Origin of the sequence: Sphingomonas sp. BE138, from assembly GCF_031456125.1 — a bacterium.
GTDB lineage: Bacteria > Pseudomonadota > Alphaproteobacteria > Sphingomonadales > Sphingomonadaceae > Sphingomonas.
Genome location: NZ_JAVDUC010000005.1, coordinates 55390 through 111666, shown reverse-complemented (window position 1 = coordinate 111666; position 56277 = coordinate 55390). Strand labels below are relative to the sequence as shown.

At 69.9% G+C, this 56277-nt stretch carries 54 protein-coding genes (2 of these 54 cut by a window edge); 24 read left to right on the top strand and 30 right to left on the bottom strand.

The features are described from left to right. From J2Y58_RS08755 to alr, 4 genes are all read left to right on the top strand, one after another. On the top strand, positions 1-616 hold the 3' portion of the coding sequence (locus J2Y58_RS08755; protein WP_310101635.1) for a TerD family protein. The gene continues 557 nt to the left of window position 1, outside the view; 616 of the gene's 1173 nt are visible here — the last part of the coding sequence; its start codon lies beyond the left edge, outside the window; its stop codon occupies positions 614-616. Positions 617-627: 11 nt separating this feature from the next. After that, a complete protein-coding gene (locus tag J2Y58_RS08750; RefSeq protein WP_310101631.1) occupies positions 628-1737 on the top strand; it encodes a DUF475 domain-containing protein in 1110 nt (369 codons plus the stop codon). Between the two features lie 124 nt (positions 1738-1861). Beyond that, positions 1862-2440 (top strand): TerD family protein, encoded by a 579-nt coding sequence (locus J2Y58_RS08745; protein WP_310101628.1) that lies wholly within the window; start codon positions 1862-1864, stop codon positions 2438-2440. Positions 2441-2769: 329 nt separating this feature from the next. Continuing rightward, the gene (gene alr, locus J2Y58_RS08740) at positions 2770-3822 is read left to right on the top strand and encodes an alanine racemase (RefSeq protein WP_310101625.1); all 1053 of its coding nucleotides are present in this window, start codon (positions 2770-2772) and stop codon (positions 3820-3822) included. Between the two features lie 10 nt (positions 3823-3832). Here alr and J2Y58_RS08735 read toward each other — a convergent pair whose 3' ends face one another. Then, complete coding sequence (locus tag J2Y58_RS08735) at positions 3833-4915, bottom strand: alpha/beta hydrolase (protein ID WP_310101622.1); 1083 nt, start codon at positions 4913-4915, stop codon at positions 3833-3835. 13 nt (positions 4916-4928) lie between these two features. Here J2Y58_RS08735 and phaR point away from each other — a divergent pair, with 13 nt between their 5' ends. Next, the gene (phaR, locus tag J2Y58_RS08730; protein ID WP_310101617.1) at positions 4929-5471 is read left to right on the top strand and encodes a polyhydroxyalkanoate synthesis repressor PhaR; all 543 of its coding nucleotides are present in this window, start codon (positions 4929-4931) and stop codon (positions 5469-5471) included. A 48-nt stretch (positions 5472-5519) separates the two neighbouring features. Here the strand turns inward: phaR and J2Y58_RS08725 are convergent, their stop codons facing one another. Beyond that, on the bottom strand, positions 5520-6314 hold the full coding sequence (locus J2Y58_RS08725; protein ID WP_310101615.1) for a methyltransferase domain-containing protein: 795 nt from the start codon (positions 6312-6314) through the stop codon (positions 5520-5522). 291 nt (positions 6315-6605) lie between these two features. Between J2Y58_RS08725 and J2Y58_RS08720 the strand changes: the two genes are divergently transcribed. Beyond that, positions 6606-6776 carry a hypothetical protein gene (locus tag J2Y58_RS08720; RefSeq protein ID WP_310101612.1) on the top strand — a complete coding sequence of 57 codons (171 nt, stop codon included), beginning with the start codon at positions 6606-6608 and terminating at the stop codon, positions 6774-6776. Between the two features lie 13 nt (positions 6777-6789). On the opposite strand, the gene J2Y58_RS08715 is transcribed toward J2Y58_RS08720, so the two are convergent. The 4 genes from J2Y58_RS08715 to J2Y58_RS08700 form a co-directional block, all read right to left on the bottom strand. Further along, positions 6790-7029, bottom strand: coding sequence for a DUF6894 family protein (locus J2Y58_RS08715; protein ID WP_310101608.1), 240 nt, complete (start codon positions 7027-7029; stop codon positions 6790-6792). A 74-nt stretch (positions 7030-7103) separates the two neighbouring features. Then, positions 7104-8285 carry an aspartyl protease family protein gene (locus J2Y58_RS08710; protein ID WP_310101607.1) on the bottom strand — a complete coding sequence of 394 codons (1182 nt, stop codon included), beginning with the start codon at positions 8283-8285 and terminating at the stop codon, positions 7104-7106. A 239-nt stretch (positions 8286-8524) separates the two neighbouring features. Beyond that, positions 8525-10051, bottom strand: a complete 1527-nt coding sequence (locus J2Y58_RS08705; protein ID WP_310101604.1) for a CpaF family protein — start codon at positions 10049-10051, stop codon at positions 8525-8527. Positions 10052-10114: 63 nt separating this feature from the next. Beyond that, entirely contained in the window at positions 10115-10936 is an 822-nt protein-coding gene (locus J2Y58_RS08700) for an Ada metal-binding domain-containing protein (RefSeq protein ID WP_310101602.1), read from the bottom strand. A 207-nt stretch (positions 10937-11143) separates the two neighbouring features. Between J2Y58_RS08700 and J2Y58_RS08695 the strand changes: the two genes are divergently transcribed. From J2Y58_RS08695 to J2Y58_RS08675, 5 genes are all read left to right on the top strand, one after another. After that, on the top strand, positions 11144-11713 hold the full coding sequence (locus J2Y58_RS08695) for a F0F1 ATP synthase subunit delta (protein ID WP_405053088.1): 570 nt from the start codon (positions 11144-11146) through the stop codon (positions 11711-11713). A gap of 5 nt (positions 11714-11718) precedes the next feature. Beyond that, positions 11719-13248, top strand: coding sequence for a F0F1 ATP synthase subunit alpha (gene atpA, locus J2Y58_RS08690; RefSeq protein WP_310101598.1), 1530 nt, complete (start codon positions 11719-11721; stop codon positions 13246-13248). A gap of 122 nt (positions 13249-13370) precedes the next feature. Then, positions 13371-14240, top strand: coding sequence for a F0F1 ATP synthase subunit gamma (locus J2Y58_RS08685; protein ID WP_310101595.1), 870 nt, complete (start codon positions 13371-13373; stop codon positions 14238-14240). A gap of 90 nt (positions 14241-14330) precedes the next feature. Then, positions 14331-15809, top strand: a complete 1479-nt coding sequence (gene atpD, locus J2Y58_RS08680) for a F0F1 ATP synthase subunit beta (RefSeq protein WP_310101593.1) — start codon at positions 14331-14333, stop codon at positions 15807-15809. Between the two features lie 206 nt (positions 15810-16015). Continuing rightward, the gene (locus tag J2Y58_RS08675; RefSeq protein ID WP_310101590.1) at positions 16016-16267 is read left to right on the top strand and encodes an ATP synthase F1 subunit epsilon; all 252 of its coding nucleotides are present in this window, start codon (positions 16016-16018) and stop codon (positions 16265-16267) included. Positions 16268-16572: 305 nt separating this feature from the next. Here J2Y58_RS08675 and J2Y58_RS08670 read toward each other — a convergent pair whose 3' ends face one another. Together J2Y58_RS08670 and J2Y58_RS08665 are read right to left on the bottom strand one after the other, a co-directional pair. Further along, a complete protein-coding gene (locus J2Y58_RS08670; protein WP_310101587.1) occupies positions 16573-18123 on the bottom strand; it encodes a hypothetical protein in 1551 nt (516 codons plus the stop codon). A gap of 69 nt (positions 18124-18192) precedes the next feature. After that, positions 18193-19965: an ABC transporter transmembrane domain-containing protein gene (locus J2Y58_RS08665; RefSeq protein WP_310101585.1), complete on the bottom strand. Its 1773-nt coding sequence runs from the start codon at positions 19963-19965 to the stop codon at positions 18193-18195. Between the two features lie 178 nt (positions 19966-20143). On the opposite strand from J2Y58_RS08665, the gene J2Y58_RS08660 reads away from it, so the two are divergent. Continuing rightward, positions 20144-21391: a polyhydroxyalkanoate depolymerase gene (locus J2Y58_RS08660; RefSeq protein WP_310101582.1), complete on the top strand. Its 1248-nt coding sequence runs from the start codon at positions 20144-20146 to the stop codon at positions 21389-21391. A gap of 94 nt (positions 21392-21485) precedes the next feature. On the opposite strand, the gene J2Y58_RS08655 is transcribed toward J2Y58_RS08660, so the two are convergent. The 7 genes from J2Y58_RS08655 to J2Y58_RS08625 all read right to left on the bottom strand — a co-directional run bounded on the left by J2Y58_RS08655 (position 21486) and on the right by J2Y58_RS08625 (position 28288). After that, positions 21486-21989 (bottom strand): pyridoxamine 5'-phosphate oxidase family protein, encoded by a 504-nt coding sequence (locus J2Y58_RS08655; protein WP_310101579.1) that lies wholly within the window; start codon positions 21987-21989, stop codon positions 21486-21488. A gap of 389 nt (positions 21990-22378) precedes the next feature. After that, entirely contained in the window at positions 22379-23557 is a 1179-nt protein-coding gene (locus tag J2Y58_RS08650) for an acetyl-CoA C-acyltransferase (RefSeq protein WP_310101576.1), read from the bottom strand. A 22-nt stretch (positions 23558-23579) separates the two neighbouring features. After that, positions 23580-24014, bottom strand: a complete 435-nt coding sequence (locus tag J2Y58_RS08645) for a MaoC family dehydratase (RefSeq protein WP_310101982.1) — start codon at positions 24012-24014, stop codon at positions 23580-23582. 167 nt (positions 24015-24181) lie between these two features. Beyond that, complete coding sequence (locus J2Y58_RS08640; protein WP_310101571.1) at positions 24182-24568, bottom strand: glycine zipper 2TM domain-containing protein; 387 nt, start codon at positions 24566-24568, stop codon at positions 24182-24184. Between the two features lie 54 nt (positions 24569-24622). Beyond that, a complete protein-coding gene (locus J2Y58_RS08635; RefSeq protein WP_310101568.1) occupies positions 24623-25894 on the bottom strand; it encodes a dicarboxylate/amino acid:cation symporter in 1272 nt (423 codons plus the stop codon). Between the two features lie 206 nt (positions 25895-26100). Then, on the bottom strand, positions 26101-27273 hold the full coding sequence (locus tag J2Y58_RS08630) for a mechanosensitive ion channel family protein (RefSeq protein ID WP_310101566.1): 1173 nt from the start codon (positions 27271-27273) through the stop codon (positions 26101-26103). Position 27274: 1 nt separating this feature from the next. Continuing rightward, positions 27275-28288, bottom strand: coding sequence for a DNA topoisomerase IB (locus J2Y58_RS08625; protein WP_310101562.1), 1014 nt, complete (start codon positions 28286-28288; stop codon positions 27275-27277). 127 nt (positions 28289-28415) lie between these two features. Here J2Y58_RS08625 and J2Y58_RS08620 point away from each other — a divergent pair, with 127 nt between their 5' ends. Further along, positions 28416-28973 carry a type 1 glutamine amidotransferase domain-containing protein gene (locus J2Y58_RS08620; protein WP_310101558.1) on the top strand — a complete coding sequence of 186 codons (558 nt, stop codon included), beginning with the start codon at positions 28416-28418 and terminating at the stop codon, positions 28971-28973. 106 nt (positions 28974-29079) lie between these two features. Continuing rightward, entirely contained in the window at positions 29080-29370 is a 291-nt protein-coding gene (locus J2Y58_RS08615; RefSeq protein WP_310101556.1) for a hypothetical protein, read from the top strand. A 6-nt stretch (positions 29371-29376) separates the two neighbouring features. Here the strand turns inward: J2Y58_RS08615 and J2Y58_RS08610 are convergent, their stop codons facing one another. Further along, positions 29377-29673 (bottom strand): hypothetical protein, encoded by a 297-nt coding sequence (locus J2Y58_RS08610; protein WP_310101553.1) that lies wholly within the window; start codon positions 29671-29673, stop codon positions 29377-29379. After that, on the bottom strand, positions 29670-29846 hold the full coding sequence (locus J2Y58_RS08605) for a hypothetical protein (RefSeq protein ID WP_310101550.1): 177 nt from the start codon (positions 29844-29846) through the stop codon (positions 29670-29672). Before J2Y58_RS08605 ends, J2Y58_RS08610 begins: the two co-directional genes overlap by 4 nt. An 85-nt stretch (positions 29847-29931) precedes the next feature. On the opposite strand from J2Y58_RS08605, the gene J2Y58_RS08600 reads away from it, so the two are divergent. Further along, positions 29932-30549 (top strand): S24 family peptidase, encoded by a 618-nt coding sequence (locus tag J2Y58_RS08600; protein WP_310101547.1) that lies wholly within the window; start codon positions 29932-29934, stop codon positions 30547-30549. 41 nt (positions 30550-30590) lie between these two features. Continuing rightward, positions 30591-31622 (top strand): fumarylacetoacetate hydrolase family protein, encoded by a 1032-nt coding sequence (locus J2Y58_RS08595; protein ID WP_310101544.1) that lies wholly within the window; start codon positions 30591-30593, stop codon positions 31620-31622. A gap of 28 nt (positions 31623-31650) precedes the next feature. Here the strand turns inward: J2Y58_RS08595 and J2Y58_RS08590 are convergent, their stop codons facing one another. Together J2Y58_RS08590 and J2Y58_RS08585 are read right to left on the bottom strand one after the other, a co-directional pair. Next, positions 31651-32106 carry a BLUF domain-containing protein gene (locus J2Y58_RS08590; RefSeq protein ID WP_310101541.1) on the bottom strand — a complete coding sequence of 152 codons (456 nt, stop codon included), beginning with the start codon at positions 32104-32106 and terminating at the stop codon, positions 31651-31653. A 66-nt stretch (positions 32107-32172) separates the two neighbouring features. Further along, positions 32173-35514: an error-prone DNA polymerase gene (locus J2Y58_RS08585; RefSeq protein WP_310101538.1), complete on the bottom strand. Its 3342-nt coding sequence runs from the start codon at positions 35512-35514 to the stop codon at positions 32173-32175. 41 nt (positions 35515-35555) lie between these two features. On the opposite strand from J2Y58_RS08585, the gene J2Y58_RS08580 reads away from it, so the two are divergent. Continuing rightward, positions 35556-35846, top strand: a complete 291-nt coding sequence (locus J2Y58_RS08580) for a prevent-host-death protein (RefSeq protein WP_310101535.1) — start codon at positions 35556-35558, stop codon at positions 35844-35846. After that, the gene (locus J2Y58_RS08575) at positions 35843-36247 is read left to right on the top strand and encodes a type II toxin-antitoxin system VapC family toxin (protein WP_310101530.1); all 405 of its coding nucleotides are present in this window, start codon (positions 35843-35845) and stop codon (positions 36245-36247) included. The genes J2Y58_RS08580 and J2Y58_RS08575 overlap by 4 nt, the downstream gene beginning before the upstream one ends. Before the next feature lies 1 nt (position 36248). On the opposite strand, the gene J2Y58_RS08570 is transcribed toward J2Y58_RS08575, so the two are convergent. Further along, on the bottom strand, positions 36249-38555 hold the full coding sequence (locus tag J2Y58_RS08570; protein WP_310101527.1) for a DNA polymerase Y family protein: 2307 nt from the start codon (positions 38553-38555) through the stop codon (positions 36249-36251). After that, positions 38470-39219 carry a protein ImuA gene (locus J2Y58_RS08565; protein WP_310101521.1) on the bottom strand — a complete coding sequence of 250 codons (750 nt, stop codon included), beginning with the start codon at positions 39217-39219 and terminating at the stop codon, positions 38470-38472. The genes J2Y58_RS08570 and J2Y58_RS08565 overlap by 86 nt, the downstream gene beginning before the upstream one ends. 197 nt (positions 39220-39416) lie before the next feature. Here J2Y58_RS08565 and J2Y58_RS08560 point away from each other — a divergent pair, with 197 nt between their 5' ends. The 4 genes from J2Y58_RS08560 (at position 39417) to J2Y58_RS08545 (ending at position 44183) form a co-directional block, all read left to right on the top strand. Beyond that, entirely contained in the window at positions 39417-40715 is a 1299-nt protein-coding gene (locus tag J2Y58_RS08560) for a 3-methyl-2-oxobutanoate dehydrogenase (2-methylpropanoyl-transferring) subunit alpha (protein ID WP_310101519.1), read from the top strand. A gap of 223 nt (positions 40716-40938) precedes the next feature. Continuing rightward, a complete protein-coding gene (locus tag J2Y58_RS08555) occupies positions 40939-41943 on the top strand; it encodes an alpha-ketoacid dehydrogenase subunit beta (RefSeq protein ID WP_310101979.1) in 1005 nt (334 codons plus the stop codon). A gap of 5 nt (positions 41944-41948) precedes the next feature. Beyond that, entirely contained in the window at positions 41949-43340 is a 1392-nt protein-coding gene (locus J2Y58_RS08550; protein WP_310101516.1) for a dihydrolipoamide acetyltransferase family protein, read from the top strand. A gap of 18 nt (positions 43341-43358) precedes the next feature. Further along, complete coding sequence (locus J2Y58_RS08545) at positions 43359-44183, top strand: hypothetical protein (protein ID WP_310101515.1); 825 nt, start codon at positions 43359-43361, stop codon at positions 44181-44183. Positions 44184-44186: 3 nt separating this feature from the next. Here the strand turns inward: J2Y58_RS08545 and J2Y58_RS08540 are convergent, their stop codons facing one another. Next, positions 44187-46358, bottom strand: coding sequence for a primosomal protein N' (locus J2Y58_RS08540; RefSeq protein ID WP_310101513.1), 2172 nt, complete (start codon positions 46356-46358; stop codon positions 44187-44189). 87 nt (positions 46359-46445) lie between these two features. Beyond that, positions 46446-47894, bottom strand: a complete 1449-nt coding sequence (locus J2Y58_RS08535) for a diguanylate cyclase domain-containing protein (RefSeq protein ID WP_310101510.1) — start codon at positions 47892-47894, stop codon at positions 46446-46448. A gap of 73 nt (positions 47895-47967) precedes the next feature. Between J2Y58_RS08535 and J2Y58_RS08530 the strand changes: the two genes are divergently transcribed. Beyond that, positions 47968-48885: a tyrosine recombinase XerC gene (locus tag J2Y58_RS08530; protein ID WP_310101506.1), complete on the top strand. Its 918-nt coding sequence runs from the start codon at positions 47968-47970 to the stop codon at positions 48883-48885. Positions 48886-48889: 4 nt separating this feature from the next. On the opposite strand, the gene J2Y58_RS08525 is transcribed toward J2Y58_RS08530, so the two are convergent. The 7 genes from J2Y58_RS08525 to rsmI all read right to left on the bottom strand — a co-directional run bounded on the left by J2Y58_RS08525 (position 48890) and on the right by rsmI (position 55239). Then, positions 48890-49489 (bottom strand): DedA family protein, encoded by a 600-nt coding sequence (locus tag J2Y58_RS08525; RefSeq protein ID WP_310101503.1) that lies wholly within the window; start codon positions 49487-49489, stop codon positions 48890-48892. 19 nt (positions 49490-49508) lie between these two features. Beyond that, positions 49509-50486, bottom strand: a complete 978-nt coding sequence (gene gshB, locus J2Y58_RS08520) for a glutathione synthase (protein WP_310101500.1) — start codon at positions 50484-50486, stop codon at positions 49509-49511. Between the two features lie 32 nt (positions 50487-50518). Then, positions 50519-50899, bottom strand: coding sequence for a YraN family protein (locus J2Y58_RS08515; protein WP_310101497.1), 381 nt, complete (start codon positions 50897-50899; stop codon positions 50519-50521). A 100-nt stretch (positions 50900-50999) separates the two neighbouring features. Further along, positions 51000-51281, bottom strand: a complete 282-nt coding sequence (locus J2Y58_RS08510) for a hypothetical protein (RefSeq protein WP_310101494.1) — start codon at positions 51279-51281, stop codon at positions 51000-51002. Between the two features lie 312 nt (positions 51282-51593). Beyond that, positions 51594-53525 (bottom strand): beta-N-acetylglucosaminidase domain-containing protein, encoded by a 1932-nt coding sequence (locus J2Y58_RS08505; protein WP_310101490.1) that lies wholly within the window; start codon positions 53523-53525, stop codon positions 51594-51596. Between the two features lie 86 nt (positions 53526-53611). Further along, on the bottom strand, positions 53612-54379 hold the full coding sequence (locus J2Y58_RS08500; protein ID WP_310101487.1) for a DUF1080 domain-containing protein: 768 nt from the start codon (positions 54377-54379) through the stop codon (positions 53612-53614). Then, positions 54376-55239, bottom strand: coding sequence for a 16S rRNA (cytidine(1402)-2'-O)-methyltransferase (rsmI, locus tag J2Y58_RS08495; RefSeq protein ID WP_310101484.1), 864 nt, complete (start codon positions 55237-55239; stop codon positions 54376-54378). The genes J2Y58_RS08500 and rsmI overlap by 4 nt, the downstream gene beginning before the upstream one ends. Between rsmI and J2Y58_RS08490 the strand changes: the two genes are divergently transcribed. Then, positions 55238-56277: the 5' portion of a penicillin-binding protein activator gene (locus J2Y58_RS08490; protein WP_310101481.1), read on the top strand. It continues 163 nt past the right edge of the window; only the first 1040 of its 1203 coding nucleotides appear in the window; its start codon is at positions 55238-55240; the stop codon falls past the right edge of the window. The genes rsmI and J2Y58_RS08490 overlap by 2 nt on opposite strands.

Sequence of the window (56277 nt, the reverse complement as noted above, 5' to 3'; positions counted from 1 at the left end):
CCCGCCCCCACCCCCGCCCGTGAACCTGTCGAAGGTGACGCTCGACAAGCCGGGGCAGGCGGTCAGCCTGGAGAAGCGTGGAGGCGATTTCGGGGAGATCGTCGTCAACCTGAACTGGTCGCGCGGGCGCAAGGGCTTCTTCGGCGGCGGGACCGCGATCGACCTCGACCTGGGATGCCTGTGGGAGCTGGCGGACGGGCGCGCGGGGGTGGTGCAGGCGCTGGGCCGTGCGTTCGGCGACTATCACGCCGCGCCGTTCATCGAACTGTCGGGCGACGACCGCACCGGCGACGTGGCGCAGGGCGAGACGCTGCGCATCAACGGCGCGCACTGGGGCGAGATCCGGCGGCTGGTGGTGTTCGCCAACATCTACGACGGCGTGCCGAACTGGCGCGCGACCGACGGCGTCGTGCTGGTGACGATGCCCGACCAGCCGCCGGTCGAGGTGCGCATGACCGAGGGGCGCGACGACCGCCGCGTGTGCGGGGTGATGCTGATCGAGAACGACGGGGGGCGCCTGAAGGCGACGCGCGTGGTCGATTACGTCCGCGACCAGCAGGTGCTCGACGAGGATTTCGACTGGGGGCTGCGCTGGGTGGCGGGCAGCAAGGATTGATGGGGGACGGGATGCTGCGTTATTTCAAGGGGTCGCTGGCGTTCACCGCGCTTTGCCTGGCGCTCGGCGCGTGGCTGGGGTGGAGCATCACCGGCAGCATCGCGGGCACGCTGGGCATCCTGTGGATCGTCGTGGTGCTCGGCGTGCTGGAGGTGTCGCTGTCGTTCGACAATGCGGTGGTCAACGCCACCGTGCTGCGCGACATGTCGCCGCGCTGGCAACGGCGGTTCCTGACATGGGGCATCGTGATCGCGGTGTTCGGGATGCGGATCGTCTTCCCGCTGGTGATCGTCGCGGTCGCCGCACGGCTGGGGCCGGTGGAGGCGGTGCGGCTCGCAGCGACCGATCCGGTCAGCTACGAGCGGATCATCACCGGCGCGCATGCCGGCATCTCAGGATTCGGTGGCGCGTTCCTGGCGATGGTCGGGCTGTCGTTCTTCCTCGACGCCGACAAGGACACGCACTGGATCGGCATGGTCGAGCGGCCGTTCGCGGGGCTGTCGCGCATCTCCGGGCTGGCGATCGCCATCGTGCTGCTGGCGCTGTTCGGCCTGTCGCGCGCGATCCCGGCGGCCGAGGCGATGACCTTCCTGACCGCGGGGCTGTTCGGGCTGGTCGCCTATGTGGCGGTGCAGGCGGTCGGGGCCGTGATGGGGGGTGACGACGATGCGCCCGCAGAAGGCGCCGGCGCCGCGGCCGGGCGCGCTGCCGCCGGGGCGAGGAGCGGACTGGCGGCGTTCCTCTACCTCGAAGTCCTGGACGCCAGCTTCTCGTTCGACGGGGTCATCGGGGCGTTCGCGCTGTCGAACAACCTCTTCGTGATCGCGCTGGGGCTGGGGATCGGGGCGATGTTCGTCCGGTCGATGACGGTGATGCTGGTCGATCGCGGCACGCTGACCGAATATCGCTTCCTCGAGCACGGTGCCTTCTACGCGATCATCGCGCTGGCCGCGATCATGCTGATTTCCGTGCGGGTCGAGGTGCCCGAGACGGTGACGGGGCTGATCGGCGCGGCGTTGATCGGCGCGGCCTTCCTCGCCTCTGTACGGGCCAATCGACGCGACCTGCCGCTGGAGGACGCCACGGCGGTCGGCCCGAGCGGGGAGCGACTGCCGGCCTGACCTGTCCACCATCGCTGCACAGCCTGTCCACCGGGTTCTCCCGCGTCGATCCACCGCCGGTGCACGCGCGATCCAGCCGTTTTCCACCGACTTATCCACAGCCTTTCAACAGGAGAAGATCATCATGTCCGTCAGTTTGTCCAAAGGTGGCAATGTCAGCCTCAGCAAGGAGGAGCCCGGGCTCACCCGCATCCTGATCGGGCTCGGCTGGGACACGCGCAGCACCGATGGCGCCGGGTTCGACCTGGACGCCAGCGCCTTCCAGCTCGTCGCCGGCGACCGCGTGCGCAGCGACGCGGACTTCATCTTCTACAACAACCTGCGCAGCGCCGATGGCGCGATCGAGCACACCGGCGACAACCGCACCGGCGAGGGCGAGGGCGACGACGAGGCACTGACGGTCGAACTGGGGCGCGTGCCGACAGAGGTGCAGAAGATCGCGGTGGCGGTGACGATCCACGAAGGCGAGCAGCGCCGCCAGAACTTCGGCATGGTCTCCAACGCCTTCATCCGCGTCCTCAACGACGCGACCGGGCGCGAGATCGCGCGCTACGACCTGAGCGAGGATGCCTCGACCGAGACCGCGATGATCTTCGGCGAGGTCTACCGCCATGGCGCGGAGTGGAAGTTCCGCGCGGTCGGGCAGGGCTATCAGGGCGGGCTGGCGCCGCTGGCGCGCCATTACGGCGTGAACATCGGCTGAGGTGCGGCGGACGGGCGGCGCGTTCGGACGGGCGTGCCGCTGCCCGCAACGCTTCTTGCACGATGCGACCGTCGCGGCAGAGCCGATGCGGTGGCCGCGACCGGCAGGCCGGCGCGTCCCCGACGATCGCCTCGTCCGTGCCGTTTGCGCGGAGCCGTCGAAGCAGGGCCCAATGCGTGCTTCCGCAACCCGGCCCCGACGGGACGGCGAGAGAGCGAGCATAGCGACGAGACCGGCCGCGGTTCCTGCCGTTGCTTTTGGCGGCTGCGAGAAGCGACAGGCGGCGACACATGTGGCGCGCGGGCGGCGCAGGCGCTAACCGACCCGGCATGTCGCATCGTCCCAACCGTCTGTACCTTTCCTCCGACGCGCTGGTCGCCAACTGGCGCGCGCTGGATCGGCTGAGCGGCGCCGCGGCGTGCGGGGCGGCGGTGAAGGCGGATGGATACGGGCTGGGCGCGCGGGCGGTGGTCGAGCGGCTGCTGGGTGCGGGGTGTCGCGACCTGTTCGTCGCGACCTGGGCCGAGGCGGAGCGGCTGGCGCCCCTCGCCGGGGAAGCCGGTGCGTCGCTGGTGGTGCTGCACGGATTGCGCGAGGAGGACCTGCCGGCGCTCGCCGCCTTGCCACGGGTGCGGCCGGTGCTGAGCACCGCGGCGCAGGTCGCGCGGTGGCGTACCGTCGCGGTGGCGGGGCAGGCGTGCGACGTGATGGTCGACACGGGCATGAACCGGCTGGGCGTGTCGGCCGAGGAGATCGCCGCGGGGCTGCTCGACGGCCTGGTGATCGACACGCTGATGAGCCATCTGGCGTGCGCGGACGAGCCCGGCGCGACGATGAACGAGGCGCAGCGCGCGCGCTTCGCCGCGCTGGCCGGGCGCAGCGCGGCGCGGCGGATGAGCCTGGCCAATTCGGCGGGGATCACACTGGGCAGCGGATATCATTTTGACCTGACGCGGCCCGGGCTGGCGCTGTACGGCGGGGTGCCGGTGCCGGCGCTGGCGGGCGCGATCTGCCCGGTGGCGACGATCGCGGCGGAGGTGCTGCAATGCCGCATGGTGCGCGCCGGCGAGACGGTGGGCTATAATGCGACGTGGCGGGCCGACGCGGACACGCAGGTGGCGATCGTCAATCTTGGCTATGCCGACGGTTATCGCCGCGCGCTGTCGAATCGCGGGTGCGCGTTCGTCGGCGACGCGCCGATGCCGGTGATCGGGCGGGTGTCGATGGACCTCGTCGCGCTGGACGCCACCGCAGCGGCAGTGCGCGAGGGCGATTGGGTGCGCTTCGACGACGACCTGGCGCATGTGGCGGCGGCAAGCGGGGTGAGCCAGTACGAGTTGCTGACCGGGCTGGGGCAGCGCTTCGACCGTTACTGGTCGTAGCGAGGCGCCGCTATCCGGCGACGCTGCGCAGCCATTCGGTCAGCGGATCCCAGAGCAGGTCGCGCGCGCGGCTGCCGACGACCATGCCGACATGCCCCGCGCCGACGTCGCGCCGGTCGCGCAGGCCGATCGCGGTTGCGGCAGGAACGATGCGGTCGGTGCGTGAGACGAACTCGATCGTCGGGCAGCGCAGCGCATATGGATCGACGACGCGACCGGCGACCTGCCACGTGCCCGTGCCGGGTCGGTCGGCGTCGAGCAGCGCCTCGAACAATTCGGCGCCGGCGGCATAGGTGAGCGGCGCGCCGCCGTTCGCCCAATCCTCCAGCAGCACGAAATCGGCGGCGGCGCGCGGCGGCATGGTGGCGAAGGCGGCATATTTGGCGACGGTGCGCGCGGCGTCGACCTGCCAGAAGGCGGTTTGAAGCACCTCCATCGGCAGCACGCCAAGCGCGCGGCAGCCCGGCGCGGCCTGCGCCCACAGTTCCGCAAGCGCCGTGCGCGCGGCTGCACCATAGCCGTCGAACCGCCACGGCGCGGCGACGGTGGCGACGCCCGCGACCGCGCCGGGCGGCAAGGCGGCGGCGGCGGCGAGCGCGAGCGTACCGCCGAGGCAATAGCCGACCAGCAGCGGCGGTCGATCGAGCCGCGCCAGCAGCGGGAGCAGCCGCTGCGTGACATGGCCGGCGAGGTCGAGTCCCGCGTCGCGGGCGCGCGGCGTGCCCCAGTCGAGCAGCCACGGGTGCAGTCCCGAAGCGGCGAGATGCGCGAGCAGCGAGCGGCCGGGTGCGAGGTCGAGGACGAAGGGCGGGTTGATGAGCGAGGGGATGAGGACGACCGGGGCTGCGTCGCTCCCCTTCGCCCCGTCGCGCAGTCGCCCGGGCCCCTTGCGGTAGCGGATCGGGGGCAGGCGGCGCCGGGCGCGCGGCGCCTCCTGATAGCGGCGCAGTCCCGCAAGCGCCGCCGCGGCCCGGTCCGGCGATGCTGCGGTTTCGCGGCGCAGCATGTCGAGGAACAGCGGCAACGGGCGCGGGCCGAAATGTCCGTGTTGCAGCGCCACATTTTGTGCAATATCGCGATTGGGTTCGGTCATGGGATCTCGCGCGATGAAGAAGCAGCACGGCACCGACGGGGTGGTAATCATCAAGAAATACGCCAACCGACGGCTCTACAATACCGAAAGCTCCTCCTACATCACGCTGGAACACCTTGCCGCGATGACGCGCGACGGTCGCGAGTTCAAGGTCGTCGACGCCAAGAGCGACGAGGACATCACCCATAACGTGCTGACGCAGATCATCATGGAGGAGGAAAGCCGCGGGCAGACGATGCTGCCGGTCAATTTCCTGCGCCAGCTGATCGCATTGTACGGCGATTCGATGCAGGCGATGGTGCCCGATTACCTCGAAGCGTCGATGGACAGCTTCCGCCGCAACCAGACCCAGTTCAAGACCGCCGTCGAGGGCGCGTTCGCCGGATCCCCGTTCGCCGAGATCGCAAAGCGCAACATGGAGATGTTCGAAGCCGCGGCGCAGGCGTTCAAGCCCGCGCCGGCGACGCCCGCCGCGACGAGCAAGGACGGCGAGATCGCGGCGCTGAAGGCCGAGCTGTCGCGGTTGCGCGACAAGGTCGACAAGCTGGGCGAATGATGCCGTCCGCCGCCGCCGCCCGGGCAGCGGCAACGGACGGGCGTGGCGTCAGCGCGGCTTGACGAACTTCAGCGTCATGCGGTCGCTCTCGCCGATCGCGGCGTAGCGTGCACGGTCCTTGTCCTTGAGCGCATAGCTGGGGGGGAGCGTCCAGACGCCGTCCGGCCAGTCGGCGGTGTCCTTCGGGTTGGCGTTGACCTCCGACCGGCCCGCCAGCTTGAACCCCGCGGCGGTCGCGAAGCCGATGACGCTGCTGGTCTTCATATAGCCGCTCTTCTCCTCGGCGGCGGCGTCGCGCGATTCGGGCAGGCGGTGCTCGACGACGCCGAGCGTGCCGCCGGGCTTGAGCATCCGGAACATCGCAGCGAACATCTGCCGCGCCTGATCCTCGCCACCGAACCGCCAGTTGTGGACGTTGCGGAACGTGAGCACCACGTCGGCGCTGCCGTCCGGCACGGTCGGCTGACCGGCCGCGGCGGGAAGCGCGGCGAGCCGGACCTTGGCATAGCTCGCGGCGTCCTTCGTCTGGAGCGCGCGGACGCCGTTCAACCCGCGCTCCCACGGACCGGCGGCGTAATAGCGGCCGCGCGCGGCGGTGAGCGGGGCCAGGATCTCGGTATACCAGCCGCCGCCCGGCCACACCTCCACCACGGTGTCGGTGGGCTTGACCCCGAAGAAGGCGAGCGTCTCGGCCGGATGGCGGTAGCGGTCGCGCGCGACGTTGGTCGGGGTGCGGGTCGGCGCCTTGACGGCGGCTGCGATCGGGGCGGGAACCGGCGCGGCGGCAGGTGCGACGGCGGCAAGCGGCAGCGCGAGCAGCAGGACGGGGGCGAGACGACGCATGGCTAGGGACCTCTCCACAGAAGACTGGCAAGGAGGCTGACGTGGCGGCGCACCATGCGCAAGCCCCGCGTTGCGCGGCGGGCCGATCGGTTCGCCCCGCGACCGACGCGTGCCGCCGGGTGCGGCACCGTGCGCGGGAACCGCGAGTGAGGGAGCGGGTTGTCGTGGGATTCGAACGTCTTTCCGGCAGATCGCGACCGTGTGGTGCGTCTGGCGGGCGGCGTTGCAGCATCTCCCTCTCAGACGACAGGTGCAAGCATGAAGCCGGATTTGTGTACCAACGCGCCAGCCGTGAGCGCCGATGACGGGATCGTTACCGTTCTGTCGACATGCGGCGCCAGCTATAATCTGACCGCGGAGGCCGCGATGCGGCTGAGCGAGGAACTGGTCCGCAGCGCGGCACGCGCGCGCGGGCAGCAACGGATGGGCGGGCAGACGCTCGGCATCGACCGGCTGCGCTGACCCGCCGCGTCGGTCAGTCGCCCAGCCCCGAATGGCGCGGGCTCACGGTGGCGACGATGACGGTCGCGACGGTGCGGCCGACATGATCCTCGACGTGGACGCGCCAATGTCCTTCCTCGGCAAAGCCCGGATGCTCGGCCAGATAGCTGCCGAGGCGCTGCACCGCCTGATTGCGCGCAGCCGCGACGTCGTGACATTCGACAGTGGCGCGATCGCTTTCCCGGCCGGCGAAGATGATGGTGAATTGCGCCATGTGATCCCTGCGCTGAAAGACCATGGCCTAACGCCCCGGCGCGGCGGACGATACCGCCCGCGCGATGATATGGATCAGTAGAAGCGGCGCAGCGTCAGGAGGCGGCGCGTGCCGTCGCAGCCGTCGAGCCGGACCGTGCGCCCTGCGGCGGCGGCGGCCCAGCCAGCGAGCGCGCTGCGCGCATAGCCGGCGCCGACGCGCGTGCCGTCGACCGCACAGATCGTGTCGCCCTCTCGCCAGCCGCCCGCGGCCGCCGGGCTGCCGCGCATGACGTGGAGCACCTTCAGCCGGTCGCCCGCCAGGGCCAGCAGCAACCCGCTGGTCGAGCGAAGCGCAGGCGCGTCGGTGGCGGGCGTGGTACCGAGCAGCATGTGCCCGGCGGCGGGGTCGAGCAGTACGCGGTAGCGTTGCAGGAACCCCGAGCCGATCCGCCCGGCGACGCCGATCGTGTCGGAGAAGCCGCCAGCGGGCTCCACCCGCACTTCCACGTCGCGCGCGCTCACCGCGCCGATGCGCAGTTCGGGGACGATCGCCAGTTCGCTGACCACCGCGCCAGCGAGCCCGAACGAGACGGTGGTGGTGACCGGCCCGGCCGCCGCACGCGCCGACGCCCAGCCGGCAGGGCCGAGCGTGATCGCCGAGCCGTCGCCGGTGTCGACGACCATCGGCGCGAGCGTCCGGCCCGCGGCGGCGATCGCACTGACATAGACCATCCGGTCGGGCGCGATCGACAGCGGCGCGGCGGCGCCCTTGAACGGCGTGCTGCCGCTCCTCAGCAGGCGGAAGCGGCGCGCCTGATAGTCGATGTCGAGCGCATAGGGCGCGGTCAGGTCGCGCCCGACGAGCAGGTCGACGGCCAGCGCGCTGCCCGTCGCGGCGGCGGGAAGGTCGGCGACCGCCAGGCTGCCGCCGCTCCGGGTCAGCGCGCCGATCGAGACGGTGCGCGTCGCCACGCGCCCGATCGCGACGCTGCCCCCGATCACGGTGGCGCGCCCCTCGGCCCTGACCGCCAGGCGATTGGCGTCGGCATAACGGCGCGCGAGGACCGAATAGCTGACCCCGGTGTCGAGGATCGCGGTGACCGGTCGGCCGTCGACCGCCATCGTGAAGCGGATCTGGTTGCCCGGCGTCAGATCGAACGGGATCCAGCGCGCCTCGGCATCGGGGGCGAGCGTCGTGCGCCCGACCCAGGCGGCGCGCGGCTCCGGCAAGGGCGCGGCGAGCAGGGCGAGCGGCAGGAGCGACGGGAGCGGCACGTCCGCCGGTGTAGCGGATCGTGCACGCGTGTCACGGGTTGGGGCGCCTCGTCGTCACCGGGCTTCAACCGTCATTCCCGCCCTTCGGCTGCCTGCAAGGCAGGCGCTCGGGATAAACTTGGCCGGAGGCCAAAGGGGGATCCAGGACGCGCAGGTCCGTCGATAGAGGCGCGACGACATGGGGTCTGGATTCCCGCCTGCGCGGGAATGACGGTTCTGGCGGTGGTACCGACGTAGCCTTACAGGCACGCCTCCAGGAACGCGGCGTCGAAGCCGAACTGCTTGGCCTTGTCGATCGTGTACGGGCGCAGCCCCATCGAGCGATATTCGCCGATGATCTTCCCGTCGGCGCTCTCGTCGAGATATTCGAACTTGAACAGCTCCTGGGTGACGATCACCGGGCCTTCCATCCCGATCACCTCGGTGACGTTCGTCACGCGGCGGCTGCCGTCGCGCAGGCGCTTGACCTGGATGATCATGTCGACCGAGTCGGCGATCTGGCGGCTGATCGCTTCCTTGGGCACCTTGATGTCCGACATCATCACCATGTTCTCCATACGCGCCAGCGCCTCGCGCGGGCTGTTGGAGTGGAGCGTGCACATCGAGCCGTCGTGGCCGGTGTTCATGGCGGCGAGCATGTCGAAACACTCGCTGCCACGGATTTCGCCGAGGATGATGCGGTCCGGGCGCATACGCAGCGCGTTCTTCACGAGGTCGCGGATGCTGATCTCGCCCTGTCCCTCAAGGTTCGCGGGGCGGGTTTCCAGCGGCAGCCAATGCGGCTGTTGCAGGCGAAGCTCGGCGGCGTCCTCGATCGTCAGCACGCGCTCGCCGGGGTCGATCATCTTCGACAAGGCGTTGAGCATCGTCGTCTTGCCCGAACCGGTGCCGCCGGAAATGACGATGTTGAAGCGGCACGCGCCCGCGACCTTCAGCGCGGTGGCCATCTTCGGGCTCATGCTGCCGAAGCCGGCCATCATGTCGAGCGTGATCGGCTTGGCGGAGAACTTGCGGATCGAGATCGCGGTGCCGCGCAGGCTGAGCGGCGGCACGATCACGTTGACGCGGCTGCCGTCCTTCAGGCGCGCGTCGGCGAGCGGCGTGGTCTGGTCGACGCGGCGGCCGACCGAGTTGCAGATGCGCTGTGCGATCTGGAACAGATGCTCCTCGTCGCGGAACTGGATCTGCGCCAGCTCCAGCTTGCCCTTGCGCTCCACGAAGGTCTGGTCGGGGCCGTTGACCATGATGTCGCTGATCTCGGCATCCGACAGCAATTCCTCGAGCGGGCCGAGCCCGAGCAGCTCGTCGACCAGCACCTTTTCGAGCGCGAACTGCTCGCGGCGGTTGAGCGTCAGCTTCAGCTCGGCGAGCACCTCGCCGATGATCGGGCGGAACTCCTCGGCCAGCTCGTCCTTGCCGAGCGTCGCGGCCGCCTCGGGATCGACGCGCTCCAGCAGCCGCGGGAGCACCTGCTCCTTGATCTTGTGGATCGACGCCTCGAAGCCTTCCATGCGGCTGGAGCCGGCCTCGCCGGTCGCGTTCTGGCGATCCGACAGCCGCTGCATCGCATCGACCTGGCTTTGCGGCAGCAGCGGATCGAGCGCGGTGATCGCATCGAGGGGTGCGGCGGTTTCGACCGGCGCGTCCTCGCGCGGCGCCGTACCCGGCGCGACGTGCATCGGACGCGCTACGCCGAACCCGCCGCGCGGGCCCGTTCCGGTGCCGCCAGTACCCATGCCGCCGTTGCGGCGCCCGAACGCGTTCATCGACCCTGATCGTCCTCGAAATGGCTCGGGGACGATCGCTACGCGACACACCTTGCGATTTCGCTAACCAACCGATGTTGCGGCGTCGTGCAGCCGGGTGCGCAGCGCCGCGCGGCGCACCGCCTCGGGAAGGCTGGCGTCGGCGTCGTCCGCTGCCGCCGCTGCCAGCAGCGCACCGGCGCGTGCCGACAGCGAACGGTCGCCGGGCAGGATCGTCGCGGCGGGGAAGGTGGCGCGGAGCGCCGCCGCATCCTCGAAGGCGAAGCGGCACCAGCCGCGCGCGGTCGCCGCGCACAGCAGCGCCCCCGGCGGCGCGGCGGCGATCGTCCAGCGGATCGTCTCACCCGCGCCGCCGCTCGCGATCGCCTGCGCGGTCATCCCGAAGCGCGCGACGTCGTCGTAGAAGCGGCTGGGCGCCGCATAGCCGGCGTCATAGATGGCGGCGGTGACGCTGTAGGCCCGTTGCAAAGCCACCAGCGCCCGGTCGGCGCGATGGGTTCGCGCCAGCGCGGCGGGCGTGACTCCGGTAAGTCGCCGGAACAGCCGATGGAAGTGATGCGGGGCATAGCCGGCCATCGCCGCCAGCGCGGCGAGCGGCACGGGCGCGTCGGCGTCGGCCAGCGCCTGTGCTGCGCGGATCACCGCCGCGCGGTCGCGCGCGACCGAATCGGGCAGGCAGCGGCGACAGGCGCGATAGCCCGCCGCGCGCGCGGCCGCCGCGTCGGGGAGGAAGGCGACGTTCTCGCGGCGCGGCCGGCGCGCGGCGCAACTCGGCTTGCAATAGATATGCGTGCTGTGCACCGCGACGACGAAGCGCCCGTCGAACGCGCGGTCGCGGCGCGCGAAGGCCGCCCAGGCGGTGTCGGTATCGATCGTCGCGGTCATGCCGTGCCTGTAGGCCATGCGGACGCGCGCGGCATCCCGCGGCTTGCGCCCGAACCGGTCGCCCGCGGCCTCCCTGCCATTCAGTCCGGTTGCATCGCCGCGCCCCCTTTGCTACGCGCGCCGTACCCAAGCGAGGCCGCCGTCGTGCGCGCCATCCGTTCGCGTGGGTGAGGCACCCCTTGGGTCATGACGAGGAAAGTGGATCGCGTGGAGAGTTCCAGCGGTAATCAGGGCAGCAGCATCCAGGCCGGTCTCGGTGGCCGTTACGCCAGTGCGCTGTTCGATCTGGCGGTGGAGGCCCGCGCGGTCGATCGCGTCGAACAAAGCCTGTCGGCGGTGCGCGATGCGCTGGCCGCGTCGGGCGATTTCAAGACGTTGGTCGCCTCGCCGGTGATCGCGCGCGGGCAGGCGGTGAAGGCGGTGCTGGCCGCTGCCGATCAGCTCGGCGTCGATGCCACCACGCGCAGCTTCCTGGGAGTGCTCGCCGAGAACCGCCGGCTGGGCGCACTGCCGCAGATCATCCGCGCGTTTCGCACGCTCGCCGCGCGCCACCGCGGCGAGACGACCGCCGAGGTGACGAGCGCGCACCCGCTGACGCCCGAGCAGGTCGACGAGCTGAAGCAGCAGCTGCGCCGCCGCGTCGGCCGCGAGGTGTCGGTCGACCTGTCGGTCGATCCGCAGATCCTGGGCGGCCTGGTCGTCCGCATCGGTTCCCAGATGATCGATTCGTCGATCCGTACCCGTTTGAATGCGCTTGCCAGCGCGATGAAGGGCTAATCAACATGGACATTCGCGCCGCAGAAATCTCCCGCGTCATCAAGGATCAGATCGCCAATTTCGGCACCGAGGCGCAGGTCTCGGAAACCGGGCAGGTGCTCAGCGTCGGTGACGGCATCGCGCGCATCTACGGCCTCGACAACGTCCAGGCGGGCGAGATGGTCGAGTTCGCCAACGGCGTGCAGGGCATGGCGCTGAACCTGGAGGCCGACAACGTCGGCGTCGTGATCTTCGGCTCCGACGCCGAGATCCGCGAGGGCGACACCGTGCGGCGCACCGGCACGATCGTGGACGTGCCGGTCGGCAAGGGCCTGCTCGGCCGCGTGGTCGACGGCCTGGGCAACCCGATCGACGGCAAGGGGCCGATCGCCTCGGACCAGCGCAGCCGCGTCGAGGTGAAGGCGCCGGGCATCATCCCGCGCAAGTCGGTGCACGAGCCGGTGCAGACGGGCCTGAAGGCGATCGACGCGCTGGTGCCGGTCGGCCGCGGGCAGCGCGAGCTGATCATCGGCGACCGCCAGACCGGCAAGTCGGCGGTGGCGATCGACACCTTCATCAATCAGAAGCAGGCGAACGCCGGCACTGACGAATCGAAGAAGCTGTATTGCATCTACGTCGCGGTGGGGCAGAAGCGCTCAACCGTCGCGCAGCTCGTCCGCACGCTGGAAGAGAATGGCGCGATGGAATATTCCATCGTCGTCGCCGCGACGGCCTCGGACCCGGCGCCGCTGCAGTTCCTCGCGCCCTACACCGGCTGCGCGATGGGCGAGTATTTCCGCGACAACGGCATGCATGCGGTCATCGTCTATGACGATCTGTCGAAGCAGGCGGTCGCGTATCGCCAGATGTCGCTGCTGCTGCGCCGTCCGCCGGGCCGCGAAGCGTATCCGGGCGACGTGTTCTATCTCCACTCGCGCCTGCTGGAGCGCGCGGCGAAGATGAACGAGGCGAACGGCTCGGGCTCGCTGACCGCACTGCCGATCATCGAGACCCAGGCGGGCGACGTGTCGGCCTACATCCCGACCAACGTGATCTCGATCACCGACGGGCAGATCTTCCTGGAGACCGACCTGTTCTTCGCGGGCATCCGCCCGGCGATCAACGTCGGCCTGTCGGTCAGCCGCGTCGGCGGCGCCGCGCAGACCAAGGCGATGAAGAAGGTGTCGGGCTCGATCAAGCTGGAGCTGGCGCAGTATCGCGAGATGGCCGCGTTCGCGCAGTTCGGCTCGGACCTCGACGCCTCGACGCAGAAGCTGCTGAACCGCGGCGCGCGGCTGACCGAGCTGTTGAAGCAGGCGCAGTTCAATCCGATGCCGTTCGAGGAGCAGACCGTCTCGATCTACGCGGGCACCAACGGCTTCATCGACAACGTGCCGGTCGCCGACGTCAACCGCTACGAGGCGGCGATGCTCAGCTACATGCGCGCGGACCACGCCGACGTGCTGACCGCGATCCGCGACAGCCGCGAACTGGGCAAGGACACCGAGGCCAAGCTGAAGGACGCGCTGGCGCAATTCGCGAAGACGTTCGCGTAATCATTTAGCCCTCTCCCCTCCGGGGAGAGGGTTGGGAGAGGGGCCGCCCCACGCGGCACCGCTCGTGGCAACCCCTCACCCCAACCCTCTCCCCGGAGGGGAGAGGGAGCAAGAAGAAGAGCATGGCGTCACTCAAGGCCCTCAAGATCCGCATCGGCTCGGTGAAGTCGACGCAGAAGATCACCAAGGCGATGAAGATGGTCGCGGCCGCCAAGCTGCGCCGTGCGCAGGAAGCGGCGGTGCAGGGGCGTCCCTATGCCGAGCGGCTGGAGGGCGTCGTCGCCAGCCTGGCGCGCAACGTCGGCGTCGGCGCGTCGCCGTTGCTGGCGGGAACCGGCAAGGATCAGGTGCACCTGCTGGTGGTCGCGACCTCGGAGCGCGGTCTCGCCGGCGCCTTCAACACCAACATCGTCCGCGCCGCACGCCGCAAGGCCGAGGAGCTGGAGGCGGCGGGCAAGACCGTGCGCTTCTACATCGCCGGCAAAAAGGGGCGCGTGATGAAGCGCTTCTACCCGACCGGGATCGTCGCCGATCACGACCTTTCGGACATGAAGACCGCCAGCTTCGATGCCGCCAAGGAGATCGCCGACGACCTGATCGCGCGCTTCACGGCGGGCGAGTTCGACGTCGCGCACCTGTTCTACGCGCGGTTCCAGTCGGCGCTGGTGCAGGAGCCGATCGGCGCGCAGATCATCCCGGTCGCGATCCCTGAGGTGAAGGGCGCCAAGGCGTCGGACGCGACGGTCGAATATGAGCCGAGCGAGGAAGCGATCCTCGACGATCTGCTGCCCCGCAATGTCGCGATCCAGATCTTCCGCGCCTTGCTGGAAAATGCCGCCTCGGAGCAGGGCAGCCGCATGACCGCGATGGACAATGCGACCCGCAACGCCGGCGACATGATCAAGCGGCTGAGCATTCAGTACAACCGCGCGCGTCAGGCGGCGATCACGACTGAGCTGGTCGAGATCATCTCGGGCGCCGAGGCACTGTAAGTTACGTCACCGTCCCTCTTCATGAGGGATGCCGTATGTTAAAGCAGACAGAAACCCCCGCCGTTGCCGGGGCGACGAAGAGGTAAGACAATGGCCACCGTCCTAGAGGATCGCCCGACTCACCTTACGGGCCAGACCAACAACACCGGCCGCATCAGCCAGGTGATCGGCGCGGTGGTCGACGTGCATTTCGACCAGCAGCTGCCGGCGATCCTGTCGGCGCTGGAGACCGAGAACAACGGCGTCCGGCTGGTGCTCGAGGTCGCGCAGCACCTGGGCGAAAACACCGTCCGCACGATCGCGATGGACTCGACCGAGGGCCTGACCCGCGGCCAGACCGTCACCGACACCGGCGCGCAGATCCTGATGCCGGTCGGCCCCGCCACGCTCGGCCGCATCATGAACGTCGTCGGCGAACCGATCGACGAGCGTGGTCCGATCGCCACCGACCTGCGCGCGCCGATCCATGCCAAGGCGCCGGAGTTCGTCGACCAGTCGACCGAGAGCGCGATCCTGGTGACCGGCATCAAGGTCATCGACCTGCTCGCCCCGTATGCGAAGGGCGGCAAGATCGGCCTGTTCGGCGGCGCGGGCGTCGGCAAGACCGTGCTGATCCAGGAGCTGATCAACAACATCGCAAAGGGCCATGGCGGCACCTCGGTGTTCGCGGGCGTCGGCGAGCGGACCCGCGAGGGCAACGACCTGTACCACGAGTTCCTCGACGCGGGTGTCATCGCCAAGGATGCCGAGGGCAATGCGATCAGCGAGGGCTCAAAGGTCGCGCTGGTCTATGGCCAGATGAACGAGCCGCCGGGCGCCCGCGCGCGTGTCGCACTGTCGGGCCTGGCGATCGCGGAATATTTCCGCGACCAGGAAGGGCAGGACGTGCTGTTCTTCGTCGACAACATTTTCCGCTTCACGCAGGCGGGCGCCGAAGTGTCGGCGCTGCTGGGCCGTATTCCGTCCGCGGTGGGTTACCAGCCGACGCTGTCGACCGACATGGGTGCGCTGCAGGAGCGCATCACCTCGACCAACAAGGGCTCGATCACGTCGGTCCAGGCCGTGTACGTCCCCGCGGACGATCTGACCGACCCGGCGCCGGCGACCTCGTTCGCGCACTTGGACGCGACGACCGTGCTCAACCGCGCGATCTCGGAGCTCGGCATCTACCCGGCGGTCGATCCGCTCGATTCGACCAGCCGCGTGCTGGAGCCGCGCACCGTCGGCCAGGACCACTATGAGACCGCGCGTGCGGTGCAGGCGACGCTGCAGAAGTACAAGTCGCTGCAGGACATCATCGCGATCCTGGGGATGGACGAGCTGTCGGAAGAGGACAAGCTGACCGTCAGCCGCGCGCGCAAGATCCAGCGTTTCCTGAGCCAGCCGTTCCACGTCGCCGAGGTGTTCACCAACATCCCGGGCAAGTTCGTGCAGCTGGAGGACACGATCCGCAGCTTCAAGGCGGTCGTGAACGGCGAATACGATCACCTGCCGGAAGCGGCCTTCTACATGGTCGGCGGCATCGACGAGGCGGTCGCCAAGGCCGAGAAGATGGCCAAGGAGGCGTAAGCTTCTGTGTAAGCCCTCTCCCCTCCGGGGAGAGGAGCGGCGGGCTCGTCCATGCCCCCGGCATGGACTGAACAGCGCGGGGCGCTGTTCACCCGAGGCTGGTGAGGGGCGGCCACGCACACTGTCGCTTGGTGCATGGTAACCGTCCCTCGCTACCCCTCACCCCAACCCTCTCCCCGGAGGGTAGAGGGAGCAGGAAGAAGAACATGCTGCATTTCGAACTCGTCACGCCCGAACGCCTCGTCCGCTCCGAGGAGGTCCATATGGTCACCGTGCCGGGGACCGACGGCGACTTCGCGGTGCTGGAAGGGCATGCGCCGTTCATGTCGACGATCCGCGACGGCGACGTGCTGGTGCAGAAGACCGCCGGCGGGCAGCCCGAGACGATCGCGATCCGCGGCGGCTTCGCCGAGGTCAATGCGCGTGGGTTGACCGTGTTGGCCGAGCACGCCGGCTGAGCCCGGTCGCGCTGCGCGGCCCGGCCGTGCGGCGAAGCCCCGCCGCTGACCTGCGGGTGCCAGAGTCGATCCGGCGTCGATGTAACCGGCGTGCCATAACGCGTCTCGCGCGATGACCGCGAAGGTGTGACCGGGCCAGGTGCGATCCGTAACGCGGGAGGATCGCCCTTGCGGTTCCTGCCTCCCGGCCACCACCACTCCGGGCTCTTACTGCAATAACCTGTCTGTCGTTCAACGGCGGCGAAGCAAGCGCTGAAGCGCTCGTCCGCCGCCCTGATCCTGGCACCGCGACGGCGCGGCCCCTCTCAATCCTTGTCGTCGCCGTCGCCGTCGGGCTTGGCCCTGTCGAGCGCGGCGGCCACCTGCTCCAGTGCCTTGGGATCGCGGCTCTCGACCACGGTCAGGACGGCCGCCGCCAGCGTGGCCAAGCCGCCGCCGTGCGGATCATAGGCGACGCGGCGCAGCGCCGGGACGGCGGCGTCCCATTGCTTGTTGCGGAGGTGCATCGCGGCGACCTGCATCGCCAGCCCGGTATCGAATGGGGCGAGCGCGAAGGCGTAGGCCAGCCCCTTCTCCGTATTCGGGGTCATCGGCTCGCTCGAGACCCGCATCGCATTGTAATAGGCGACCAGCGGCCAGGGATCCTCCGGGTCGAGGTGGTTGGCCCTGAGGAACGACCGGCGGATCGCCTTCCAGCGCGCCGCGTCGGTGACGTGGTCCTTCTGCGCCTGCGCCGACTGCGCCATGCCGCGATAGATCAGCGCGCCGCGCAGGTCGGGGACGGCGGCCAGCGCACGCCCGGCCGCGGCATCGGCGGCGGCATATTGCCCCGCATCGAACTCGGCCTCGGCCAGCGCGACCTGTACCGCGGGATCGTTCGGCCAGTCGGCGGCGATCTTTCGTGCGGCGACCGCCACCCCGGGCGCGGTCTTCGCCGACACGCCGCGGGTGGAGCGCAGGACGACGGGCATGATCGCCTCCTCGCCCGGCGTCAGCGCGCGGACCGTCACCGGCGCGATCGGCAGGTCGGCGATCTTCAGCCCCAGAAGCGGAAGGCGTTGGCGCGCATAGGCGTTGAGCGCCCGGTCGAGCTGGCGCGGATCGCCGAGCAGCGGGGCGGCGCTCTTCACGTCCTTGCCCTTATCCAGCGCGGTCAGATAGGCGGAGAGCAGCGGTCGCCGCTCGGCGTTGAGCAGCATGTAACGCGTCAGCAGCCACGCGCGCCCGTAGAAGACCTGCGTCTCGACACCCTGAACGCGCTTGTCCTGCGGGGACAGCGTGAGCAGGTCGCGCATCGGCACGAGGTCGTCGTTGATCAGGCCGTTGGCGCGGTAGAGCGGCGGCGCGCCGATGATCAACTGCTCGGGCTGGAACACCATCGTCGCGTTGAACTCGGCGAACCCCTCGACGAACCACGCCGGGAACGGCTTGTCGCCCCACGACGAGAACATGAAGTGGTGCGCATATTCGTGCAGCAGGACGGCCTGCGGGGTGAGCGCCAGCTTGCCGGTCTCGTTGGTCTTGCGCGGCACGAAGGCGACCGGGCCGGAGATCCGGGGCATGTAGACGCCGGCGGCGTTGCGGTCGCCGAGCAGCCTCTGCAGCGCGTCCACGTCCTTGATGACGAAAACGGTGAGGCGCTGCGTGGGGCTGAACGGCGGGTCGCCCATCCCGCGCATGACGCGCATCGCCTTGTCGAACCGCTCGAGCATGGTGGCGAACGCGCTCACCTTGTCGGGCGGCTCGTCGGAATAGACACGGAAGTGGCGCGAGGACGCCTGCTGCCACGTCGCCCGCGCCGGCGCGGCGATCCCCAGCGCCAACATCGCCGCCGCCACCCATGTTCGTATCGTCACGCCCGGCCCTCCGGTGCGGAAGGGTAGGGGGCGGCGGGCGGCGGTCAAGCGCCGGTGCGTCGATCCGGGTCAGGCGTCGTGGAATTGCAGGCCGGCGAGCCGCGCATAGAGCCCGCCGCGCGCGATCAGTGCCGCATGCGGACCTTCCTCGACGATACGGCCGCCGTCCATGACGACGATCCGCGACGCCGCACGGACGGTGGCCAGCCGGTGCGCGATGACGATCGTGGTCCGCGTCGCCATCAGCCGGTCGAGCGCGTCCTGCACTAGCCGTTCGCTTTCGGCGTCCAGTGCGCTGGTCGCCTCGTCGAGCAGCAGGATCGGGGCATCGCGCAGCAGCGCGCGCGCGATCGCCACGCGCTGTCGCTGCCCGCCCGACAGCCGCGCCCCGCCTTCTCCCAGGAAGGTGTCGAGCCCATCGGGCAGGGTGCGCAGGAAGTCGGCGGCATTGGCCGCCTCCGCCGCCGCCCAGATCTGCGCATCGTCGGCGTCCCAGCGGCCATAGCGCAGGTTGTCGCGCGCGGTCGTGCCGAAGATCACCGTTTCCTGCGGCACCATCGCGATCCGTGCGCGCACCTCGGCGGGGTCCGCCGCGGCGAGATCGACGCCGTCGACCAGCACGCGACCGCCGGCGGGGCGGTAGAAATGCTGGAGCAGCTGGAACAGCGTGGACTTGCCCGCGCCCGACGGGCCGACCACCGCCAGCGTCTCGCCGGGGGCGACCTCCAGCGAGAAATCGTGGAGCGCGGCGACGTCGGGGCGGGTGGGATAGCGGAATTCGACCCGCTCGAACGCGACGCGGCCCTGCGGCGGTTGCGGCAGCGCGACGGGATGCGCTGGCGGCGCGATGTCGGGACGTTCGTCGAGCAGCTCCGACAACCGCCCCGCCGCGCCGGCGCCGCGCAGCAACTCGCCATAGACTTCGGTGAGCGCCCCGAACGAGCTGGCGACGATTCCGCCGGTCAGCACGAACGCGGTGATCGCGCCGCCGGACAGGCGCCCGGCCGCGACGTCGTCGGCACCTTCCCACAGCACCAGCGTGATCGCGCCGAAGATCAGCCCGATGACGATCGCGGTCATCACCGCGCGCAGCGCCACGCGCTTGCGCGCCGCCGCCATCGTCGCCTCGACCGCATCGGCGAAGCGGGCGCTTTCGCGCCGTTCCTGTCCGAACGCCTGCACGATCTTCATCGCGCCGAGCGTCTCGACAACGATCGAGCCGACGTCCGCAATGCGATCCTGCGAGGTGCGCGACAGCCCCCGTACGCGCCGGCCGAGCAGCGCGATCGGCGCGATGATGAGCGGGATGCCGACCAGCAGCATCGCGGCGAGCTTCGGCGAGATCACGAAGAGATAGATGAGCCCGCCGATACCGACGAAGGTGTTGCGCAGCGCGATCGACAACGTGCTGCCGACGACCGTCTCGATCTGTCCGGTGTCGGCGGTCAGGCGCGAGGCGATCTCGGACGGACGGTTGGATTCGTAGAAGGACGGGCTGAGCGTCATCAGGTGGCGCTGTACCTCCGTCCGGATGTCGGCGACCACGCGCTCGCCCAGCCAGGCGACGAAGTAGAAGCGCACCGCGGTGCCGAGCGCGAGCACCGCGACGATCATCAGCATATAGTGGAAGGACGCGGCGACCGCCTCCGGCGACGCACCGCCGGCGAAACCGCGGTCGATGACGCGCTTGAACCCGTACGGGATCGCGACGGTCGCGGCAGAGGTGACCGTCAACGCGATCAACGCGGCGGTAATCTGTCGCGGGTATTGACCGGCATGACGGAAGACCATCGCCAGATTGCCGAGGCGGCGGGAAGGAGCGACGTCGGATGCGCTGGCCATGCGCGCGGGCCTAGCAGCGCGGGCAGCCCCGCTCAACGCATGTCTCGGCTCGCGTTCCGGGACCGGATGGCTGCTGCAATCGTTGCAGTCGCGTTGCGACCCGTGACGTTGCTATAGGACGCCACGCCGGCGGGTTGGCCACATCGCCGCGCCAGCGCGGCCGGGGAAGGAAGACCGAATGTTGTACGACGCCTATGAATTCCAGCGCTCGTGGCTCGCTTCGGCCAGCGCGATGGCGACGGTCGGCGCCAATTGGTTGAACAACCCGTCGAACCCGCTCGCTTACCTCGGCGGCGGGCCGATGATGGCGTCCGCGCTGGAGGTGTTCGCGCATGCCTCGGCCTCGCGCGGCAAGCCGGCGTTCGGGCTGGAGACGACGACGATCGACGGCCGCGAGGTGCGGGTCGTGGAGGAGATCGTGCTCCAGCGGCCGTTCGGGCAGCTGAAGCGCTTCCGCCGCGAAGGGGTGGAGGGCGGTCCGCGGCTGTTGATCGCCGCGCCGATGTCGGGCCATTATGCGACGTTGCTGCGCGGGACGGTGGAGCGGATGCTGCCGGTCGCGGACGTCTATATCACCGACTGGCGTGACGCGAAGCTGGTGCCGACCCGCGAGGGGCGCTTCGACCTGGACGATTACATCGACTATCTGATCGCGTTCCTGGAGGCGATCGGCGCGGACGGCGACGGTCCGGCGGACGGGCCGCACGGCGCACACATGCTGGCGGTATGCCAGCCGTCGGTGCCGTGCCTGGCAGCGACCGCGCTGATGAGCGCCGACCGCAACCCGTGCCGACCGCGCACGCTGACCATGATGGGCGGCCCGATCGACACGCGCGAGGCGCCGACCGCGGTCAACACGCTGGCGACCGAGCGGCCGTTCGCGTGGTTCGAGCAGAACGTGATCGCCACCGTACCGCTGCTGTATCCCGGCGCGGGGCGGAAGGTCTATCCGGGCTTCCTGCAGCTGACCGGGTTCATGACGATGAACCTCGGCAATCACATGATGAGCCATTACGAGCTGTTCAAGCACCTGGTCACCGGCGACGAGGACAGCGCGGAGGCGACCAAGCGCTTCTATGACGAATATCGCTCGGTCTGCGACATGACCGCGGAATTCTACCTTCAGACGATCGACACCGTGTTCCAGTCGCACAGCCTGCCCAAGGGCGAGATGATGCATCGCGGGCGGCGCGTGGATTGCGGCGCGATCACCGACGTCGGCCTGCTGGCGATCGAGGGCGAGCGCGACGACATCTCGGGGCTGGGACAAACGAAGGCGGCGCTGACGATCGCCACCGCGCTGCCGGAGGCGAAGAAGCGCTATTACATGGCCGAGAGCGTCGGCCATTACGGCATCTTCAACGGGTCCAAGTGGCGCAACCGGATCGCGCCGGTCGTCGAAGAGTGGATGGCGGCGAACGGCTGATACGCGAGGGGCCGGTCGCCTGTGGCGACCGGCCCCCCGTCATCCTCGCGTAGGCAGGGATGAGCCCCTGCCCATGCAGGAGCTATCTGACGAGTCAGGCGGGGCTGTTTTCCGCGGTGGTCTCCACCTTGGCGTGGCTGCCGGTCTCGTCGGCCTTGATGGTGCCGCCGAACAGCATCTTCACGCGACCCGAAAGCGAGATGTCGGTTTCCCACAGCTCCGCGGAGTCGATGTCGACGCGCAGCAGTGCGAGGTTCGGATCGTTGCGGCCTTCGGGAAACCACGCCTCGACCTGGTTATTCCAGAGCTTGTCGATCTGCGCCTGATCATTGTCGATCCGCGCCGTGCCGTCGAGGCAGGCGAAGAAGTCGTGCCCCTTCGACACGTACTGCGCCATGACGCGGCCGCCATCGGCAAGACGGTTGGTCTTCCCGATGAAGAAGAACAGCGTGTCGACCTGATCCTCGTCGAGTTGCGCGGTCAGCGGTTCATGATGCGCGTGGCCGTCCGCCGGGCCGACCATCACGAACGGGCTGTCGGCCATCTTCTTCCAAAGGTCCTGCTTCAGCTTGCGCGGATCGGTGTTGGCGTCGGCCATGTCGTTTCTCCTGTTCGGTTTCGACGGGAGAACGAGGGGATAGGGCGTTGGTTGCCGTGCCGGCCGCATGGGCTTCCGCCAGCGGCAGATTGCCGAGCGATTTGCCCATGGACATAAACATCGGCGCAGCGATCACGCCGCGAAACCGAAAAGGTGAACTATGTCACTCACCGGATTGTCCACGCCGCCTAGGGTTGCTGATCGCTTTCAGCATGTTGGTGCTGAGGTGATCGAAGTTTCTCGAAAGAGCTAGGGCCGGGCGGGGTCCGGTCTGGCAGCCGGGCCCCAAACGGCAAGAGCCTCGACCGCTGGCACGATCGAGGCTCCCGAAAAGGCGCTATGTCATCGCCGGAGACGATACATAGCGTAGCGACGTTACGCTTTCAACGTCACAGCACCTCGAACAGCCCGGCCGCGCCCATGCCGCCGCCGACGCACATCGTGACGACGACGTGTTTCGCCCCGCGGCGCTTGCCCTCGATCAGCGCGTGGCCGACCATGCGGGCGCCCGACATGCCGTAGGGGTGACCGATCGAGATCGCGCCGCCGTTGACGTTGAGCAGTTCGTCCGGGATGCCGAGCTTGTCGCGGCAGTAGAGAACCTGCACCGCGAACGCCTCGTTGAGCTCCCACAAACCGATGTCGTCCATCGACAGGCCGTTGCGCTCCAGCAGCTTGGGGATCGCGAAGACCGGCCCGATCCCCATCTCGTCGGGCTCCGTGCCCGCCACCGCCATGCCGACATAGCGGCCGAGCGGGGTAAGCCCGCGCTGCTCGGCGAGCTTCTCCTCCATCAGCACGCTCGCCGAGGCGCCGTCGGAGAGCTGCGAGGCGTTGCCGGCGGTGATGTTGAGGTCCGGCCCCATCACCGACTTGAGCGCGCGCAGCCCTTCCAGCGTGGTGTCGGCGCGATTGCCCTCGTCCTTCGCCAGCGTGACCTCTTCGTAGGAAACGTCCTTGGTCTCCTTGTGCACGTTCGCCTTGGTGGCGGTGACCGCCACGATCTCGTCGTCGAAGCGGCCGGCGGCCTGCGCCTCCGCCGTGCGCATCTGCGAGCGGAAGCCGTATTCGTCCTGCGCGTCGCGCGAGATGCCGTAGCGCTTGGCGACGATCTCGGCGGTCTGGAGCATCGGCATGTAGATGTTCTTGTGCATCGCCAGCAATTCGGGATCCGGCGCGACGCGCATTTCCGGCGTCTGCACCAGACTGATGCTCTCCACCCCGCCGCCGATCGCAACCTGCATGCCGTCGACGACGATCTGCTTGGCGGCGGTGGCGATCGCCATCAGCCCGGAGGCGCATTGGCGATCGAGCGACATCCCCGCCACCGTCGTCGGAAGGCCGGCGCGCAACAGGCTGGTGCGCGCGATATTGGGCGACTGGTGGCCCTGTTGCAGCGCGGCACCCATCACGACGTCGTCCACCTCGGCACCCTCGATTCCGGCGCGCTCCACCGCGGCCCTGATCGCGTGTGCGGCGAGTGTCGGCGAGGGCAGGTTGTTGAAGGCGCCGCGATAGGCACGGCCGATCGGGGTGCGGGCGGTGGAGACGATGACGGCGGAGCGCATGGACGGACCTTTCGTGGGGAAGTCAGGCGAAGATCTGGGTGATCCATTCGGCGACCATCGCGGGCTTGGCCTGCCCGTCGATCTCGATGGTGATTTCCGAGGTGGATCGGTACTGGCCCGGGCGCTTCTGCTCGACGGCGAGCAGGCGGGCGTGCGCGCGGATGCGCGCGCCGGACGGAACGGGGGCGAGGAAGCGGACGCGGTTGCCGCCGTAATTGACGTACATCGTCGCGCCGGTCAGCCGTGGTGCGTCGGGCATGTCTTCCATGAGGCGCGGCAGAAGCGAGAGTGTCAGGAAACCGTGCGCGACCGTGGTGCCGAAGGGGGTGGCGGCGGCGCGGACGGGATCGATGTGGATGAACTGGCGGTCGCCGGTCGCGTCCGCGAAGGCGTCGATCATGGCCTGGCTGACGATGATCCAGCCGGAGGTGGCGGTTCGCCCGATGGCCGCCTGCATCTCCTCGACCGTCACGTGCCTCTCCCGGTGATCCTTTGATCGCTGTGTAGGCCGCACGCCGGTCTATCCGCAAGCAGGATTGCGGACCCTGCCAATGAAAACCGGCCCGGCACAGGGGTGCTGTGCCGGACCGGATCTTCTAAAACGCCGCAAGCGGGCGCGTTGCCCTAGCGGCAGCGCACCTTGCCGCGGTCGATCTCGCGCCCGAGCAGCGCACCCGCGCCGCCACCCGCCAGCGTGCCGAGCAGCCCGCCGCCGACGAGATTGCCGAGCAGCGCGCCGCCTGCGCCGCCGACGACGAGGCCGGTGGTGCCGTCGTTGCGGCGGCAATAGGCGCGACCGTCACGCCCGCGATACACCTGGTCCTCGCGGTTCAGGCGACGCTCGCGATAGTTGCCGCGGCGGTAGTCGCGCGAGGCATCCCAGTCGTCGCGGTCGCCATGCCATTGATAATCGCGGTCGCGATCGCGGCGCTGGGCCTCCGCTGCGGGGGCGGCGACCATCGGGGCGGAGACGGTGGCGATCGCCAGCGCCGTCAACAGGGCCTTTTTCATCTGGATCATACTCCTTACCACTGCCCGCACGAACGTGGCAGGGCACGGAAGGGTTCACGCAGGGAGCGTTCGGGACCGCTCCACATCCGAAAATAGCAGCCTCTCGCGCTGCGCGACGATCATCGGGACCACGATCTGCCCGGCCACGTTCACCGCGGTGCGCCCCATGTCGAGGATCGGATCGATCGCCAGCAGCAGCCCGGCCCCCTCCAGCGGCAGCCCCAGCGTGGTGAGCGTGAGCGTCAGCATCACCAGCGCGCCGGTCAGCCCCGCGGTCGCCGCCGAGCCGATGACCGAGACGAGCGCGATCAGGACATAGTCTGGGGCGTGGAGCGGGATGTTGTAATATTGGGCCACGAACAGCGCCGACACCGCCGGGTAGATGGCGGCGCAGCCGTCCATCTTGGTCGTCGCGGCGAACGGGACGGCGAAGGCGGCGTAATCGTCGGGTACGCCGGCCTTGCGCGCGACCTCCTCGGTCACCGGCAGCGTCGCGATCGACGAGCGCGAGACGAAGCCGAGCTGGATCGCGGGCCACGCGGCGGCGAAGAAGCGGCGCGGCGAGAGCCGGTTGGCGGCGAGCAGCGCGGGGTAGACCCCGAACAGCACGAGCGCGAGCCCGATGTAGACCGCGCCCGCGAAGCTGCCGAGCGCGGCGAGCGACGACCAGCCGTAGCGGACGATGGCGGTGCCGATCAGCCCGGCGGTGCCGAGCGGGGTCAGCCGCACGACCCAGCGCAGCAGCTGGCGGAAGATCGCGAGCAGCGCGGCGTTGACCGACAGGAACGCCTCGCCCGCCGCACCGACCTTCACCGCCGCCGCGCCGACCGCGATCGCCACGACGATCAGTTGCAACACGTTGAACGAGATGCCGGTGGTCGCCGCGCCGTCCTTCAGCCTGGTCGATGCCTCCAGCCCGAGGACATTGCCCGGGATCAGCCCGCGCAGGAAGTCGAGCCACGAGTCGGTGGTGCCCGGTGCAACGGCGCTCGCCGCATCGACCCCGGTGCGCACGCCCGGTTGCAGGACGGTGCCGAGCGTCAGGCCGATCGCGACCGCGATCAGCGCGGTGATCGCGAACCACAGAAGCGTCTGTCCGACGAGACGCGCGGCATTGCCGAGATCGCGCAGCGCGGCGACCGAGGCGACCAGCGCGGTGAAGACGAGCGGGACGACGAGCGCCTTGAGCAGCTTGACGAAGCTCTCACCGGTCAGTCGCAACGCCTCGGCCAGGATGCCGTCGGGTGCCTGCCGCGCCACGAAGCCGAGCGCGACGCCGATCGCCATGCCGGCGAAGACCTGAACGGTGAACGAGGGTCTCTTCATGATGGCAATGTTGCAATGCGGCGTACAGCAGCGCCAGCAATTTCGCGTTTGCGGGGGGCGAGCGGGGCTATTCCGCGCAACGGCTGACCTATCCTCTTCGTCATCCCCGCGAATGTGGGAATCCAGACGCGCAGGGCTGTCGATAGCGGCCTGACGTCAGAGGTTCTGGATTGCCGCCTTCGCGGGAATGACGGGGTATTTGCGGATCAGCCGGGCTTTTGCGTCCGCCCGACAGCCGCATACGGCATCACCAGCGTGCCGTCGGGGGCGGCGGTGTATGTCGTCTGGGTGGGATAGGGGATGGTGATCCCTTCCTGCGCGAAGCGGCGGACGATCGCGACGAGCAGGCGGTTGCGGGTGGCGTGGGCGGTCGCCCAGTCATCGCCGGGCGTATCGACCTGAAGCGCGAAGTCGAGGCTGGAGGCGCCGAACGACTCGAACCCGGCGCGCGCGACCTTGGCGCCCTCGGCCTCGACCAGTTCGGTCAGGATGTCGGGGACGCGCGCCAGCGTGTCGGGCGGCGTCTCATAGGCGACGCCGATCGTGTAGGAGACGCGGATGTGGTCGCGCCACGACGTGTTCTGGATCTCCTTGTCGAGCAGGTTGCGGTTGGAGATGATCCGCAACTCGCCGGTGAAGGCGCGGATGCGCGTCGACTTCAGCCCGATCGCCTCGATCACGCCGCTGGTATTGTCGTAGGCGATCTTGTCGCCGCGCCGGAACGGGCGGTCGAAGATGATCGCCAGCGCCGCGAACAGATCGGCGAAGATGCCCTGTGCGGCCAAGCCGATCGCGATGCCGCCGACGCCCAGGCCGGCGACGAGCCCGGTGACGTTGACCCCGAGATTGTCGAGCACGACGACCAGCGCGATCGCGAAGACGGCGAAGCTGACGAGGAGCCGGATCAGCCCCATCGCGCTCATCAGCGCCTCACCCGAATAATGTTCGTCGCGGGTGCGGTGCTCGATCGCGCCGAGGATCAGCTCGCGCGCCCAGATCGCCGCCTGGAACACCGCGGCGACGGTGAAGAGGAAGGTGATCGTCTTGTCGACGTCGGCGGGGGTGGCGGCATAGCCGTCGACCAGTTTGGCCGAGAGCATGACGATGAAGAAGGCATTGGTCCGCTCCACCGCGCGGCCGAGCACCGCGGCCCAGCCCTTGCCCGAGGCGCTGCGATCGACGAGCTTCGGCCCGAAGCTGCGCACCCAGAACAGCACCATGGCGACCACGATGCCGACCCCGACGGCGATCAGGATCTGCAACCAATTTTGTTGCAGCCAGACGATGCTGGAGCGCAGCAGCGCGCTGGCCTGCGCGCCGACGCGCTCGGTGTCGAACGCCGCCGCCTTCCGGGCGGCGGCGGCATGGGTGTTGCTCATGTCAGGCGGCTTTCAGTTCGCACGCACCGCAGGTTTCGAGGAAGGCGATCAGCCCGCGCTCGGTGCGCGTCAGATATTGCGTCGATCGCGGCAGGCGCAGCGACTGGCGGAACGCCGCCTGCGCCGCCTTGTCCTTGCCGAGCTCGATCAGCGCGGGGTGGACGTAGGACTTGCGCGCGATCGCCGGCGTGTTGCCGAGATGGGCGACGACCGGTTCCAGCATCGTCTTCAGCCCGATCGGCGCCTCGGCCTCGACCAGCGTCTCGAACGCGACGACGCTGGCGCCCCAGGTGCGGAAATGCTTGGCGGTGAAGCCCGCGCCCATCGCCTCGCGGATATAGGCGTTGACGTCCGATGAGGTGACGGCGTGCGGCGCGCCGTCGTCGCCGACGTATTGGAACAGCTTCTGGCCGGGCAGGTCCTGGCATTTCTTGACGAAGCGCGCGAGGCTACCGTCGGTGATCTTCAGCTTGCGGATCTTGCCCGACTTCGCCTTGTATTCCAGCCGCAGCACGCTGCCGCTGATCTGCGCGTGGCGGTCGCGCAGCGTAGTCAGGCCGAAGCTCTTGTTCGTCTTTGCGTAGGTTTCGTTACCGATGCGCAGCGCGGCGACGTCGAGCAGCTTGACGACCGCCGCAACGGTGCGTTCCTTGGTATGGCGGCGGCGTTCGAGGTCGGCCTCGACCCGCGCGCGCAGCTTCGTCAGGGCACGGCCGAACGGGGCGCAGAGGTCGTACTTGGCCGCCTCCTGCTGCGCGCGGAAGCCTAGGTGATAGCGATATTGCTTGCGGCCCTTTTCGTCCCAGCCGACCGCCTGGATGTGGCCGTCGGGATCGGGGCAGAACCAGGCGTTCGTGTAAGCGGGCGGCAGGCCGATCGCGTTCAGCCGGTCGATCTCGTCGCGATCGGTGATCCTTTTGCCGTCCACGTCATAATAGGCCCAGGCGTCGTGGCGCGTGCGCTTGCGCGTGATTCCGGGTGCGTCGTCTTCACAGAAAACGATATTCTGCGTCACTGCCGCCCTTCCACCGGTGAGATGCCGTTCACCTCGCAAATGCGCGGGCCATCGCATCGTTCCGGAACGCCGGGGTTGCGCGGCGGGTTGGGCGCTGCGGAAACTCCCTTTCCAGCAGGAGACTGACATGGCCGATTTGTCGCAGGCGCGCGTGCTGATGATCGCCGCCGACGGATTCGAAACGGTGGAATTGTTCGAGCCGCGCAAGGCGCTGGAAGCCGCGGGCGCGACCGTCACGCTCGCGTCGATCAAGCGCGATCCGATCCAGGGAATGAAGGCGGACATCAACCAGGCCGAAACCGCCACCCCCGACCTGACGCTCGACGAGGTCGAGGTCGACGATTACGACGCGCTGGTGCTGCCGGGCGGGGTGGCAAACCCCGACAAGCTGCGCGTCGAGGACCGGGCGGTCGAGATCGTCCAGCAGTTCATGGACGAGGACAAGATCGTCGCCGCGATCTGCCACGCGCCGTGGCTGCTCGCCGAGGCGGACGTGATCGACGGGCGGCGCGTGACCGGCTTCAAGTCGATCCGCACCGACCTGGAGAATGCCGGGGCCGAGGTGGAGGACGAGGAAGTCGTGATCGACGACAATCTGATCACCAGCCGCAAGCCCGACGACATTCCGGCATTCAACAAGGCGATCATCGATGCGCTGACCGAGGAATTGGCCGACGCCGATTGACGGTGAGGGGCCGCGCCGGGGATGCCGGGCGCGGCCTTTTGTGCAGCGGATTATGGATACCGCCGCGTTTACCAATGCGTTACCTCTGCCGCGTAACAGGGGCGGCATGATCGACGACACCCTGGCCCGCCCGAGCGCCCTGCATGGCGCTCATGTCCTCGACACGCTGCGCGAGGCCGCGGCGCGGCTGCCGCTGTGGCGCCGCAAGCGCACGCCAGCGGCGACGCCGTGCGCCTGGTCGGGACCCCCGCCGGTGCGCGCGTTGCCGCGCGACCTGGACCTGCCGCTCAGTGCCTTCGATCCCGGCGCGTTCGGGCGCTGTGCGAAGGTGTCGGTGGCGGGGTTCGTGGATCCGATGATCCTGGAGCAGACGCTGCGGCGGATCCCGGCGCTGTAATTTCTCTCAACAGGCGACCGTCAGCCCTTCGATGTGCAGCGTCGTGCGGTCGCCGTGGCGTTCGCGCGCGGTGATGCGCAGGTCGGCGAGCAGGTGGCCGGGCAGGCCGAGATCGAGCGCCGGCAGCGCGTCGGACCATGCATCGAGTGCGGCGCCGGGCGTGGCGTGGAGCGTCAGCTCGTGGCGGTCGCCCGAGAAGGTCGCGCTGTGCCACGCGGTCGCGCGGTGGCTCGCGATCGCCAGCGCGGCGCCGGCGCGCGCCGCCGAGCGGGCGAGCGCGCGTTCGAACTGCAGCGCGCTCACGGGCGGCGCGCCGTGAGGATCGCCTCGATCCGCGCGCGCAGGTCCGGCCCGGGCACGCGCCCGCGGCGCAGATCACGGACGAGCCGCGGATCGTTGACCGCGCGCCGTCCGAAAGTGGTTTCCGCAACCCCCGTGCGGTGCAGATAGCTGTCGATTTCGCTCATCAGGCTCATGAATCGTCCCTCCGACTCCGATGTTCCTTATATGTTCTGGTTTGTTCTTCTTGTCGAGGAAAAATCCTCAGCCTAGGGTCGCGCGATGGTGATGACCCCGCAGCTTGCCCTGGCCGAGGCCGCGCGCCGCCGCGGGGTCGCGCTATCGGCGCTGTCGCGGATGCTGGGGCGCAATCAGGCGTATCTCGGGCAATTCGTGAACCGCGGGTCGCCGCGCGTCCTGCCCGAGCGCGAGCGGCGGATGCTGGCGGACTTCCTCGATCTCGACGAGGCGCTGCTCGGCGCGCCACCGCCGCCCACCCAGGAGGTGACGGTGCCATTGCTGGCGGTGACCGCCGCGGCCGGCGCGGGACGGGTGCCGGAGGAGCGCGTGATCGGGCGCGCGATCGTGCCGCGCACCGCGCTGCGCGCCGCCGGGGTCGCGCCGGACGCGGCGTCGCTGATCGGGGTGGCGGGCGATTCGATGGCGCCGACGCTGCGCGACGGCGACCGCGTGCTGGTCGATCGCAACGCGCGGCGGCTGGTGGCGCGCGGGGGGATCTACGTGCTGCGGCGCGCCGAGATGATCGCGGTGAAGCGGCTGATCCCGCACGGAAGCGCGGTGGAGATCCGCAGCGACAATCCGCTGTGGCCGGTCGAGCGGGTCGGTGCGGACGAGATCGAGGTGATCGGGCGCGCGCGGCTGTTGTTGCGGACGCTGTAGCGGCGTGGCTACAATCGCTGCCGATAAAGGAGAGGTAGCGCATGAAACTCGCCAGTCTGAAGCAGCCCGGTTCGGGGCAGCCCGGTTCGGGGCAGGGGCGCGACGGCCGGCTGGTCGTCGTGTCGGACGATCTGGCCTGGTATGCCGATGCCGGGCATATCTGCGCGACGTTGCAAGGCGCGCTCGACGACTGGGCGCGGATCGCGCCGGCGCTGGAGCTGCTGGCGATCGACCTGCGCAACGAGGCGATCCCGCGCGAACGCTTCCACGAACATGACGCGGCCGCGCCGTTGCCGCGAGCCTATCAATGGCTCGACGGCTCGGCGTATGTGAACCATGTCGCGCTGGTCCGGCAGGCGCGCGGCGCGGAGCTGCCGGAGAGCTTCTGGCACGATCCGCTAATGTACCAGGGCGGATCGGACGGGTTCCTGGGCGCGCGCGACGCGATCCCGCTGGCCGACGAGAGCTGGGGCTGCGACCTGGAGGGCGAGGTGGTGGTGGTCACCGGCGACGTGGCCATGGGCGCGTCGCGCGACGAGGCGCTGGCCGCGGTGCGGCTGGTCGGGCTGACCAACGACGTGTCGCTGCGCAACCTGATCCCGGCCGAACTCGCCAAGGGATTCGGGTTCGTCCAGTCGAAGCCCGCTTCGGCCTTCTCGCCGGTGTTCGTGACGCCGGAGGCGCTGGGCGACTGGTGGCAGGACGGCAAGCTGCATCGCCGGTTGATGGTGGAGGTGAACGGCCGCGCGTTCGGCCGCGCCGATGCGGGCGTGGACATGACCTTCGACTTCGGCACGCTGATCGCGCACGCCGCCAGGACGCGCGTGCTGTCGGCGGGTACGATCGTCGGATCGGGGACGGTGTCGAACCGCGATGCCGATGGCGGGGCCGGGCGGCCGGTCGCGGACGGCGGGGTCGGCTATTCGTGCCTGGCGGAGCTGCGCATGGTGGAGACGATCCGCGACGGTGCCGCCACGACGCCGTACCTGTCGCGCGGCGACACGGTGCGGATCTGGATGGAGGACGACCGCCACCGTCCGATCTTCGGCACGATCGAGCAGACGGTCGGCTAGCCCGCGCTCCGCCGCGTCAGATCGCGGCTTATCCGTCGGCGGGGGGCGCTCCGTCGCGCGTGCGCAGCTCGGGGCGGCCGAGCATCGCGAAGCCGAGGAACGCGGCGATCACCCGGTGGTCGTCGACATGCGCCAGCAGCTGCTTGACGTCGGTCAGGAAGGCGCGCGCGCCGCCGGTGTCGCGGACGCGGCGCACGTCCATGGCCCAGCCGCCGAACTGCCGCGCGATCACGTCGCGGCGTTCGACATAGGCGATCGAATCGTGGCGAGGATCGCGCGCGATCCGCATCATCAGGTGGTCGAGCGTGGCGCGGGCGCCTTCGAGCGCCTGGATGAAGCGGGCACCGTCGTGGAGCAGGAGCCCGGTGACGTCGCGGCGCGCGTTGGAAGCGGCGGCGGTGCGCGCCAGCTGATCCAGCTCGGCATTGTCGAGCGGGCGGGTGGCGCGGCTGATATACACCAGTTGATAGACGTCTTCGGTCATCAGGCCGGTGATGACGCATATTGGCCAGGTCGTCAGTGCCGGAACTTTACAAATCGCTGATCTGAGTCAGTGGAAGTCGTGGCTTTGCACCGGAAGATCGTCGTCACGCCGGTCGCGGAAATGATAGTCGGAGCGCGGGCGGACCTTCCAGCCCGGATCCCCGCGGTCGGGCGCACCGGGATGCGTCGCACCGTCGCCGCGCGCGACCAGGCGCGGCAGATCGACATCGCCGACCGCGCGCAGCATCGCGGTGAGATCGGTCACGCGCTCGACGATGACGTGGACCACCTCGCCCTCGACTTGGACGTGCCCTTTCAGGCTGACCATCGCCGACGACATCACCGTGCGGCGCTGCGCCTCGAACCGGTCGGGCCACAGGATGCCGTTGGCGACGCCGGTCTCGTCCTCGACCGTGATGAACAGCACGCCCTTCGCCGAGCCGGGGCGCTGCCGGACGAGGATGATGCCGGCGACCTCGATCGTCCGGCCGTCGTGGCGCTTGAGATCGGCGCAGCGCGTCATGCGGCGGTCGTCGAGTTGCGGGCGGAGGAAGTGCAGCGGATGCGCGCGCAACGACAATTGCGTGGCGCGGTAATCCTCCACGACCTCGCGCCCCTCCGTCAGGCGGGTGAGCGTGACGGGTTCCTCGCGGCGTTCCAGCCCGGCGAGCAGCGGCAGCGGTGCCTCGCCGAGCCCGCGGATCGCCCATAGCGCCTGCCGCCGGTCGAGCCCGAGCGCGTGGAAGGCATCGGCGCGCGCCAGCTTCTCGAGCGTGGCGAGCGGGACGCCCGAGCGGCGCCAGAGATCCTCGACCGACCGGAACGGCGCATGCGCGCGGGCGGTGAGGATGCGGCCGGCGTCCGCGCCGGACAGGCCGGCGACCACGCGCAGGCCGAGGCGGAGCGCGTGGCGCTTTTTGGCCCGCTCCCCGGCGGGTGGGGGGGCGCCACGGACGGTGGCGCTTGTGGCGGCCCTCCACCCAACCCTCCCCCCGGATGGGGGAGGGCTAGCGGGCTCCACCAGCGTCGTATCCCATTCGCTGTCCAGCACGCACACCGCGCGGATCTCGACGCCGTGTTCGCGCGCGTCGCGGACGATCTGTGCGGGGGCGTAGAAGCCCATCGGCTGCGCGTTGAGCAATGCGGCGCAGAATACGTCGGGATGGTGGCATTTCATCCATGACGAGGCGTAGGCGATCTTCGCGAAGCTGGCGGCGTGGCTTTCGGGGAAGCCGTAGCTGCCGAAGCCCTCGATCTGTGCGACCAGCCGTTCGGCGAACGCATCGGTGATGCCGTTGCGGCGCATCCCCGCGATCAGGCGCTCGCGAAAATGCCCGACCCCGCCGGTCAGCTTGAAGGTGGCCATCGCGCGGCGCAGCTGGTCGGCCTCGCCCGGCGTGAAGCCCGCGCCCAGGATCGCGACCTGCATCGCCTGTTCCTGGAACAGCGGCACGCCGAGCGTCTTCCTCAGCACCGCCTCCAGCGCGGGGCTGGGATATTCGATCGGCGCCTTCTGCTCGCGCCGCTTCAGATAGGGGTGGACCATGTTGCCCTGGATCGGTCCCGGGCGGACGATCGCGACCTGGATCGCGATGTCGTAGAATTCCTTCGGCTTCATGCGCGGCAACATGCTCATCTGCGCGCGGCTCTCGATCTGGAAGACGCCGAGCGTATCGGCCTTTTGGATCATCGCGAAGGTGGCCGGATCGTCGTCCTGCAACGCCGGGCTGGCGAGTGTCAGGTCGAGGTTCTTGTGTTCGAGCAGCAGGTCGAACGCGCGGCGCATGCAGCCGAGCATCCCGAGCCCGAGAATGTCGACCTTCATGAAGCCGAGCAGCTCGATATCGTCCTTTTCCCATTCGATGACGCGGCGGTTCTCCATCGCGGCGGGTTCGATCGGCACCAGTTCGTACAGCGGCGCGCGCGTCAGCACGAAGCCGCCGGGGTGCTGCGACAGATGCCGCGGCGCGCCGATCAGCTGCCTGGCAAGGTCGAGCGCGAGTGCGAGCCGCGGCTCGCTTGCGTCGAGGTTCAGCGCCTCGACATGCGCGGTCGGCACGCCTTCGTTCGACCAGCCCCACACCTGGCTGGCGAGCGCACCGGTCATGTCCTCCGGCAGCCCCAGCACCTTGCCGACTTCGCGGATCGCGCCGCGCGTGCGGAAGCGGCTGACCACCGCGGTCAGCGCGGCATGGTCGTGGCCGTAGGTTTCGTAGATCCACTGGATCACTTCCTCGCGACGCTCGTGCTCGAAATCGATGTCGATGTCGGGCGGCTCGGCGCGCTCCTCGGAGATGAAGCGCTCGAACAGCAACTGGTGCTTGATCGGGTCGATCGAGGTGATGCCGAGCACGAAGCAGATGATCGAATTGGCGGCGCTGCCGCGGCCCTGGCACAGGATATGCTGCCCGCGCGCGAAGCTGACGATCGAATAGACGGTCAGGAAATAGGCGGCATAGTTCATCTTCTCGACCAGCGAGAGTTCGTGCTCCAGCATCTTGGCGTAGTCGGCGGGCGGTACGCCGTCGAAATGACGCGACAGCGCGTCGCGCGCCAGCTTCGCCAGCGCGTCCTGCGGCGTGCGCCCGGTCATCACGCGTTCCTCGGGATATTGATAGTCGAGTTCGCGCAGGGAAAAGGTGCAGCGCTCGACGATCGCCGCCGAGGCCGCCAGCGCATCGGGGTGGTTCTCGAACAGCCGCGCCATTTCCTCGGGGGGTTTCAGGTGGCGGTCGGCGCTGCGGGTGCGGCGCAGCCCCAGTTCGTCGATCGTGCATTTCTCGCGGATCGCGGTGACGACGTCGTGGAGCATGCGCTTGTCGGGGGCGTGGTACAGCACGTCGCCGGTGGCGAGCGGGGTCAGCCCGTGCGCGCGCGCGGCGGCGGCGAGGTCGTGGAGGCGCAGCGCCTCGCCCGGGCGGCGGTAATGCGTCAGGCAGACATGGCCGTCGGCGCCGAACACGTCGGCCATCCAGCGGCACGCGTCGCGGTCGACCTGCGCCCCCGGTACCAGCGCCGCGACGAGCCCGGCGGCGTGGGCGGCGATATCCTCCCAATGGAGGAAGCAGCGGCCCTTTTCGCCGCGTTGCGCATCCGCGCGCGCCTTGCCGCGGCTGAGCAACGTGGTGAGCCGCGACCAGGCGGCGCGATCCTCGGGCCAGACCAGGAGCGAGGTGCCGTCGACCAGGTCGAGCCGGCAGCCCGGAACGGCGCGGATGGTGACGCCGCTTTCCTTGCGAAGCTGATCGGTGGCGTAGAGGGCGCGGACCAGCCCGGCGACCGAGTTGTGATCGACGATGCCGAGCGCGGGCATCCCCATCAGCGCGGCGGTGGCGAACAATTCCTCGCACGACGAGGCGCCGCGCAGGAACGAGTAATGCGTGGTGACCTGAAGCTCGCTGTACGTCACGGGGCGAAATGACTATATGAGTTGGTCGATTGGAGGCGCGCATGGGCAAGATGGTCGGCATCAGCGAGTTCAAGACGAAATGCATCGCCTTGCTCGAGGAAATGGAGCGTAGCGGCGAGCCGCTGACCATTACGCGGCGCGGCAAGCCGTCGCTGACGCTGAGCGCGCGCGAGGCGGTGACACAGCGCCCGAAGCTGTTCGGGAGCATGAAGGGAACGGTGACGGTTCACGGCGACATCGTCGGGCCGGTCGATCCCGACTGGGAGGTGAAGTGGAACGCCAAGTGGGACGAGCGCGGCTTTCCGGTGCGCACTGCCGATGAAGCGTCATGATCCTGCTCGATACGCATGTGCTGATCTGGGCCGTCGACGACGATCCGAAGCTGGGCGCCCGCGCGCGCGCGATCATCGAAGCCGACGACGACCGGCGCGTATCGACGATGGTGGCGTGGGAACTCGCGATGCTGGCGAGACAGGAGCGGTTGAGCTTTGCGATGACGCTGGACGCATGGCTGGAGCGCAGCCTGCGCAATCTCGAAGCGCATGACGTACCGGTGACGCGCGCGATCGCCCGTGGTGCGGGCGGGTTGGCGGGGGGGCTCCACGGCGACCCGTGCGATCGCATCATGGTCGCTACCGCGCGCCATCTGGGATGCGTGCTGCTGACCGCCGACGAAAAGATCCTGCGCTATGCCGCTGCGGGGCACGTGAACGCGGTCGACGCGCGCGATTGAGTCAGCCGAACGTGCCATGGACGTACCACGACAGGTCGCCGGTGACGCTGCGTTGCGCGTCGCCGCGGCGGAACAGCCAGAAGCGGCGGCCCTCGTCGTCCTCGACCTGGAAATAGTCGCGCACCGAGTCGCGTTCGGCGACGCGGCGCCACCATTCGCCGGTGATCCGTTCCGGCCCGTCGCCGCGCACGATGCGGTGGGTGATGCCGCGCCAGGTGAAGCGGCGCGGCCAGCGGTCGGGCAGTTCCGCGATGACGTTGTCGACCGGCTCGGGACGGCGCAGCAGCCGCGCCGGGCGCGGCCAGCGCGGGTGCCACGGATGGTCGTGCCCGCGCGCATCCAGCCGCCGCACGTCGTCGCGCGCCAGTTCGGGCGCGGCGCGCGCGGGCGGGTCGAGCGCCGCCGTGCCGCCGACCGAGCGTTCGGGAACGTCGCTTTCGACCGCGCGCGCGCGCCATAGCCGCCGCGCGCCGATGCGGTTGACGATCGCATCGACCAGGATTGCGAGATCGGGGCGTTCCCCATCGGCCAGGTCGCCCTCCAGCGCCTCGGCCCCCAGCGGGTCGGCGCGGTGGACGTGGAGTGCCAGCGCCTCGATCCCGAAGCCGGGGTCGAGCCGCTCGATGCGGCGCAGCAGCAGCCGCAGCATATGGTCGGGGGCGCGGGTCGGGCGCGCGAAGCCGACGCGTACCACCTGCACCGCGGCGTCGATGCGCGTCGCCGCCAGCAGCAGCACGCGCGCGCCGCGCCCGGCGCGCGCCAGCTCGTCCGTCAGCCGCGTCACCAGCTGCGCGATCCAGTGCGCGATCGGCTCGGCGGTCAGCAGCGGTTCGGCGAAGCGCTGCTCCACCGAGATCGCGACCGGCGGCGTCACGGGGTCGAGCGGCTCGGCGGCACGCCCGCTCGCCTGGTCGAGGCGCAGCGGCACCGCGCGGCCGAAGCGGCGCGCGAGCGGCGCGCGGGGGAGGGCGGCGAGTTGCCCGACGGTGTCGATGCCGAGCCGGCGCAGCAGCTCCAGCGCATGGCCGTCGATACGCAGCGCGGCGGCGGGCAAAGGCGCGAGCGCGTCGAGCGGGGCGCCAGGCGGCAGGATCGTCACCCGCTGTGCCGCATGATGCGCGCAGGCCCAGGCCATGCCGGTGGTATCGGCGATCGCGATCCGCGCGGTGATGCCGATCCGCGCGAGCAGCCGCACGATCCGCGCCGCCATCCGCGCCTCGCCGCCGTGCAGGTGCGCCACCCCGGTGAGATCGAGGAACAGCGACTGCGCATCGGCGATCGCGACGCTTGGGCTCCAGCGCCGCGCGAGCGCCACGGCCAGCCGGTGCAGGTCGCGCGCGTCGCCGTCCGGGTCGGCGTCGCGCACGACCACCTCGGGCGAGGCGGCGCGCACCTGCGTCAGCGCCATGCCCGGCGCGATGCCGAGCGCGCGTGCGGCCGCGGAGACGGCGGCGATCTCGATCCGGCTGCCGGTCTTCTGCACGGTGACGAGCGGCGGGGCGCTGTCCTGCGCGGGCGCTGGCGGCGGCACGGCGTCGCGGCAGACGCGCGCGACGGTGCCGGCGGTGCTGCGCCCGGTGTCGAAGAAGGGGGCGACACCGGGTACGCTCGCGCCGGCATCGTTCGAGCCGCGGCGTCCCCCCGGATGCGGACCATCGCCGGGGTAGCGGATCGCGGGCATCGCGTTCCAGGCGGCGGACGTCGCCACTCCGGTCTTGTGCGTCACCCCGGCGGAAGCCGGGGTCTGCGAGGGGTGAGCGTCCCGCGCTTGCCGGGAGAGATCCTGGCTTTCGCTGGGGTGACGGGTGAGGTGATGACGATGGCGGGTGTCCTTGTCGCGCACGCCCTCGCCATGCGCGCGCACCGCGACCATCGCCGGCTCCACCCAGCCGCTCGCCTTCCCGCCGTCATCGCCGGGCAGGTATTTATATGGATGCGCCGCGGCCTCGCTGCGGCGGCCCATCTCGCGCATCGGCGGGCGCTGGTGCGCGGGAATGGCGGCGACGCGGCGCGCGACATCGGCGCGGGTTTCGCCCGCCCAGCACGCCTCGGCGCCGCCGGTCGCCTCGTCCACCCCGGCGAGCGGTGCGAAAACGGCATCGTCGCGCGCCCAGCGCGCGCCGGGGCGCCAGCCGCTGTTGCGCGGCGCGTCGCAGGCCTTGCCGCCCTGTTCGGCATCGCTCGCCGCCTTGATCGCGGCGAGGTCGAGCGCGACGCGCCGCTCAGGCGGCGGCGCGAGTGCGGGCTCGGCCCGCCGCAGCCGGTCGATCGACCAGTCGGGCAGGTAGAGCGAGGCGACCCGTTTCATCGCATGCCTCCACGATCGTCTGAAAAGCTTCGCCGCCACGCTGCCGCACCAGCGATACGTCCCAGCGCGCACGACCGATGCCGGCGACCGGCAGCGGTGCGGACGGCGCCGACGCCACGCGCCAGCGCGTCACCGCCGCGGAGGGGACCGCGAGCGGATCGGCACCCTCCCGCGCATGACGCTTCATCAGCAGCGCGATCGTTCGCCCGCCCTCCGCCGCGAGTTGCAGCCGCCGCGTCGAGGCCATCGCCGCACGGCTCGTCTCGCCGATCACGGCGCCGAGTGCGCGGTGGCGCAGCCCTTCCTCCATCAGCGCCAGCACCTCGGCATCGTCGGCCGCCTCGGCATAGAGGACCCGTTCGGGGGCGAGCCCCGACTGGTAGAGGCCGGGCGCGAACAGGTCGCGCCGTCGCACCACCCACAGCACCGGACCCCAGGCGCGCGCGGCGATCCCGGCGAGGAACAGGGTGGCCGAGGCGTCATCGCCCATCGACGGCGTCGCCGCCGCCACCTCGTGCAGCGCATCGAGCCGCAGACCGGTGTTGGCCAGACGCGCATCGATCTCGCCGATGCCGAACGGCAGCACCGGGCGGCGGCGATGGCCGTCGCCTTCGATGGCGCGGAGCGTGTCGCGCAGGGATTGGAGGACGCTCGACTCGGGCACAGCAGGTACGACTCCGCGATGGGAATATCGTTCCTTTTTTGTTCTCTTCGGCCGGTTCGAGTCAATCCCCTGATACGCCCCGGAAAATGGTATCTCCAGCATCGATCTTGCGGAAAACGCTTTTCCGGCGCTTGAAACAATATTACAAGCGGCTGAAACGGCGCTGCGTAACGGCGGCGCGTGATGGAGAGTGAGACGTGGCCGACGATCCCGGCAATCCGCGCCTGCGCGGCAACCTGCCGCCGCTTTCGCTGCATGTGCCCGAGCCGAAATTCCGGCCCGGCGATGCGGTCGATTTCGCCGATGTCGACGTGCCTGCGGCGGGTGCCGCGCGCCGCCCCGATACCGCCGAGGCCGCCAGCGGCTTCACCGACCTTGCCTATACGATGGTGCGCGTCCTGGACGAGCAGAACCAGGCAGTCGGCCCGTGGAATCCGCGCCTGTCGCCCGACACGCTGCGACGGATGCTGCGCCACATGGCGACCGTACGCGCGTTCGACGAACGGATGTTCCGTGCGCAGCGCCAGGGCAAGACCAGCTTCTACATGAAGTCGCTGGGCGAGGAGGCGGTGGCGGTCGCCGCCGCGCACGCGCTGGATGCCGACGACATGTGCTTCCCCTCCTATCGCCAGCAGGGGCTGTTGATCGCGCGGGGGTGCCCGATGGTCGACATGATGAACCAGATCTATTCGAACACCGGCGACAAGCTGCAGGGCAAGCAGCTGCCGATCATGTACTCGGAGAAGCGCTTCGGCTTCTTCTCGATCTCGGGCAACCTGACCACGCAATATCCGCAGGCGGTCGGCTGGGCGATGGCCTCGGCATCGAAGGGCGATACGCGGATCGCGGCGACCTGGTGCGGGGAGGGGAGCACCGCGGAGGGCGACTTCCATTCCGCGCTGACCTTCGCGACCGTCTACCGCGCGCCGGTGATCTTCAACGTCGTCAACAACCAATGGGCGATTTCGAGCTTCTCGGGGTTCGCGGGCGCGGAGGCGACCACCTTCGCCGCGCGCGCGGTCGGTTATGGCATCGCGGGGCTGCGCGTCGACGGCAACGACGCGCTGGCGGTCTATGCCGCGACCGCCTGGGCCGCGGAGCGCGCGCGCACCAATGCCGGGCCGACGCTGATCGAGCATTTCACCTATCGCGCGGAGGGGCATTCGACCTCCGACGACCCGACGCAATATCGCTCGGCGGGCGAGCCGACCGCGTGGCCGCTGGGCGATCCGATCCGCCGGCTGAAGGATCATCTGGTCGCGATCGGCGAATGGGACGAGGCGCGGCAGGAGGCGATGGACCGCGAGGTCGCCGAGGAGGTGAAGGCGGCGCAGAAGGAGGCCGAGAAGAACGGCATCCTGGGACACGGCCTGCACCAGCCGCTCGACAGCCTGTTCGACGGCGTGTTCGAGGAAATGCCGTGGCATCTGCGCGAGCAGCGCCAGATGATGATCGACGAGGAAGAGGCGAGCGGGCGGCCGTGGGCGCGCAAGTGAGGACGCTTTTCCCCGCGCGCTTCGTCATTCCCGCCCTTCGGCTGCCTGCAAGGCAGGCGCTCAGGATAAACTTTGGCCGCAGGCCAAAGCCGGGGATCCAGACGCGCAGGTCGTCGCAAGGGCCGCAAGGTCAGAGGTTATGGATTCCCGCCTGCGCGGGAATGACGGAGTTTGTGTGGTGACGGACACGCTGCAACAACCGGTGGACGACACCACCACCCGCATGAACATGATCCAGGCGATCAATTCCGCGATGGACGTGACGATGGCGCGCGATCCGTCGATCGTCGTCATGGGTGAGGACGTCGGGTATTTCGGCGGCGTCTTCCGCGCAACCGCGGGGTTGCAGAAGAAATACGGCAAGACCCGCGTCTTCGACACGCCGATCACCGAATGCGGCATCATCGGCGTCGCGGTGGGGATGGGTGCCTATGGCCTGCGCCCGGTGCCGGAGATCCAGTTCGCCGACTATATCTACCCCGCGCTCGACCAGCTGGTCAGCGAGGCGGCGCGGCTGCGCTATCGCTCGGGCGGCGAGTTCACCGCGCCGCTGACGGTCCGCTCGCCGTTCGGCGGCGGCATCTTCGGCGGGCAGACGCACTCGCAATCGCCGGAAGGAATCTTCACGCACGTCTCGGGCGTGAAGACCGTCATTCCCTCGACCCCCTACGACGCCAAGGGGCTGCTGATCGCCGCGATCGAGGACAACGACCCGGTCATCTTCTTCGAGCCGAAGCGCATCTACAACGGCCCGTTCAACGGCCATTGGGACCGCCCGGCGGAGAATTGGTCCAAGCATCCCGGCGGCGAGGTACCCACCGGCTATTACAAGATCCCGCTGGGCAAGGCGAACGTGGTGCGCGCGGGCGAGGCGGTGACGATGCTCGCCTACGGCACGATGGTGCACGTCTGCGCGCAGGTGGTCGCCGATACCGGGGTCGATGCCGAGATCGTCGACCTGCGCACGCTGGTCCCGCTGGATATCGAGACGATCGAGGCGAGCGTGCGGAAGACCGGGCGCTGCATGATCGTCCACGAGGCGACGCGCACCGCCGGGTTCGGCGCGGAGCTGGCTGCGCTGGTGCAGGAGCGGTGCTTCTACCACCTGGAGGCGCCGGTCGAACGCGTCACCGGTTTCGACACGCCCTACCCGCACAGCCTGGAATGGGCCTATTTCCCCGGACCGGTGCGGATCGGCCAGGCGCTCAAGAAAATCCTGAAGGACTAAGGCAGATGGCGCGTTTCACCTTCAAGCTGCCGGACATCGGCGAAGGCATTTCCGAAGCCGAGATCGTCGCGTGGCACGTGGCGGTCGGCGACCGCGTCGAGGAGGACCAGAGCCTCGCCGACATGATGACCGACAAGGCGACGGTCGAGATGGAATCGCCGGTCGCGGGCGTCGTGGTCGAGATTGCGGGCGAGGTCGGCGACCAGGTCTCGATCGGCGCGCCACTGGTGGTGATCGAGACCGAGGGCGAGGGCGAGGTCGCTTCGCCCGCCACCGAGGGAGCGACGCTGGAGGCGGAGAACCCGGGGGTTGAGGAGGTTGCTGATAAGCCCTCTCCCCCGCGGGGAGAGGGTTTGGGTGAGGGGCCGGTGTCTCACGGAGAGGGCGGGGCCGGTGAGACCCCGGCCCCTCACCCCGACCAGCATCGGGTTGATCGCGCCCAGCGCGATCAAGGTCATGCCGGGGGCATGACCGACCCGCTGCTCCCCGCAGGGGAGAGGGAGCAGCGCGCCGATCACGCTCCCGTCCTCGCCTCGCCCGCCGTCCGCGCCCGTGCGCGCGACCTCAACGTCGACCTCTCGGCGATCCGCGTCCCCGACGGCGAGCGCATCCGCCACGCCGATCTCGATGCCTATCTCCGCTACAACGCCGCCCAGGGCTATCACGCCCCCCACGCCAACCGCGCGCGCGGGGACGAGCAGGTGCGCGTCATCGGGATGCGCCGCCGCATCGCGGAGAACATGGCCGCGTCGAAGCGCAACATCCCGCACTTCACCTATGTCGACGAGATCGACGTCACCGCGCTGGAGGACATGCGCGCGGACCTGAATGCGAACCGTGGCGAGCGGCCCAAGCTGACGCTGCTCCCGCTGCTGATCGTCGCGATGTGCCGCACGCTGCCGGACTTCCCGATGCTCAACGCGCGCTACGACGACGAGGCGGGGATCGTGACGCGCTCGGGGCGCGTCCATGTCGGCATGGCGGCGCAGACCGACGCCGGGCTGACCGTCCCCGTCATCCGCGATGCGCAGGACCGCAACGTCTGGCAGCTCGCCACCGAAATCGCGCGGCTGGCGAATGCCGCGCGTGCGGGCAAGCTGACCCCGCAGGAATTGGGCGGGGGCACGATCACCGTCACCTCGCTGGGGCCGCTCGGCGGGATCGCGACGACGCCGGTCATCAACCGGCCGGAAGTGGCGATCATCGGGCCGAACAAGATCGTCGAACGACCCGTCTTCCGGCCAAATGGGAAGGGGGGCGACGACATCGTGCGCGCCAAGCTGATGAACCTGTCGATCAGCTGCGACCACCGCGTCGTCGATGGCTGGGATGCGGCGAGCTACGTGCAGGCGCTGAAGAAATATCTCGAAACGCCGGTGCTGCTCTTCGCCGATTGAGCCGCTACTAAGGGGGGCATGCACCTCGACCTGATCCAGTCGCTGAGCCTGTGCGGCGATAGCGCCACGCCCAACGACGATCGCGCCGGCAGCAGCGCGCGGCACGCGTGGGTGATCGACGGCGCCACCGATCTGTCGCCGCCGGGGCTGCTGGGTGCGTGCGGCGGGGCGGCATGGCTGGCCGCGACCGCCGATGCCGCGTTCGCGGGCGGGGCGGCGGACGACCTGCGCGGCACCTGCGTGCAGGTCTTTGCGGCGGTGGCGGCGCGCTATGCGGCGGAGCGGCGGCGGGAACCCGAGGGCGCGTGGGAGCTGCCGCGCGCATCGTGGGCGGCGGTGCAGATCGTCGGCGAGGCGCTGCAGGTGGCCTGGGCGGGCGATTGCGCGGTGCTGCGCCTGAGCGACGGCGTGGTGTCGTGGTGCACGCCCGCGCCGGACCGGGCGCGCGAGAGTGCGCAGGCCGCGGCGCTGGGGCCGGGGGTCGGCGCGACGAAGCTGCGTACCCCGGCGGTGCTGGCGGATCGCCGTGCGGCGCGCTCGCGCGCCGGACAGCGCGTGATGAGTGTCGATGCGGCCGAGAGTGCGGCGGTGATGGACGATGCGCGCATCGCGGCGGCGGCGGATGACGAATTGCTGCTGATGACCGACGGCATGGCGGCGCTGGTCGATTCCTACGCCGCCTATGATGCGACCGCGCTGTTCGCCGCGGTCCGCACGCGCGGGCTCGCGGCGCTCGGTGCCGAGCTGCGCGCGATCGAGCAGGAGGATGCCGCCTGCACCCGCTTCCCGCGCTTCAAGGCCAGCGACGATGCGACCGCCCTGTGGGTGCGGGTTGGAGCGTAACCGTCAGAGGAAGCTGTACGGATCGACGTCGACCGCGACGCGTACCTTCGCAGGCCATTCCACCCCGCCCAGCCAGTCGCGGATCACGTCCTGCACGTCGAGCGCGCGCCGCGCGTGCACCAGCAGGCGGAAGCGATGCCGCCCGCGCAGCATGGCCAGAGGAGCAGGGGCAGGGCCGTAGACCTCCATGCCGTCGACGCGCGGTGCGGCGCGGCCGATCGCGCGCGCGGTCTCGTGCGCGGCGGCCTGATCCTCGCTCGACACGATGATCGCGGCATAGCGGCCGAACGGCGGCGCGCCGGCATCCTCACGCGCTTCGGTCTCGGCGGCGTAGAAGGCGTCGGCGTCGCCGGTCACCAGCGCCTGCATCACCTGCGCCTTGGGGCTGTGCGTCTGGATGAAGACATGGCCGGGCTTGGCCCCCCGCCCGGCGCGCCCCGACACCTGGCGGATCTGCTGAAAGGTCCGCTCCGCCGCGCGCAGGTCCCCGCCGTCCAGCCCCAGGTCGGCGTCGACCACCCCGACAAGGGTCAGGTTGGGGAAGTGATAGCCCTTGGTCACCAACTGCGTGCCGACGACGATGTCGATGTCGCCCGCCTCCATCCGCGCGACGAACTCGGCGGCCTTGGCGGGGCTCCAGATCGTGTCGGAGGTGACGACGGCGGTGCGCGCCGCGGGGAACAGCGCCGCGACCTCGTCCGCGATCCGCTCGACGCCGGGGCCGCACGCGACCAATGTATCCTCGTTCTGGCATTCGGGGCACAGCCGCGGCACCGGCTCGATATGCCCGCAATGATGGCACGCCAGCCGCCGCGTCAGGCGATGCTCGACCATCCACGCCGTGCAGTTCGGGCATTGGAAGCGATGCCCGCATGTTCGGCAAAGCGTCAGCGGGGCATAGCCGCGGCGGTTGAGGAACAGCAAAGACTGTTCGCGCCGCTCCAGCGCCTCGTCCATCGCCTTCACCAGCCGCGGGCTGATCCAGCGGCCGCGCTCGGGCGGTTCGGCGATCAGGTCGATCGCCTCGATCGTCGGCATCTGCGCCACGCCGAAGCGGCCCGGCAGCTTCACCTCGGCATATTTGCCCAGCGCCACCTGATGCCGCGTCTCGATCGCCGGGGTCGCGCTGGCCAGGATGACCGGGCAGCCCTCGAACAGTCCGCGCATCACCGCGACGTCGCGCGCGTGGTAATGGACGCCGTCCTCCTGCTTGAAGCTGGTTTCATGCGCCTCGTCGACGACGATCAGCCCGAGGCGGGCATAGGGAAGGAACAGCGCCGAGCGCGCGCCGACCGTCACCCGCGCCTCGCCCCCGGCGATCGCGCGCCAGGCGCGGCGACGCTGCGTGGCGCGCAGGCCCGAATGCCACGCAACGGGCTCGCAGCCGAAGCGGTCGTGGAAGCGCTTGAGGAACGGCTCGGTCAGCGCGATTTCGGGAAGGAGGACAAGCACCTGTTTGCCGGAGCGGATCGCCGCGGCTACCGCCTCGAAATAGACCTCGGTCTTGCCCGATCCGGTCACGCCGTCGAGGAGGGTCGGACGGAAGGCGGCGGCCTCAACATCGGCCACCAGCGTGTCCGCGGCGGCGCGCTGGTCGTCGGACAGCGTCGGTGGAGCGTGATCGGGATCGGGGACCGGATACGGGCTGTCGATATCGACCGAAACGCCCTCGATCGCGCCCGCCTTCACCAGCCCGCGGATCACGGCGTCGCTGACGTCGGCGATGTCGGCGAGTTCGCGGATCAGCCCCTGCCGGTCGCCGATCCGCTCCAGGGCCTGTTCGCGCTGCGCAGTCAGCCGTTCGGGCACCGCGCCGGTGGCGCGATATTCGACGACGCTGCGCCCGCCCTCCAGCGCCGCGGTGGAGGACAGCGTCATCCGCACCACCGCCGCCGGCGGCGCGAGATAATAATCGGCGGTCCATTCGATCAGCCGCCGCAGCGGCGCGGCCAGCGGCGGCACGTCGGCGACCGCCAGCAGGTTGCGCAGGCGATTGTCGCCGACTTCGGCATCGGACGGCATCCGCTCCGCCTCCCAAGCGACGCCGAGCAACTGGCGGGGGCCGAGCGGGGCGACCACGACCGAACCGGGCTCGACCGTCATCCCGTGCGGCACCCGGTAATCGAGCGGGCCGAGGGCGGAGTTCAGGACGAGGACGCGCGCGCGGGAAGACATGCCCGCCTCATATGGGACGTGCGCGAGTCGTAGGGAAGTCGCGCCGATGCCGCCGCCGCCGTGCGGCACGGCCCGGCCGACCCCGCGTCAGGCCGCGCGCGGCATCGAGCGGAGACCGACCCGGGCGCGCTTGGCGGCATACAGGATCGCGTCGGCGCGGCGGGCGAAGTCGCGCAGCGAATGGCACTGGTCGTCGATCGCCGCGATCCCGACCGATCCCGCGCTCGACATCCGCACGCCATCGGCCTCGACCGAGACGCGCAGCGCCGCCTCCAGCCGCTCGCGCAGCGCGTCAATGTCGGCGGCGAGCGCCGGGTGCTCGACGATCACCGCGAACTCGTCGCCGCCGATCCGCGCCACCATGCTGTTCATCAGCCACGGTTCGCGCAGCGCCTGGCCGGTCAGGCGCAGGACGTCGTCGCCTGCGCCGTGCCCCAGGGTGTCGTTGATCGCCTTGAAGCCGTCGAGGTCGATCAGCGCGAGGTGGAGCGGGGTGCGGCACGCACGCGCACGGTCCATCGCCTCCTGCAACTCGCGATCGAAGGCGGCGCGGTTGGCGATGCCGGTCAGCGCATCGGTATCCGCCGAGCGGCGCAATTGCTGTTCCAGCGCGTGGCGTTCGGTCACGTCCTGGAACACGCCGACCAGCGCCACCACCCGGCCGTCGACGATTTCCGGATCGGCCATCGCACGGACGCGGCGCAGCCGGCCATCGGCGGTCAGGAAGTCCGTCTCGATCGACAGCGGCTTGCCCTGCGACACGGCATCGTCGAGCGCGGACTGCACCAGCGCACGGCTGTGTTCCGGGTAGAAGGACAGCGCATCGTCGAGCGGCGGCTTGTGACTCCCGACCGGCAGGCCGTGGATGCGATAGACGTTGTCGGACCAGTCGAGCAGGCCGTCGCCGAGCGACAGCCGCCACGATCCGATCGCGGCGATCTGTTCGGCCTGGCGGAAGATCTGGTCCTGCCGGCCGAGCCGGGTGACCAGTTCCTCGCCGGTCGTCGCGATATGGATCGCCTTCAATGCGGTGCGCCGCGCCTCCAGCAGCGCTTCGGCCAGCGTGGCGAGATGCGCGAGCGCCGCCAGTTCGCGTGGATCGGCGTGGCGCGGACGATGATCGACGACGCACAAGGTACCCACCGCGCGGCGAACGCCCTCGGGGTCGGGGACGTGCAGCGGCGCGCCGGCGTAGAAGCGCACCCCGGCGTCGGTCACGAGCCGGCTTTTGCAGAAACGCTCGTCGGCGAGCGTATCGTCGATCACCACCAGGCGATCCTCGACGACGGTGCGGTCGCAGAAGGCGCTGTCGCGGTCGAAGGACATCGCGCCGGGCGTGCTGCGCGCCTTGACGAACAACCGGTCGTGATCGACCAGGTTGAGCAGAGCGGTCGGGCAGCCGAGCAGCTCGGCGGCCAGCGCGACCAGAGCGTCGAATTCCTGTTCGGGCGCGGTGTCGAGCAGCGCGAGCGCCTGAAGCGCCGCTGCGCGGGCTTCCTCGTCATAGCGGCGGCTGGCGGACAGGTCGTTCGTCATGTCGGCGATCATAAGCACGACAATGTTAATTTTGGTTTGCCAACTTCGTTCAAGACCGAAAGGATGCGGCGAGATGAGTGATTTGTCGGCTCCTCTCCCGCTGCCCCCCCTCCCGCTGCCGGTGCAATGGTCGGTGCATCTGGCGCGCGACCGGCGGCGGTCCGAACATACCGTCCGCGCCTATCGCGCTACCGCGGAGCGATTGCTGGCGTTCCTGGGCGCGCATTGGGGCGAGGCGGTGGATCGCCATGCGCTGGCGCGGGTTACGGCCGGCGACCTGCGCGCCTATCTGGCGCAGCGGCGCGGAAGCGGGCTTTCCAATGCGTCGGCTGCGCGAGAACTGTCGGCGGTGCGCGGGTTCCTCGACTGGGCGGGCGGGGTCGGTGCCGCGCCGCGGATGAAGGGGCCGCGCGTCAAGAAGGGCGTGCCGCGCCCGATCTCCCCCGACGAAGCGGTGGCGCTGGCCAGCGACGTGAAGGAGGACAGCGACGAGCCATGGGTGGCGGCGCGCGACTGGGCGGTGCTGCTGCTGCTGTACGGCGCGGGGTTGCGGATCGGCGAGGCGCTGTCGCTGACCGGCGCGGCGCTGCCGCTGGGCGCGACGCTGCGCGTGACCGGCAAGCGCGACCGCACGCGCATCGTGCCGCTGTTGCCCGACGTGCGCGCCGCGATCGAGGATTATGCGGCACGCTGTCCGTGGCCGCTGACCGGCGACGCGGCGCTGTTCCGCGGCGTGCGCGGGGGCGCGCTGGACGGCGGAATCGTGCGGATGCGGGTGCGTGCGGCGCGCGCGCGGCTGGGGCTGTCGGAACGGACGACGCCGCACGCGCTTCGGCACAGCTTCGCCACGCATCTGCTGGGGCGCGGCGCGGACCTGCGCGCGTTGCAGGAGCTGCTCGGGCACGCGAGCCTCAGTTCGACGCAGGTCTATACCGGGGTCGATGCCGCGCATCTGCTCGACGTGTATCGCGCCGCGCATCCGCGCGGGTGACGGCTCAGCCGCGCGGCTTCCAGGTGACGACGCGCCACGCATACCAGCCGAGCGCGACAACGGTCAGCGCGATGCCGACCGGGCCGACATAGCGATCGAGTTCGGCGAAGCGGCTGCCGAGATAGAAGCCGGCGCCTGCCAGCACGCCGTTCCAGATGATGCTGCCCGCAAAGGTCATCGCCAGGAAGCGCGGCAGCGGCATCGCCGCCATGCCGGCAGGCAGCGAGATCATCGTGCGGAACGTCGGCATGAAGCGGAAGACGAAGATCACCCGGCCGCCATGATCGTGGAGGAAGCCGCGCACCCGCTCCACATCGTCCCATTCGAGCGTCAGCCAGCGCCCGTGCCGCTCCACGAACGGGCGGAAGCGCGCATAGCCGAGCCGTCGCCCGATCGCATACCAGAACATGTTGCCCGCGGTGGTGCCGGCGGTGCCCCACATCAGCAAGGGCACGATGTCCATCTGCCCGCGCGCGACCGCGATCCCGCCCAGCCCCATGATGACCTCCGACGGGATCGGCGGCACGACGTTTTCCAGCGCCATCAGCAGGAAGATGCCGAAATAGCCGCCCGCGACGATCCAGTGGATGATGAAATCGGTCACGCCGCGGGCAACGGCGGGATCAGGCGCGGCGTTCCTTCAGCCGCGCATCGATCGCGTCCCAGATCATGCCCGCCACGTCGGTACCGTCGAACCGCTCGATCGCGACGATCCCGGTCGGCGAGGTGACGTTGATCTCGGTGAGCCATTCGCCGCCGATCACGTCGATGCCGACGAAGATCAGCCCGCGCCGCTTCAGCTCCGGGCCGAGCGCGTCGCAGATCTCGCGTTCGCGCGCGGTCAGCTGCGTCTTCTCCGCCGAGCCGCCGACCGCCAGGTTGGAGCGGATCTCGCCTTCGCCGGGCAGGCGGTTGATCGCGCCCGCGACGACGCCGTCGACCAGCACGATGCGTTTGTCGCCCTTCGCCACCGCGGGGAGGAACGCCTGCACCATGTGCGGCTCGCGCCAGGTCTGGTTGAACACCTCCATCAGCGCGGACAGGTTCTCGCCGCCCGCGCGGACGTGGAAGATCGCCTTGCCGCCATTGCCGTGGAGCGGCTTCACCACGATCTCGCCATGCCGCGCCAGGAAAGCGCGCGCCTCGTCGAGCGAGCGGGTCACCAGCGTCGGCGGCATGAAGCGCGCATAGTCGAGCACGAACACCTTTTCGGGGGCGTTGCGGACGCTGACCGGATCGTTGACGATCAAGGTGCGATCCGCGACGCGCTCGAGCAGGTGCGTCGCGGTGATATAGCCGAGGTCGAACGGCGGATCCTGCCGCATCAGCACCACGTCGGCTTCCTCGCCCAGGTCGAGTGCGACCGGTGCGCCGAAGCGGAAATGGTCGCCCGCGCCGCCGCCCTCCGGCCGCTGCACCGTGACCGGATGCGCCTCGGCCCATACGCGGCCGTCGCCGTAGTTGAGCGCGTCGGCGGTGTAGTGGAACAGCCGGTGCCCGCGCGCCTGCGCCGAGAGCATCAGCGCGAAGGTGCTGTCGCCCGCGACGTTGATCTGGTCGAGCGGGTCCATCTGGACGGCGACGGTGAGCGGCTGGGTCATGCCGAGCGATGTAGGCGGCGGCGGCGCGGCTGTCAGTAGCCGATCCACGCATTCTCGATATGGCGCGGCCGCGTGCCCGGCGCGAGCAGGATCACGTCGACACGGATGTCCTCTCCGGCGGTGGCATAGCGCGGCATCAGCAGCTCGGCGGCGGCGGCGACGCGGGCGAGGCGGCGCTGGTCGATGGCATGGTCGAGTTCGGCGGCGGTCCGCCGCGCCTTGACCTCGACGAACGCGACCAGCGCGCCGCGCCTGGCGACGAGGTCGACCTCACCGGCCGGGGTGCGGACGCGGCGGTCGAGGATCTGCCAGCCCTTCAGCCGCAGCCACCACGCCGCGAGACGTTCGCCGCGCCGCCCGGCCTCCTCGGCGACACGACGGGTGGCGGCGGAGCGGGGCGGGGGCGGGCGCATCGGCGCCGAGGATGGCGCGGTCCGGCGCGTTCGGCAACCGCTCCGCCGGCTGTTCCCGGTGACGCCGGCGATGGAGACCGGCCGGCTGCGATCGAACGCTCTACTTGCCGCGGTTGTAGGAGAACTTCTTCCCGGTGTACCACAGCCCGCCGTACTTGCTGTTGCCCGCACCGCTGCCGCCGACATGCGAGCCGAGGCCGTAGACCTTCAGGGTGCTGCCCTGCCAATCGTAGAAGACCGTGCAGTTGTTGGCCTTTTGCGTGTCATGCAGGCACGAGACGTTGTTCACCATCTCGCGACGCGCGCGCTCCGGCGGGCCATCGGACTTGATCGCTTCGATCCGCTGCTTGTACGGCGATGCGCCATCGGTGCTTTGCGCCATCGCGAGAAGCTGTCTTCGGGCGTCGTCTGACCTTCCGGGCAGGCGAGCAGGCTGATGAACGTGGTCTGCGCCGGCGCCGTGCTGGTCGTGCCCCCGCCCTGCGCAACGCTTGGTCGCTTGTCTCTTCCCATGACCTGATCCCCCCGTTCCATTTCTCGAGGCAGCGATCGTGCCGCGAGCAACTGGTCCGCGTGCAGAGTTAACGGCGAGTCGGCGGATTGTCACCTAGAAACAACTGTAAGTATCTGTATGAGGGTTGTTCTTGGAAGTTTCGTACAATGATGGGCGCCGTCGCGGCGCTGTACTTGGCCATCACTCGACGGGTGCGTTATCCGGAGGGGCGATCAGCCCCGGCGCGTCCGCCACGAAACGGTCGAGGACGCCGTCGGCGATCTTCACCGGCCCGTCGAACCGCGTCGCGCCGGGGATCGTCCTGACCGCGGCGGCGGAGGCGGCGAGCCGCTGCGCGGCGGTGAAGTAGCGCGACGCGGCGGCGCTGTCGCCATCGGCGGCGGCGAGGCCGGCGGCGGTCTGTTGCAGTGCGCGGCCCCACAGTGCGGTCGCGTCGAGCCACGGGCGGGCCTGCTCCGCGAACGACGCATCCGCCACGCCGGCGCGGATCGTGTCGGGGGCGGCGGCAAGCTCGTCCGCGGCGCGCGCGAGTTCCGCGATCGCGCCGCGGCGCGCGGCCGCATCACCCCCCGCGAGCGTGTCGCGGACATGGTCGAGCAGCACGCGGAGCCGCGGTGCCTGCTCCTGCCACGGCTGGCTGCCGAAGGTGGGGGCGAGATGCTGCGTATCGAAGAAGGTCAGCAGCGCGTCGGCCGCGCGCACGTCGCCGCCGGCCAGTTCGCGCGCCGCGAACGCCTGCACCCGGTCGGGGTCGTACTCCTTGTCGTTCCAGGCGAAGGCGGCGACGCCGGTCACCGCGACGCGGCTGGGCGCTTCCTGGTTCATCGGGTTGGATAGGATGCCGGTCAGCTCCGCCGACAACCCGGCCTCGCGCCGCGCATAGGGGGCCAGCAGCAGCCGCCCGGTGGTCTGGCCATAGTCGTTGACCGGATAATTGTCCCATAGCAGCGTCTTGCGGCCGAACGCCTTGGTCGCCGCCTTTGCATCGGGGATCGAGATCGCGGGCGGCACGACGTCGGTACCGGTCCACTGCACCACGACCTTGGGATCGAGATACTGGCGCAACGCGGCCTTGTACGGCGTTTCCTTGGCGTCGTAATATTCGGTCGGCACCATGATGAGCGGCGGTGCCGCGGGGTCGCGGCGCGTCAGTTCGGCCTGTACGGCGTTGAGCAATTGCGCCTGCGCCTTGCCGGCGGCCGCCGCACCCGATGGGCCGAACGCCGCGCGATCGGCGTCGCAATTCCACTTCTGATATTCGATGTCGTCGAGGGCGACGTAGAAGCGGTGCACGCCGATCCCGCGCAACGCGTCGAACTTGGCACCGAGCGCCTGCAGGTCGGCGGGCGCGGAAAAGCAGATCGTCGGCCCGGGCGAGATCGCATAGACGAAGTCGACGTGGTTGCGCGCGGCGGCGGCGGCCAGCGTGCCGAGCTGCGCCAGCGTCGCGGCCGGATAGGCCTCGCGCCAGCGATCACGCGCATAGGGGTCGTCCTTGGGGCTGTAGATGTAGGTATTGGCCTTTACCGTGGCGAGGAAGTCGAGGTGGCGCGTGCGCTCGGCCATCGTCCACGGCTTGCCGTAGAAGCCCTCGATCGTACCGCGCACCGGCATCGCGGGATGGTCGCGGATCGTCAGCGCGGGCAGGTCGGTACGCCGGACGAGCTGGCGCAGCGTCTGCGCGGCGTGGAACAGCCCGTCGGCGTCGTGGCCGGACAGCGTAATCGTCTTCGTCGCCGGCGCGACGACCAGCGTATAGCCCTCGCGTCCGGTATCGGGTGTCGTCCCGGCGAGCGCCGCACGGACCGGTGCGGCGTCGCTGGTGCCGAGCACGATCCTCACGCGATCAGGGCCAGGGGCGCGGCGGCGGGCGGTGTCGATCCGCTCGACCCCCGCGGTGCGCAGGATCCGCTCGACCAGCGCGACCGTGGCGGGATCGGTGCCCGGTGCCACGACCAGCGTCACCGCGCGGCCGAGCGTCACCGTGCCGGTGCCGAGCGTCAGTTCGGTGGGCGCGGGGAAGATCGCCGGGCGCGTCGCGGCATGCGCCGGTGCCGTCAGAAGCGCCGCCGCCAACAGGGGCGGGCCAAGGCGACGGGCGCTACGCTTCATGTTCTTCTCCGGTACGCTATTGGTCTTACAAATAGCGTGTAAGAGGGTAATCGCGGCTCGGCAAGTCGCTGAAAAGAGCGGCCGTGTCAGTCGAGGCGCATGACCTCGATGTTGCGGAACTGCGTCGGCTGGCCCTCGCTTTGGAGGGCGACATAGCCGCCGGTCAATGCGAGGCGGCCGTTCGCGGCGGCGATCAGCGGTTGCGCGTCCTTGTCGTTCGGGTCGAGCTGCGCGTCGCGGTAGCGGATCGCGGGCTTGCGGTTCAGCAGGTGAGTAATTCGGCCGTCGGGCGTCACCTCCACCTCGACATGCGTCCATTGCCCGAGCGGGACGAGCGGGCCGGTGCCGGTGACGCAGTGGCTGGTCGGGCGCTTGCCGTCGATCTCGACGGTGGTGCCGGGGGTGCACAGATTGCCGCTCGGCTCCCGGTCAGGGCGGGGGACGGCAAGCAGTTGCAATTCCAAGCTGACCGGGAATTGCTGGTCCCGCGTCATCGTCGCGGGGGGCTGTGCGTGGAGCATCAGCCCGGAGTTGCGGTTCTGCCAGCGCTCGATCCCGGCCATCGACGGGCCGGTCATGCGATAGTCGAAGCGCAGGCGATAGGCGGTGAGCGGCGCCTTCCAGAACAGATGCCCGAACGCGCCGTCGAACGCCTTGTAATGATCGTAACTGACGGTGATCGCACCATCTTTGACGACGAACGTGTGCAGCGGATCCTCGCCGACCGCGCGTCCGGTGATCTTGGGCCTCCAGCCGGCGAGCGTGCGGCCGTCGAAGATCCGTTCCCACTTGTGCACCGGCGCGGGCGCGGCGGCGAGGAGGGGAAAAGCAAGCAGGATCAGCAGCTTCGTCATGACGGCTCCGGAGACGGGGAGGACTTCATTTCCAGCGCGCGGGCGTAGAGCGCCTTGCGGTCGAGGCCGAGCGCCCTGGCGACCTCTCCGGCGGCCTTGGAGGCGGGGAGGCGGGTGAGCGCGTCGGCGAGCGCGGCGTCGGCGTCGGCGGCCTCCGGTGCCGCCGGAGGGGCCGGCGGTGCCACGACGACCACGATTTCACCACGCGGGGGAGCATCGGCATAGCGTTCGGCAAGCGATGAGAGCGTCCCGGTAACCGCTTCCTCAAACTTCTTGGTGATCTCGCGCGCGACCGCCGCCTCGCGGTCGCCGAGCCCGGCGGCGAGCGCCGTCAGGCACGCGGACAGCCGCGGGCCGGATTCGTATATGACCAATGTAGCCCGCACCGCCGCCACCTCGGCGATCGCGGCGGCGCGCGCCTGTTCCTTGGGCGGCAGGAACCCCAGGAAGAAGAAGCGGTCGGTCGGCAGCCCGGCAAGCGTCAGCGCGGCGACCGCGGCGCACGGGCCGGGGATCGTGACGACGAGGTGCCCCGCGGCGCGCGCGTCGCGCACCAGCTTGTAGCCGGGATCGGAGATCAGCGGCGTGCCCGCGTCCGAGACCAAGGCGACGATCTCCCCGGCCATCCGCGCGATCAGCTGTGGCCGGACATGTTCGGCATTGTGGTCGTGATACGGGGTCATCGGGCGCTTCGTGCCGATGTGGCGGAGCAATCCGGCGGTCACGCGCGTATCCTCCACCGCGATAACGTCCGCGGCGGCAAGCACTTGCGCGGCGCGCGGCGACAGATCGCCGAGATTGCCGATCGGGGTGGCGACGATGTACAGGCCGGGGGTCAACGGGTTCACGGGAGTAGTCATGGCAGAGGCGATCGGGCGTTCGCAATGGGCGAGCGCGATGTCGCGCGCGATCTCGGTCGCGGGCGCGCTGCTGCTGGCGGCGTGTTCGACCGTGGTGCCGCGCGGGCCGGTGCAGCAGGCGCCGACCGCGCAGCCCGCGCCGCCGCCGCGCGAAAGCGCGCCGGAGGTGGTGACCGGGCTGCCGCAGGATGCCGCGCGCAACCGCGTCGCGCTGCTGGTGCCGCTGACCGGCAGCAACGCCGGGGTGGGGCGCAGCCTGGCCAATGCCACGCAACTCGCGCTGCTCGACACGCGCAACCAGCAGGTGCGCATCACCAGCTACGACACCGCGACCGGCGCGGGGGCGGCGGCGGCCCGTGCGATCCGCGAGGGCGCGCAGTTGATCCTGGGGCCGCTGCTGGCCGAGGACGTCCGCGCGGTGGCGCCGATCGCGCGCGCGGCCAAGGTGCCGGTGCTGTCCTTCTCCAACGACACCGGCGTGGCGGGGAACGGCGCCTATGTGCTGGGCTATGCGCCCGCGCAGGCGATCGAGCGCGTGGTCGCCTATGCGCGCGGGCGGGGCATCGACAATTTCGGCGGGCTGGTCCCCAACGCGCTGTACGGGCAGCGCGCGTCGGCGGCGTTCCTGCGCGCGGTGGAGCAGGCGGGCGGGCGCGTCGTTTCGCTCCAGACCTACGACCGCGGATCCGGCGCCCTGGGGGCAGCCGTGCAGCGGATGGCCAAGGATGCGCCGTTCGGCGGCGTGCTGATCGCCGACAGCGCCGCCACCGCCGCGGCGGCGGTGCCGCTGGTGCGGCGGGGCAGCCCGTCGACGCAGATCCTGGGCACCGAGCTGTGGAACTCCGACGGCGCGGCGCGCGGCGGCGCGGCGCTGAACGGCGCGTGGTTCGCCAGCGTCCCCGATACCTTGTACCGCCAATATGCGCGCAACTATCGCGCGCGGTTCAACGCCGCGCCGTACCGGCTGTCGAGCCTTGGCTACGACTCGGTGCTGCTGGTCGTGCGGATCTCGCGCGAGTGGCGACCGGGCGCGCCGTT

Excerpts from the sequence above, each read along its gene's own strand:
- rsmI (WP_310101484.1), bottom strand. The coding sequence starts at position 55,239 with ATGACTACTCCCGTGAACCCGTTGACCCCCGGCCTGTACATCGTCGCC.
- J2Y58_RS08715 (WP_310101608.1), bottom strand. The coding sequence starts at position 7,029 with ATGGCGCAATTCACCATCATCTTCGCCGGCCGGGAAAGCGATCGCGCC.
- J2Y58_RS08675 (WP_310101590.1), top strand. The coding sequence starts at position 16,016 with ATGCTGCATTTCGAACTCGTCACGCCCGAACGCCTCGTCCGCTCCGAG.
- J2Y58_RS08545 (WP_310101515.1), top strand. The coding sequence starts at position 43,359 with ATGCACCTCGACCTGATCCAGTCGCTGAGCCTGTGCGGCGATAGCGCC.
- J2Y58_RS08645 (WP_310101982.1), bottom strand. The coding sequence starts at position 24,014 with ATGCAGGCGGCCATCGGGCGAACCGCCACCTCCGGCTGGATCATCGTC.
- J2Y58_RS08540 (WP_310101513.1), bottom strand. The coding sequence starts at position 46,358 with ATGTCTTCCCGCGCGCGCGTCCTCGTCCTGAACTCCGCCCTCGGCCCG.
- J2Y58_RS08660 (WP_310101582.1), top strand. The coding sequence starts at position 20,144 with ATGTTGTACGACGCCTATGAATTCCAGCGCTCGTGGCTCGCTTCGGCC.
- J2Y58_RS08530 (WP_310101506.1), top strand. The coding sequence starts at position 47,968 with ATGAGTGATTTGTCGGCTCCTCTCCCGCTGCCCCCCCTCCCGCTGCCG.
- J2Y58_RS08590 (WP_310101541.1), bottom strand. The coding sequence starts at position 32,106 with ATGACCGAAGACGTCTATCAACTGGTGTATATCAGCCGCGCCACCCGC.
- J2Y58_RS08535 (WP_310101510.1), bottom strand. The coding sequence starts at position 47,894 with ATGACGAACGACCTGTCCGCCAGCCGCCGCTATGACGAGGAAGCCCGC.
- J2Y58_RS08650 (WP_310101576.1), bottom strand. The coding sequence starts at position 23,557 with ATGCGCTCCGCCGTCATCGTCTCCACCGCCCGCACCCCGATCGGCCGT.
- J2Y58_RS08655 (WP_310101579.1), bottom strand. The coding sequence starts at position 21,989 with ATGGCCGACGCCAACACCGATCCGCGCAAGCTGAAGCAGGACCTTTGG.
- J2Y58_RS08665 (WP_310101585.1), bottom strand. The coding sequence starts at position 19,965 with ATGGCCAGCGCATCCGACGTCGCTCCTTCCCGCCGCCTCGGCAATCTG.
- alr (WP_310101625.1), top strand. The coding sequence starts at position 2,770 with ATGTCGCATCGTCCCAACCGTCTGTACCTTTCCTCCGACGCGCTGGTC.
- phaR (WP_310101617.1), top strand. The coding sequence starts at position 4,929 with ATGAAGAAGCAGCACGGCACCGACGGGGTGGTAATCATCAAGAAATAC.
- J2Y58_RS08600 (WP_310101547.1), top strand. The coding sequence starts at position 29,932 with ATGGTGATGACCCCGCAGCTTGCCCTGGCCGAGGCCGCGCGCCGCCGC.
- J2Y58_RS08640 (WP_310101571.1), bottom strand. The coding sequence starts at position 24,568 with ATGAAAAAGGCCCTGTTGACGGCGCTGGCGATCGCCACCGTCTCCGCC.
- J2Y58_RS08685 (WP_310101595.1), top strand. The coding sequence starts at position 13,371 with ATGGCGTCACTCAAGGCCCTCAAGATCCGCATCGGCTCGGTGAAGTCG.
- J2Y58_RS08595 (WP_310101544.1), top strand. The coding sequence starts at position 30,591 with ATGAAACTCGCCAGTCTGAAGCAGCCCGGTTCGGGGCAGCCCGGTTCG.
- J2Y58_RS08750 (WP_310101631.1), top strand. The coding sequence starts at position 628 with ATGCTGCGTTATTTCAAGGGGTCGCTGGCGTTCACCGCGCTTTGCCTG.
- J2Y58_RS08580 (WP_310101535.1), top strand. The coding sequence starts at position 35,556 with ATGGGCAAGATGGTCGGCATCAGCGAGTTCAAGACGAAATGCATCGCC.
- J2Y58_RS08570 (WP_310101527.1), bottom strand. The coding sequence starts at position 38,555 with ATGAAACGGGTCGCCTCGCTCTACCTGCCCGACTGGTCGATCGACCGG.
- J2Y58_RS08745 (WP_310101628.1), top strand. The coding sequence starts at position 1,862 with ATGTCCGTCAGTTTGTCCAAAGGTGGCAATGTCAGCCTCAGCAAGGAG.
- J2Y58_RS08555 (WP_310101979.1), top strand. The coding sequence starts at position 40,939 with ATGAACATGATCCAGGCGATCAATTCCGCGATGGACGTGACGATGGCG.
- J2Y58_RS08635 (WP_310101568.1), bottom strand. The coding sequence starts at position 25,894 with ATGAAGAGACCCTCGTTCACCGTTCAGGTCTTCGCCGGCATGGCGATC.
- J2Y58_RS08700 (WP_310101602.1), bottom strand. The coding sequence starts at position 10,936 with ATGACCGCGACGATCGATACCGACACCGCCTGGGCGGCCTTCGCGCGC.
- atpA (WP_310101598.1), top strand. The coding sequence starts at position 11,719 with ATGGACATTCGCGCCGCAGAAATCTCCCGCGTCATCAAGGATCAGATC.
- J2Y58_RS08515 (WP_310101497.1), bottom strand. The coding sequence starts at position 50,899 with ATGCGCCCGCCCCCGCCCCGCTCCGCCGCCACCCGTCGTGTCGCCGAG.
- J2Y58_RS08705 (WP_310101604.1), bottom strand. The coding sequence starts at position 10,051 with ATGAACGCGTTCGGGCGCCGCAACGGCGGCATGGGTACTGGCGGCACC.
- J2Y58_RS08505 (WP_310101490.1), bottom strand. The coding sequence starts at position 53,525 with ATGAAGCGTAGCGCCCGTCGCCTTGGCCCGCCCCTGTTGGCGGCGGCG.
- J2Y58_RS08725 (WP_310101615.1), bottom strand. The coding sequence starts at position 6,314 with ATGCGTCGTCTCGCCCCCGTCCTGCTGCTCGCGCTGCCGCTTGCCGCC.
- J2Y58_RS08620 (WP_310101558.1), top strand. The coding sequence starts at position 28,416 with ATGGCCGATTTGTCGCAGGCGCGCGTGCTGATGATCGCCGCCGACGGA.
- J2Y58_RS08575 (WP_310101530.1), top strand. The coding sequence starts at position 35,843 with ATGATCCTGCTCGATACGCATGTGCTGATCTGGGCCGTCGACGACGAT.
- J2Y58_RS08605 (WP_310101550.1), bottom strand. The coding sequence starts at position 29,846 with ATGAGCCTGATGAGCGAAATCGACAGCTATCTGCACCGCACGGGGGTT.
- J2Y58_RS08510 (WP_310101494.1), bottom strand. The coding sequence starts at position 51,281 with ATGGCGCAAAGCACCGATGGCGCATCGCCGTACAAGCAGCGGATCGAA.
- J2Y58_RS08550 (WP_310101516.1), top strand. The coding sequence starts at position 41,949 with ATGGCGCGTTTCACCTTCAAGCTGCCGGACATCGGCGAAGGCATTTCC.
- J2Y58_RS08615 (WP_310101556.1), top strand. The coding sequence starts at position 29,080 with ATGATCGACGACACCCTGGCCCGCCCGAGCGCCCTGCATGGCGCTCAT.
- J2Y58_RS08735 (WP_310101622.1), bottom strand. The coding sequence starts at position 4,915 with ATGACCGAACCCAATCGCGATATTGCACAAAATGTGGCGCTGCAACAC.
- gshB (WP_310101500.1), bottom strand. The coding sequence starts at position 50,486 with ATGACCCAGCCGCTCACCGTCGCCGTCCAGATGGACCCGCTCGACCAG.
- atpD (WP_310101593.1), top strand. The coding sequence starts at position 14,331 with ATGGCCACCGTCCTAGAGGATCGCCCGACTCACCTTACGGGCCAGACC.
- J2Y58_RS08630 (WP_310101566.1), bottom strand. The coding sequence starts at position 27,273 with ATGAGCAACACCCATGCCGCCGCCGCCCGGAAGGCGGCGGCGTTCGAC.
- J2Y58_RS08500 (WP_310101487.1), bottom strand. The coding sequence starts at position 54,379 with ATGACGAAGCTGCTGATCCTGCTTGCTTTTCCCCTCCTCGCCGCCGCG.